This is a genomic window from Phocaeicola faecicola (genome assembly GCF_013618865.1).
Lineage (GTDB): Bacteria > Bacteroidota > Bacteroidia > Bacteroidales > Bacteroidaceae > Phocaeicola > Phocaeicola faecicola.
The window spans coordinates 1-57,671 of record NZ_JABSOE010000023.1; the positions used below are offsets into that span (position 1 = coordinate 1).

The 57,671-nt window shown below is 44.1% G+C and carries 43 protein-coding genes and 3 pseudogenes (1 of these 46 running past the window's edge); 17 read left to right on the forward strand and 29 right to left on the reverse strand.

Translation table 11 applies throughout. The annotated features are described in order from the left end of the window. Positions 1-161: 161 nt before the first annotated feature. The 6 genes and pseudogenes from H3001_RS19425 to H3001_RS19765 form a co-directional block, all read right to left on the reverse strand. Positions 162-500, reverse strand: coding sequence for a hypothetical protein (locus H3001_RS19425; RefSeq protein WP_246368525.1), 339 nt, complete (start codon positions 498-500; stop codon positions 162-164). Between the two features lie 235 nt (positions 501-735). Beyond that, positions 736-930 carry a hypothetical protein gene (locus H3001_RS07995; RefSeq protein ID WP_118212217.1) on the reverse strand — a complete coding sequence of 65 codons (195 nt, stop codon included), beginning with the start codon at positions 928-930 and terminating at the stop codon, positions 736-738. A gap of 477 nt (positions 931-1,407) precedes the next feature. Continuing rightward, the gene (locus H3001_RS08000) at positions 1,408-3,201 is read right to left on the reverse strand and encodes a hypothetical protein (protein WP_181214636.1); all 1,794 of its coding nucleotides are present in this window, start codon (positions 3,199-3,201) and stop codon (positions 1,408-1,410) included. Positions 3,202-3,259: 58 nt separating this feature from the next. Beyond that, a complete protein-coding gene (locus H3001_RS08005) occupies positions 3,260-3,745 on the reverse strand; it encodes a hypothetical protein (RefSeq protein ID WP_118212215.1) in 486 nt (161 codons plus the stop codon). 304 nt (positions 3,746-4,049) lie between these two features. Further along, positions 4,050-4,892: a hypothetical protein gene (locus tag H3001_RS08010; protein WP_181214637.1), complete on the reverse strand. Its 843-nt coding sequence runs from the start codon at positions 4,890-4,892 to the stop codon at positions 4,050-4,052. Positions 4,893-4,973: 81 nt separating this feature from the next. Next, positions 4,974-5,171: pseudogene (locus tag H3001_RS19765) on the reverse strand (tyrosine-type recombinase/integrase); the annotation flags it as partial. Between the two features lie 278 nt (positions 5,172-5,449). Between H3001_RS19765 and H3001_RS08020 the strand changes: the two are divergent. From H3001_RS08020 to H3001_RS08035, 4 genes are all read left to right on the forward strand, one after another. After that, a complete protein-coding gene (locus H3001_RS08020) occupies positions 5,450-6,679 on the forward strand; it encodes a site-specific integrase (RefSeq protein ID WP_181214638.1) in 1,230 nt (409 codons plus the stop codon). A gap of 17 nt (positions 6,680-6,696) precedes the next feature. Further along, on the forward strand, positions 6,697-7,884 hold the full coding sequence (locus tag H3001_RS08025; RefSeq protein WP_181214639.1) for a site-specific integrase: 1,188 nt from the start codon (positions 6,697-6,699) through the stop codon (positions 7,882-7,884). Between the two features lie 273 nt (positions 7,885-8,157). Continuing rightward, positions 8,158-8,412 carry a hypothetical protein gene (locus H3001_RS08030; RefSeq protein ID WP_181214640.1) on the forward strand — a complete coding sequence of 85 codons (255 nt, stop codon included), beginning with the start codon at positions 8,158-8,160 and terminating at the stop codon, positions 8,410-8,412. 490 nt (positions 8,413-8,902) lie between these two features. Next, a complete protein-coding gene (locus H3001_RS08035) occupies positions 8,903-9,745 on the forward strand; it encodes a hypothetical protein (RefSeq protein ID WP_181214641.1) in 843 nt (280 codons plus the stop codon). Between the two features lie 416 nt (positions 9,746-10,161). Here H3001_RS08035 and H3001_RS08040 read toward each other — a convergent pair whose 3' ends face one another. Beyond that, positions 10,162-10,470 (reverse strand): helix-turn-helix domain-containing protein, encoded by a 309-nt coding sequence (locus H3001_RS08040; RefSeq protein ID WP_008663619.1) that lies wholly within the window; start codon positions 10,468-10,470, stop codon positions 10,162-10,164. A 41-nt stretch (positions 10,471-10,511) separates the two neighbouring features. After that, positions 10,512-10,823: a helix-turn-helix domain-containing protein gene (locus H3001_RS08045; protein WP_181214642.1), complete on the reverse strand. Its 312-nt coding sequence runs from the start codon at positions 10,821-10,823 to the stop codon at positions 10,512-10,514. A 465-nt stretch (positions 10,824-11,288) separates the two neighbouring features. Here H3001_RS08045 and H3001_RS08050 point away from each other — a divergent pair, with 465 nt between their 5' ends. The 7 genes from H3001_RS08050 to H3001_RS08080 all read left to right on the forward strand — a co-directional run bounded on the left by H3001_RS08050 (position 11,289) and on the right by H3001_RS08080 (position 20,551). Then, positions 11,289-11,753: a DUF3408 domain-containing protein gene (locus tag H3001_RS08050; RefSeq protein ID WP_181214643.1), complete on the forward strand. Its 465-nt coding sequence runs from the start codon at positions 11,289-11,291 to the stop codon at positions 11,751-11,753. 229 nt (positions 11,754-11,982) lie between these two features. Next, positions 11,983-12,357, forward strand: coding sequence for a plasmid mobilization protein (locus tag H3001_RS08055; RefSeq protein WP_181214644.1), 375 nt, complete (start codon positions 11,983-11,985; stop codon positions 12,355-12,357). After that, a complete protein-coding gene (locus tag H3001_RS08060) occupies positions 12,354-13,280 on the forward strand; it encodes a relaxase/mobilization nuclease domain-containing protein (RefSeq protein ID WP_181214645.1) in 927 nt (308 codons plus the stop codon). Before H3001_RS08055 ends, H3001_RS08060 begins: the two co-directional genes overlap by 4 nt. A gap of 49 nt (positions 13,281-13,329) precedes the next feature. Further along, positions 13,330-14,097: a hypothetical protein gene (locus tag H3001_RS08065; RefSeq protein WP_181214646.1), complete on the forward strand. Its 768-nt coding sequence runs from the start codon at positions 13,330-13,332 to the stop codon at positions 14,095-14,097. Between the two features lie 4 nt (positions 14,098-14,101). Beyond that, positions 14,102-15,304, forward strand: coding sequence for a tyrosine-type recombinase/integrase (locus tag H3001_RS08070; protein WP_181214647.1), 1,203 nt, complete (start codon positions 14,102-14,104; stop codon positions 15,302-15,304). A 255-nt stretch (positions 15,305-15,559) separates the two neighbouring features. Next, entirely contained in the window at positions 15,560-16,585 is a 1,026-nt protein-coding gene (locus H3001_RS08075) for a restriction endonuclease subunit M (RefSeq protein ID WP_181214648.1), read from the forward strand. Positions 16,586-16,594: 9 nt separating this feature from the next. Beyond that, positions 16,595-20,551 (forward strand): Eco57I restriction-modification methylase domain-containing protein, encoded by a 3,957-nt coding sequence (locus H3001_RS08080; protein ID WP_181214649.1) that lies wholly within the window; start codon positions 16,595-16,597, stop codon positions 20,549-20,551. 69 nt (positions 20,552-20,620) lie between these two features. On the opposite strand, the gene H3001_RS08085 is transcribed toward H3001_RS08080, so the two are convergent. The 6 genes from H3001_RS08085 to H3001_RS08110 all read right to left on the reverse strand — a co-directional run bounded on the left by H3001_RS08085 (position 20,621) and on the right by H3001_RS08110 (position 27,034). Beyond that, positions 20,621-21,499, reverse strand: coding sequence for a hypothetical protein (locus tag H3001_RS08085; RefSeq protein ID WP_181214650.1), 879 nt, complete (start codon positions 21,497-21,499; stop codon positions 20,621-20,623). A gap of 148 nt (positions 21,500-21,647) precedes the next feature. Further along, on the reverse strand, positions 21,648-22,250 hold the full coding sequence (locus H3001_RS08090; RefSeq protein ID WP_181214651.1) for an RloB family protein: 603 nt from the start codon (positions 22,248-22,250) through the stop codon (positions 21,648-21,650). 4 nt (positions 22,251-22,254) lie between these two features. After that, positions 22,255-23,553, reverse strand: coding sequence for an AAA family ATPase (locus H3001_RS08095; protein WP_181214652.1), 1,299 nt, complete (start codon positions 23,551-23,553; stop codon positions 22,255-22,257). A 307-nt stretch (positions 23,554-23,860) separates the two neighbouring features. Then, the gene (locus H3001_RS08100) at positions 23,861-24,958 is read right to left on the reverse strand and encodes a site-specific integrase (protein WP_181214653.1); all 1,098 of its coding nucleotides are present in this window, start codon (positions 24,956-24,958) and stop codon (positions 23,861-23,863) included. Positions 24,959-25,301: 343 nt separating this feature from the next. Beyond that, positions 25,302-26,312: a GGGtGRT protein gene (locus H3001_RS08105; RefSeq protein WP_181214654.1), complete on the reverse strand. Its 1,011-nt coding sequence runs from the start codon at positions 26,310-26,312 to the stop codon at positions 25,302-25,304. Between the two features lie 20 nt (positions 26,313-26,332). Then, positions 26,333-27,034 carry an iron-sulfur cluster assembly scaffold protein gene (locus tag H3001_RS08110; protein ID WP_007561052.1) on the reverse strand — a complete coding sequence of 234 codons (702 nt, stop codon included), beginning with the start codon at positions 27,032-27,034 and terminating at the stop codon, positions 26,333-26,335. Positions 27,035-27,317: 283 nt separating this feature from the next. On the opposite strand from H3001_RS08110, the gene H3001_RS08115 reads away from it, so the two are divergent. The 5 genes from H3001_RS08115 to metH all read left to right on the forward strand — a co-directional run bounded on the left by H3001_RS08115 (position 27,318) and on the right by metH (position 32,795). After that, positions 27,318-27,830 carry a DMP19 family protein gene (locus H3001_RS08115; RefSeq protein WP_181214665.1) on the forward strand — a complete coding sequence of 171 codons (513 nt, stop codon included), beginning with the start codon at positions 27,318-27,320 and terminating at the stop codon, positions 27,828-27,830. A 93-nt stretch (positions 27,831-27,923) separates the two neighbouring features. Further along, positions 27,924-28,754, forward strand: a complete 831-nt coding sequence (locus tag H3001_RS08120) for a hypothetical protein (RefSeq protein WP_178245610.1) — start codon at positions 27,924-27,926, stop codon at positions 28,752-28,754. Between the two features lie 168 nt (positions 28,755-28,922). Further along, positions 28,923-29,492: a Yip1 family protein gene (locus tag H3001_RS08125; protein ID WP_178245608.1), complete on the forward strand. Its 570-nt coding sequence runs from the start codon at positions 28,923-28,925 to the stop codon at positions 29,490-29,492. Further along, positions 29,492-29,950: an SsrA-binding protein gene (gene smpB, locus H3001_RS08130; protein WP_178245606.1), complete on the forward strand. Its 459-nt coding sequence runs from the start codon at positions 29,492-29,494 to the stop codon at positions 29,948-29,950. The genes H3001_RS08125 and smpB overlap by 1 nt, the downstream gene beginning before the upstream one ends. 97 nt (positions 29,951-30,047) lie before the next feature. Then, entirely contained in the window at positions 30,048-32,795 is a 2,748-nt protein-coding gene (metH, locus tag H3001_RS08135) for a methionine synthase (RefSeq protein ID WP_181214655.1), read from the forward strand. Between the two features lie 79 nt (positions 32,796-32,874). On the opposite strand, the gene H3001_RS08140 is transcribed toward metH, so the two are convergent. The 3 genes and pseudogenes from H3001_RS08140 to H3001_RS08150 all read right to left on the reverse strand — a co-directional run bounded on the left by H3001_RS08140 (position 32,875) and on the right by H3001_RS08150 (position 38,873). Then, positions 32,875-35,562 carry a glycoside hydrolase family 2 TIM barrel-domain containing protein gene (locus H3001_RS08140; RefSeq protein WP_181214656.1) on the reverse strand — a complete coding sequence of 896 codons (2,688 nt, stop codon included), beginning with the start codon at positions 35,560-35,562 and terminating at the stop codon, positions 32,875-32,877. A 42-nt stretch (positions 35,563-35,604) separates the two neighbouring features. Next, positions 35,605-37,170: pseudogene (locus H3001_RS08145) on the reverse strand (sulfatase). Between the two features lie 128 nt (positions 37,171-37,298). Beyond that, positions 37,299-38,873: an arylsulfatase gene (locus H3001_RS08150; RefSeq protein ID WP_181214657.1), complete on the reverse strand. Its 1,575-nt coding sequence runs from the start codon at positions 38,871-38,873 to the stop codon at positions 37,299-37,301. Positions 38,874-39,326: 453 nt separating this feature from the next. On the opposite strand from H3001_RS08150, the gene H3001_RS08155 reads away from it, so the two are divergent. Beyond that, the gene (locus H3001_RS08155) at positions 39,327-40,376 is read left to right on the forward strand and encodes a hypothetical protein (RefSeq protein WP_178245598.1); all 1,050 of its coding nucleotides are present in this window, start codon (positions 39,327-39,329) and stop codon (positions 40,374-40,376) included. 153 nt (positions 40,377-40,529) lie between these two features. Here H3001_RS08155 and fucP read toward each other — a convergent pair whose 3' ends face one another. The 12 genes and pseudogenes from fucP to H3001_RS08215 all read right to left on the reverse strand — a co-directional run. After that, on the reverse strand, positions 40,530-41,846 hold the full coding sequence (gene fucP / locus H3001_RS08160; protein ID WP_394367798.1) for an L-fucose:H+ symporter permease: 1,317 nt from the start codon (positions 41,844-41,846) through the stop codon (positions 40,530-40,532). Positions 41,847-41,875: 29 nt separating this feature from the next. Next, complete coding sequence (locus tag H3001_RS08165; RefSeq protein WP_181214659.1) at positions 41,876-43,225, reverse strand: rhamnulokinase; 1,350 nt, start codon at positions 43,223-43,225, stop codon at positions 41,876-41,878. After that, positions 43,222-43,860 (reverse strand): class II aldolase/adducin family protein, encoded by a 639-nt coding sequence (locus tag H3001_RS08170; protein ID WP_178245592.1) that lies wholly within the window; start codon positions 43,858-43,860, stop codon positions 43,222-43,224. Before H3001_RS08170 ends, H3001_RS08165 begins: the two co-directional genes overlap by 4 nt. Before the next feature lie 49 nt (positions 43,861-43,909). Further along, on the reverse strand, positions 43,910-45,682 hold the full coding sequence (gene fucI / locus H3001_RS08175; RefSeq protein ID WP_178245614.1) for an L-fucose isomerase: 1,773 nt from the start codon (positions 45,680-45,682) through the stop codon (positions 43,910-43,912). 92 nt (positions 45,683-45,774) lie between these two features. Further along, a complete protein-coding gene (locus H3001_RS08180; protein ID WP_178245590.1) occupies positions 45,775-46,755 on the reverse strand; it encodes a GntR family transcriptional regulator in 981 nt (326 codons plus the stop codon). A gap of 240 nt (positions 46,756-46,995) precedes the next feature. Beyond that, the gene (locus tag H3001_RS08185) at positions 46,996-49,020 is read right to left on the reverse strand and encodes a RagB/SusD family nutrient uptake outer membrane protein (protein WP_246368526.1); all 2,025 of its coding nucleotides are present in this window, start codon (positions 49,018-49,020) and stop codon (positions 46,996-46,998) included. Positions 49,021-49,032: 12 nt separating this feature from the next. Further along, positions 49,033-52,201, reverse strand: a pseudogene (locus H3001_RS08190) (SusC/RagA family TonB-linked outer membrane protein). A gap of 553 nt (positions 52,202-52,754) precedes the next feature. Then, positions 52,755-53,693, reverse strand: a complete 939-nt coding sequence (locus tag H3001_RS08195; protein WP_178245588.1) for a BACON domain-containing protein — start codon at positions 53,691-53,693, stop codon at positions 52,755-52,757. Between the two features lie 144 nt (positions 53,694-53,837). Beyond that, positions 53,838-54,950 carry a DUF4302 domain-containing protein gene (locus H3001_RS08200; RefSeq protein ID WP_181214660.1) on the reverse strand — a complete coding sequence of 371 codons (1,113 nt, stop codon included), beginning with the start codon at positions 54,948-54,950 and terminating at the stop codon, positions 53,838-53,840. Further along, positions 54,893-55,105, reverse strand: a complete 213-nt coding sequence (locus tag H3001_RS08205) for a DUF4302 domain-containing protein (protein ID WP_181214661.1) — start codon at positions 55,103-55,105, stop codon at positions 54,893-54,895. The genes H3001_RS08200 and H3001_RS08205 overlap by 58 nt, the downstream gene beginning before the upstream one ends. 4 nt (positions 55,106-55,109) lie before the next feature. Next, on the reverse strand, positions 55,110-56,168 hold the full coding sequence (locus tag H3001_RS08210) for a zinc-binding metallopeptidase (protein WP_246368527.1): 1,059 nt from the start codon (positions 56,166-56,168) through the stop codon (positions 55,110-55,112). A 23-nt stretch (positions 56,169-56,191) separates the two neighbouring features. After that, positions 56,192-57,671, reverse strand: partial view of a RagB/SusD family nutrient uptake outer membrane protein gene (locus H3001_RS08215; RefSeq protein ID WP_181214663.1) — the 3' portion only. The gene runs 62 nt beyond the window's last position; 1,480 of the gene's 1,542 nt are visible here — the last part of the coding sequence; its start codon lies off the right edge, out of view; its stop codon occupies positions 56,192-56,194.

A 57,671-nucleotide genomic window follows, 5' to 3' on the forward strand; every position in this document is an offset into this window, starting at 1 on the left:
TATCAAGGATCTATTTAGCCATGCTGAATACGACATCCTTTACAAAAATGACGGTCAGCTAGAATTGGATTTTACATCATAATGAGCCATATTGAGATGTTTTACATTTTTTAAGAGACACTAGTGATATAATATAATAGCTGTTTTCCCCTCTGATAGGGTTATTTGTGTTTTATAATGAACTTAGGTATGAATTTAGGAGCCAGCTCTGCTGTACTGGGGATTCTTTGATGTTTAAAATCAGTTTCTAATATGTATTCTTCACCTTTAAGAATCAGTTTGTCATTATGAATATCTATAAGGTCTTTCAACTTCAATTCAATAATGTATTTTTCATAGGTCTTTTTATCCATTTTTAGTTTCTCAATAATGTTGCTTTTGGATAGTTCAATATCAGCAAATCTGGATAATAGAACTAACTGCATGAAAAAGCCTATATATTCTGATTCAAGTTCAATTCCAATAATCTTTCTTGAAAAGGTAACGCATTTCAGTTCCATAGGTGGAATGTGGTATATGCACCGTTTGGTCTTATTCTCGAATCCGTTATCCAGATAGTAATGCTTGATTCGTAAGAAGTCTTTAAACTGACTATTGAAATTGCTTAAACTATCTCCTGTGATTCTTTTCAGTTCATCTAAAGTCTTGCGTACATTGTAGTGTTTATCTCTGAATAATGACAGGCAGAAAAATCTAAAGATATTGGCAGATTTGAAATGTGGCAGCATGGAATAATTAATCGTTGCTCTGTTCTCGCAATTTGTTGGTATTAATCTTTTCTTCATATTCATTAGTAGCTGATTGAACATTATGGGTAAACCTTAAATCTTTCTTTTCACGTTCCATCTTATAATAGTAGGCTGTGCCAAAATAAATCTTGGCTTCCTTTCGGTTGTTGAACTTCTTTCCAGTTGGCAAGTGGATTATCATATCAATTCAAGCATTAGTAAGTTAATAAGCCAGTTTCTGCAATGAGATATAATAGGTAGTAACCTTTCCATTTTTCTTTCTCCTTGTCTTTAGATAGTTATTAATATTAGCCCATAAACCTATATGAACTCTGTTATCTTTTACTCCTTGCCTGAGTGCTTTTTCTCTGATTTGCTCGTAAGTAAATTCCTGCATTTTAGAAATATTGAATGGTTTGTAAATGGAGAATCTTGTTAGTGGAATTATCTGCTGGAGGTAGTGTAAAGTTAGTTACTTTATAGGTGGGGAACTAATCTTAGGGTCACACATTGGAAATTCAAATTTGAGGATATTATGAATTTAAACTATGGGTATGCCTGTATTGTAGTTCAGAAGAAAATCCAGATAAATTGAATCTGGACTTTCATTTTGGGTAAGTACAACATTTTTAGAAAAGGGGTTATAATAAGAGGTTTTATGATAAAATGTTGTAGCTGACTAAACTTTTGCATATTCCAGAAATAAGGCTCTTTGTCTGTTCTTCCAATAATCCCTTAGCTCAAAGAAATCACTTAGGAAATCCTTTGGTTTCCTCTTTATAGGTGGCATATTTAATAAGCTGTATATTTCATCCCTGATTTTATTAATCTGAGATAATTCATAGGATTGTCCTGCCTTAAACCTGTTTTTCACCATTTCAATGAACTCTGTACCTGTCCGATTCTCATTGTACTTTTTGAGTATCATGGCTTCTCTTATTTTGGGATGGGAGTATTTCAGTTCCTCTATTTTTGCCTTACCTAATTCATCATAAGCTTGGACTATAAAAGCGTCTGTTCGGATAAGCTCTCTTTTATGCTCCATCGCTATGCTGGTTTCATCGCCTTTTAACATTTCCAGTTGTTCCACAATTTCCCTACGCTTGGCTTTAATGCTTAGTGATTTGTTTTCTCGTTTAAGCCTTTCGGTGTCACTCAATTTATAGGAGATTGATTCATAATTCAATTTAAAGGATTTGCATTGCTTGTAGTTCTTTACCAATTCATCAAAACTGTTATAATATCCCTGTACCAGATTTTCTGCCAGATAATTGTCTATCTTAAACCAGTTCTTTGTTCCATTTGTGTTTAATAAAGGAGTGAGCGGGTGATTATTAAGTATTGCTTTGACTGCATCCCTTAATTCATCATTGGTTGCATTGTCATAGTATGCCTTGAGCATTTTATAATTTTCTTCAAACACTTTTATTCTAAACTTTAGCTGGGCTTTTGACCTTACTTGAAATTTATAGTCCGTATTCGTTATATGGCTTGCTGAGGCTATCCCATTTCTAAATCTTCCAATTATCTGTATGGTATCGGTAAACGGGTCTATTATGCTCTGGGTAGCTATAGTAACATCGGTTACAATGAAAACTTCTGGCTGGAAATTCAGTTCGATATCCAGAGCATTAAAGAATCTGCTTGTCAGAAAATTGTATTTGTTCATCTTGGTTGCATCCCAATCAGAATAGACTTGACTGAACTTCTTATCCTTTAGATTCTTTACACTGTTGTATGCACAGAACACTGTGGATTGTTCCAGAATATCCAGTTTATTCATAATTGAATAAATAGTTTCCGTAGAGTTGATAAACAGAAATATCGGTTTTTCTATATTGCCGATTCGTTTCTTTAGTTCCTGTAGCACATTATTAGTATGGTATAGGTTTAATGGCTGGGCATATTCGAAATTGGGTTGAACTTCCATTATCTGAAATTTCTGCTTAAAGAATCTGGGGTCGGTAAAATCCAGCGGAGTAGCAGACACAAGTCCTTTGTTCTCGAACATGAAGAAATCATCGAAAGGTAATGTTATGTTTTCTCTGTAGTCTACATCTTTCACTATCTTGTGACATTCATCGAACAACAGATAGCAGGTAGAATAAATGTCCCTGTCAATTTCTTCAAATGCAGCTTTAATCTTGGAAAAACTTTCTGGAGTGGATAATAGTTTTATATGTTTTTCCTTACTGGCTTGCAGGTATTTTACAATAGAATCTACCGTTACATTCTCGTAAACTCCCATAAGATTGTCTTTTGCATGTTTCGGGTCTTTGCATTTACCTTTGATTACTGGAACATTCGGTTCTAAGATAATGGAATCTCTGTCAGCTTTCAGTTCACCATAAGTAGCTCCCAGTCCTGTCAGTTTTTTATAGAGTATGGTATTGGTTGGAATTTCTGGTAAGACTTCTGTCAGATATTGAGTTTTTCCGTTCTTCTTTTCTATATTGATATATGTAGTATTCATCTTGGTTTCGTTTTAGAAGAGGGGAGTTTTTGGCTCCCACTCTTTAGGTTAATAATTATCAGATTATAGCTTCTTTTTCACGCAGGTAGTCCAGAATTTCATCCGTGCGTTCTACTCGGAAGAATATTTTGCCACGAAGAAATGCGCTGGTTGCACTGATATAATTATTGACCTCACGAAATAAAGGTACGAACTGCACACGTTTTCCAGATTCAATGAGCTGCTTCAAAATGGATAACTGGAAGTTGTTATCTTCATTTGCCTTAAAAGGAGTAAGTTCAGTTGGTTTTATTCCTCCATCTTCACTTTCTCCAGTTGTCAGATAAGTGTATATCCATTTGAAAGAAGCTGGATTGACATAGTATTTGAAACCTGCAACATTATAAGATTCTACCCAAATGCAAGGATAGTTTTCCTTGTCGGTATATAATCTAATGCTTAGAGTTTCTTTTCTCTGCATCATTGACTTGATGGCATTGTGCGCACCTTGATTATCGTATTTCTCTACTTGTGGAACAAGTGTTCCATTAATGTTAAATTCCATAATTTTTCTTTTTTTAGTTTTTACTTTATTCCCATTCTGAGGGAACTGTCAGATAATCATCATTAAAAGGTGCGCACCGTTTTATTTCTGATTACTCTGCAAAACTACTTGCATTTGGGCTGATTAAAAGAGAGAAAAAAACGAGTGATTTCATTTCCCTTCTTAATTTAATAGCTCGTCTGCTATCGTTTTGACAATGCAAAGATGGGAAATAATAGAAGGATTAAAAGAGAGAAAAAAAGTCCTGCTTTCATGTACCCTTTTAATGAGATGAAGCAGGACTGTGTTGGTTATCAGTTTATTATTAGAAGTATATGCTGTTTATAGTATCAATCTTTTTATCTTTATATTGTTTGACGTAGCCTTTCAAAGTAAATTCGTCCTCTGAAAAATTCTTGTTTTTAGATAGTTTGGTGAAATAGATAAGTTTTGATATTAGTAATGTCTTACTAAGTGAAACGGTACTTCCTTTCTTTTGTCTGGCATTAAACTGTTTGTTATATGGCTCTAAATTGAAGAAATCATTAAACATTTTATAGAACAACCATATTTGAATGGATTCCTTTTCTTCAGCGGGTGTGTTCATTCTGACCTGTTGTGTTTGCATCCAAGGATGTTCTTCTATCTCCTTTAAATTATTTGCAATAACAGCAGCCAAATAGCCTATTGCATTGGCATTATCAATTACTATCTGATGTTTGCCCTCCACTTTTACAGAGACAGTAATAGGCTTCTTAAAACTTACTCCAAACTGATTAACTTCTTTATGGTTATCAGCTATGGCTTTAGCAAACTTAGTGAGTTGTTCTACCCCAACTCCTGTAGCTTTTATTCCATCCAAACACGTGCCACAGGTGTAATCAAAGATAAATAGAAGTAAAAACCAGAACTTATCTATGTCAATTCCCAAGCCTTTCAGCATTTCTTGTATGCTTTCATTGCCTGTATAATCTTCGTATGTGAAGTGACCATATAATCCGTTTTGATTATATCTATTTATAAAGAATGGCAAAGCAGCTGTACCACAAATATATTTTTCACCTGTAGATGGGTCTATGTCTATATCTGGAACATATAATGTAGCTATCTGTTCCATATATTCTAAACGAGGGTCAATGTTTATATAATTTTCTTTTAACTTTTCCATAATGTTTTAGTTTGGAGCAAAATTAAAAAAGAAAATCCCACTCACAATATCTGCAAGTGGGATAATCATAGTTTGTAAGGCTTAGTAGTTGGAATCTCCTGTAAATGTGTCCATGAGCTTGTCCATCTGTTCACCTATGCACTTATCTATCAGTTTGGCATAATGGTTGGTCATTCTGGTATTAGTGTGACCAAGCATCTTAGAAACGACTTCCAGTGAGATATTATTAGCTAAAGTAACGGTGCTGGCGAATGTGTGGCGGAAGCAGTGGAACAGAATACAGGAAGCAAGCAGATGAAGGGATGAGAAAGGAAAACGTAATTGGTTGAATATGAGCAAAAGTTTCGTTTTTTGCTGAGATAATGGAAAGCAAAAATGGACAGGATATTGCAGGTGTTCAGTTACCAGAATGTTAGCTGCCCAGTTACCTGAACCAATAGGTAACGGAATGAGTAATAAAGAAACAGTCACAGAGGCTATTATTCACTGTATGTCAGTATTTTGCATATCAAAGAACGCTTATAAAATAGGTAATTTTGCTATTAAAAAATAAGCGTATGAAAGTAGAAAAATTCAAGGTGCTGCTCTATCTGAAAAAGAGCGGTCTAGACAAATTTGGGAAGGCTCCGATAATGGGGCGAATAACGGTGAACAACACGATGGCGCAATTCAGTTGTAAGCTGTCATGTACTCCGGAGTTATGGAATCCAAGAGAAAGCCGATTGAATGGAAAGAGTAAAGAAGCCATTGATATTAATGCGAAAATTGACCGGCTCCTGCTTTCTGTCAATTCTGCATTTGATTCACTTGTAGAACGTAAGATTGATTTTGACGCGACTGCCGTAAAAGAGATTTTCCAGGGAAGTGTGGAAACCCAGATGACTCTGTTGAAACGGCTTGATATGCATATAGAGGATATGCGCTCAAGAATCGGTATTGATGTGGCGAAAAGCTCCATGTCAACATACATTTACACCCGTAGGTATCTTGGTGAATATATAAAAAAACGATTCAAGATAAGTGATGTCGCTTTTGGTCAGTTGAATGAACACATTCCTTGGGAATTTCAGGATTATATTCTGAAGGACAAAGGACTTGCGGTAGATACGGCAAGACATTATCTGGCCATCCTGAAGAAAATCTGCCGGATGGCATTTAAGGAAGGATATGCGGAAAAGCGTTATTTTGTGAATTTCAAACTACCCCAAGAGCACCGTAAACCACCACGGGCTTTGAGTCGTGAGGATTTTGAGAAGATCCGTGATGTCGTAATACCACCGGAAAGAATCACTCATAATATAGCCAGAGATTTATTCCTCTTCGCCTGTTATACAGGAGTCCCATATGCTGATGCGGTTTCAATTACCCGAGAGAATATATACAAGGATGATAAGGGCGATTTGTGGTTAAAGTATCTGAGAAAGAAAAATGATTATCAGGCACGCGTCAAATTGCTGCCGGAGGCTATCGCTCTAATAGAAAAATATCGTTCGGATGAAAGGGATGAGCTTTTCCCGATGATACACCATCCCAATATGAGGCGCCACATGAAAGGTTTACGGGATCTGGCTGGCATAAGCTGTGATTTAGTCTATCATATGGGAAGACATACCTTCGGAAGTTTGATAACCCTTGAGGCCGGTGTGCCTATTGAAACAATCAGCAAAATGTTGGGCCATACCAATCTGACCACGACACAGCTTTATGCAAGAGTAACTCCTAAAAAACTTTTCGAGGATATGGACAAATTCATCGAAGCAACGAGTGATATGAAACTGGTATTATAAAATCAAAAAAAAGAATCATGAGAAGTACATATAAGCAACTGTATTATATAAACCGCAGTAAAGTCAAATCTGACGGGACCACATCAATCATGTGTCGTATTACAATAGACGGAAAGGCTGTTGCATTATCGACCGGGTTATATTGCCAGCCGGAAGAGTGGAACAGCAAGAAAGGAGAAGTCAAAAATAACAGACTGAACGGGATGCTTTGTGAATATAAGAAACGCGTAGATGAAACTTATGCTGAACTGTTGAAAGTAAACGGTGTTATCAGTGCTGAACTGCTGAAAACAGCCATGACAGGAACTGCCGACATCCCGAAGTATATATTACAAGCAGGGAAAGTGGAACGAGAAAATCTGAAAATCCGTTCCATTCAAATAGATTCAACTTCCAGTTACAGGCAATCAAAAATGTATCATCACTATCTTGGTGAATACATCCGTTCTCTGGGCAAAGAGGACATGCTTTTTACAGATATTACCGAAGAGTTTGGCATCAATTATATTTTATATCTGAAAACTAATTACCCTCATAAACCATCATATCGGAACCATTGTCTTTGTTGGTTGAAACGTTTGGTCTATCTAGCCGTAGATAACGGAATCTTGAGGTATAATCCTTTGGATGATATAAAATATGAAAAGAAGGCACCAGCAAAGCTCATGTATATAAGCAAGAAACAACTTCAGGAGATAATGAGCAACCCGAAACCGGATCCACTACAGGAACTTGCAAGAAGAACTTTTATATTTTCATGTTTTTGCGGTTTGGCTTATGTTGATGTACGTAATCTCTATCCGCATCATATAGGTACAACTGCAGAAGGTCGTAAATATATCAGAACATATCGCAAGAAAACAAGCGTTGAGTCCTTTATACCGTTACATCCGGTAGCGGAGCAAATAATTTCCTTGTATAATACGACAGATGACAGTAAGCCAATCTTCCCGTTACCAAGACGTGATATGATTTGGTTTGAAATACATGAGTTGGGATTTTCCCATCAGTTCAAACATAACCTATCATATCATCAAAGCCGTCACACCTTTGGTACCCTGATGGTTTCAGCTGGGGTTCCTATGGAAAGCATATCAAAGATGATGGGCCATACAAATATCAGGACTACACAAGGATATGCAAAAGTTACAGATGACAAGATTTCAGAGGATATGGATAAATTAATAGTACGAAGAATTCATTAACAAGTAACATGAAACAAGGAAAATAATAATATAGACTAACTTAATTTGTTAATCTGTAGAAAATTCATGATAAAAATATGACATTATGTCAGTTTGCAAACTGGTCTAACAATTGTTGATATTATACTTGGTGTCATCGGCATACCGTTTTGCTTAAAATCCTAAACGATATAACGGCAGCTTAATCTATCTTTCTGCAACTAAGATGGCGGAGCTTCATCCTCCGAATAAAAGGGTAACTAACATTTGATACTACAACAAACATTGATTTTTATGAAATTATTCTTTTTAACATATGATTTGCGCAATCGCAGAGATTACAAAACTTTGTATGATGAGTTGAATAAACTTAATGCCGTTCGTATCCTTGAGTCTACTTGGTGCTTTAAGCTCCAAGATAATATTACAGCAGAAACGGTACGTAATCATTTTCAGAATTATATTGATAAAGATGATGCCATTATGGTATCACAGGTTATTGATTGGGCATCATACAATACAGATGGGCACCCAAACCAACTTAAATAACTTACTTTTGTATTTATTCCTACTCTAACTTGCTTCAACAAGGGGGAAGTATTATCAAAGCTGCTGTCATTTTGGCACTATGACAGTGGCTTTTTTATTTATAGCATTGTAAATGCAACTCATGATGTTAAAAAATATTCCGATTCCATTTGCTATACTCATTTTAGTAATATCGTTTATAATCGCCATAGCTGAATATATAAAAATGATGATGAGTATTCTATTTTCTTTGTTTACATAGCTTGGGAGAAAAAAGTTGATTGCTTCAATATCACTAACTGAAAAAGTTGTTAATGAGTTTATGTAGAAAATGTGTTCTTTGTCATTAAATAATACGATATATCATATTCTATGATTTTAGATGTATCAACACATATTCGATAAAAACTATTGTTGTATATGCAATATATACATACCATAAACACTTTACTTTAATATTCTTAGGTTCATTCAATTAAATTTATTATTTTTGAGAGTAAATTATAATGTTATGGCTAAAGAAGAAAATAAAGATTGTTTTGTTATTATGCCTATCGCTGATTGTGAAGGGTATGAGAAAGGACATTTTGCTCACGTGTATGATGATATTATTAAGCCTGCAATAGATAAAACTGAATTCAAAGCAATTCGAGCAGATGAAGTTAAAGAAACAAATCTTATTCATCTTGATATCTTAAAAAAGCTAATTGATGCACCTATTGCTGTTTGTGATTTGAGTACACGCAATCCAAATGTTTTATTTGAACTTGGTATACGTCAAGCTTTTGATAAGCCCGTAGTATTAATTCAAGAAAAAGGTACACAGAAAATTTTCGACATTGCTCCATTAAGATATCTTGAGTACTCAAAAGACATGAAGTATCATGAAGTGATTGAAAGTCAGAAAAAGCTACAAGAAGCTATAGAAGCGACAAAAGCAGCAGAAGGTGATTCAGGAAATGTAAATTCTATTGTGAAGTTAATGGCTTTGAGTACTCCAGCAATTATTCCTAATTTGGATAGTTCAAATAAAGAGGTATTAGCCTTAGATGTTATGCGTTCACAAATGAATGACATAAGAATGATGATGGAGATGTTTATTCATGATGACAAAAAAGGTATTTCTAGAAGGAGTAATATTGCAGCAATAGAATATGAACGAATTGTAAATAGATTAGATAAATTAGCTTCATCCAAATTAGGCCCAGAATTAGCAGATCGAGAATATTCAAAATTGATGCGTGATACAGAGGAACTTATGATAAATTGTGACGGAGAACCAGATTGCCGTATGTTTCAGTATTTGATGAATAAAATATATCGTCAAAGAGATGAATATTTTTCTACTCGATAATTTTTAAGGGAAAATTTGAATTCTTTATTTTTTTTCGCACAAAAATCCTATCAGTCGCTCATTTCCTCGCCGTCCATAGAAGTTAGTACAGACTCTATTGAAAGCGAAAAGGTCAGGCGGCTTTGCCGTTTCGAGCAGAATCTTCCTCTTTCAGAGCGTATTCAGCCCGAAAACCTTTTCCCTTTCACGTCTGTACAATGGACGCCGACGGCAGCGGAAACAAGCGACTGACGGAAAAGTCAGAAGACAAAACAGCATATAGATTGGTTCAAATAGGGCCTAATTCTATATGCTGTTATTTTATCATTCAGAAAGGCTATTTTTTAGAAACACAAATAAAATGGGCAGGCGGTCAACTGCGCTCCCTCCAGAAAAATCATAATCTTCGCGTGTCCTTTGCGGGGACTCTTGGAATGTTAACTCCTTTTGTATCTGTACGCCTCCTTGTACCCTTTCATCAGTGTCTTTTCTATGTCGGAAGCCCGGTAAAGAATCTTGCCGCCTACCTGTGTGTAAGGCAAAATGCCGTTGTTGCGGTAGTCCTGCAAGGTTCTCCGGCTCACTTTCAGCAGGTATGCCACTTCCTTGTCTGTCAGCAGTTCATCGCCATATGCAGACGGTTGCCGTTTTTCCAACAACTTTTCGAGCAGGGCCAGCAGCCTGTCGAAATTCGAGTGGAACGCCTTTACCCACTCGTGATCCTTTTCTCTGATTTCATTACTCATATGCTCTTGATATTGGGTTATACATTATTCTTGAAATTCTCTCAAATGGTCTTGCCTTTCCAGCGGGCTTCCTTGCGTTTGTCCTCCACATTCCCGATCACACGCTCCACATCATCAGGACGGTAATAAGTCCGATTTCCGATTTTTGTAAAGGCAAGCGTTCCGTTATCTCTCAAGGTCTGCAAGGTTCTCGGACTGATACGCAACCTGCGGCAAACCTCGTGGTTGTCCATCCATTCACTTGTTTCCTTTCCGCCGTGTTCCCGGCACAGGCTTTCCACCCGCTGCACGAAACGATCCAACTTGGCGGCAATCTCCTCGAAAGTTCTTTTTTCAAAGCTGATGATTTCCATTGTCTTCCTTATTTTCAGTTAAACATATATTCAAAATTCCGGAAAAAGACAGGTCTTTTACAGCCGATATTCCATCATGTATCAGCGTCCTATTCTCGGCTGAGAATGTGACTGTTTTTTATCCTGTTCCCACTGCAAATAAAAGCAGTAGAAATTACACTGCAATGGATTTTCAGACCGGTGACGATGCGTTGCCCGGAATGACATCATGTTACATCTCAACTGCATACAATGAGCCTTTTTTATAAACAGAATCCGCTTGAACAATCTTGTTTGTAGGAATCACTCCGGTAAATCACGGCAGGAAGCACCGACTGTCCAATCGGTATAGTGCATAGGGTAACATAATTGCCACGGTATCTCCATTTGCTTGATTCTGTTCACTATACACACTTCCTTTGCTCACGACAACGAGTCAAGGTGCGCACCGAGACCAGTGAGTAAACCGATTAAAATCAAAAATGTATGGTAACAAAAAAGAAATTGACCAAAGAAGAATGGGAGGCCATGACAGGTACGGACATGTCATTCATACTCCCGTCAGATGGCGGCATTGAAACTGCCCTGGAATCATCCTTGAATGATACCGGAGAAAAGAAGTCAGTAGGAACGATAGAACAGACCGACACCCCATCCGAGACCCGGCAACCGCCAACAGGAAGAGAGGAATCCGTTCCCGCGTCTCAGCGCCGTATAAGCAGCAGGCAGAGGAAACTTTCTCTGGACGAATACCGGAAAGCCTTTCTTCAGGTCCCGAGAATCGAAGACCGCAAGCCCGTGTTTGTTAGCGGCGAGGTACGTGACAGGCTGGACGAATTTGTCCGCAGGTTGGGAGGACGTAAAATGAGCGTTTCAGGACTGCTTGAGAACATCGCCCGGCAGCATCTTGAAATCTACTCGGAAGACTTCGAGCAGTGGCGAAAGCTGTGACATTTTCCGGAATGACAGACTTGCTTACTGACTCCAGTCATTACATTATTCAGACAGTCAGCAGCCGGCCTGAGGGAGTAACGGACAAAACTTCAGTTTTGGGAGTTAGCGAGGTTATCTTTCGGGCATCCCGAAAAACCTCGCTCCACTCCCGAAGAGTGGAGGCAATCCGCTCCCGGTGGTCGCAGATTGTGAGAAAAAGAATAATCAAAAATCAAAGGAAGAAAATATGAATGACAGAAAGAAAAACAGACCGAGGGGACGCCCCAAAGTAAGCGGAGTGTGCAAACTCAGCAAAGCCGTTACAGTGAAATTCTCCAAGATAGATTATGAACGGTTGTGCCGACGCAGCAGACAGGCTAACCTCACGCTGGCGGAATTTCTCCGCGTATCAGCCTTTGAGACGACGATAACGGCCAGGCACTCGGCCGAGGAAACTGCCGTCATACGCAGTCTTACGGGTATGGCGAACAACCTGAACCAGCTGACCAGGCTGTCCCATCAGGCCGGATTCCACCGTACCCAAAGGACGGTGACCGAACTCCTGCAGAAACTCAAGGAGATTATAGTCCGGTACAGGCACGGAGAAAGGAGGCCGTCATGATTGGCAAGATCAAGAAAGGGAAATCCTTCGGCGGCTGTATCCGTTACGTGATGGGCAAGGACAGCGCGAAAATCATCGACTCCGACGGTGTACTGCTGGAAAATATCCGGGAAATAACGGCCAGTTTCAACTATCAGCGTGAGCTTAATCCGAAGATAAAACAGCCTGTCGGACATATCGCATTAAGCTTCAAGCTGGAGGACAAGGCACTGCTGACGGATGAATTTATGGCTAAAATAGCCCGGGAATACATGGAGCTGATGGGCATAAGGAACACCCAGTTCATCCTGGTAAGACACCATAACACGGACAATCCGCACTGCCATCTGGTCTATAACCGCATCGGGGATGACGGCAAGGTAATCTCTTCCCAAGGCGATTACAAGCGTAATGAAATCGCCACGAAACTGCTTAAGGACAGGTACGGGCTGACATATGCCGAGGACAAGAGCAAGACTAACGTGGAGAAACTCCATGCTTCGGAGCGTGTGAAATACGAAATCTTCAATGCCGTCAAGGCGGCTTTGAAGCGCTCCGGGACATGGAAAGAGTTCAACGATTATCTGCTTCGCCGGGGCATCAGGCTGGAATTTGTAAAGCGTACCAGGGAGATAAAAAGGCCGGAGGACATACAGGGAATCCGGTTCACCAAGGACGGGCAGACCTTCAAGGCTTCACAGATCAGCCGGGAGTTCAGCTTTGCCAGGCTGAATGCCCGGCTGGGCTGGAAGACTTCGGAATCCCAACAGGAATCCGAACATAAGGTGCAGCAAAGGATACCGGACGGAGGGCTTCTCCTCGAAAATACGGGACCTAGACTATTCAGTCCTACAAACGGCACCGCTCCCGAAGAGCCGTTGCCTCAGGGAGAACTTTTGCGCAGACGCAAGAAAAAGAAAAGGAGGAAAGGATTCGGGCTGTAGCCTGTCCTTTCCCATTCAAATTATTCATGAACATTAAAATTGCAGGAATATGAAAATGGAAGAATGTATCGAGAGCATCTTCGGATGCCTGGAAAGAATCGAGGACAAAATCAACGGATTGTCCCTCCCCTCGCCGGAAGGCAACAGCCCGGCAGTTAATAATAAACAGGATGAGTCCGTGCTGAATGAAGTCAGGAATGGTCATGAGACATTTCGCAAATTGTTGGCTCGCGTGTACGAAGGTCTTGCCGCCATCAAGAACGATATGGTTTCCATAGACAGGAAAAACTCGTCACAGGAAAGACTTGGACAGGTCTTGTCGGAAATGCGTAATGAACAGCGGCAGAACCAGGAGAAAGTGGAAACCCTGTTTTGTGAGACCAATGACACAATCAGGAAGAATGCCGTTAAGACAAGCAACATCAACCATCATTTCAGCCTGAGCTTGGAATCCCCGTACATCCTTGGGAGTTTTTCCGTAATGTTCGCGGCAATCGTGGCCCTGTCCGTGGCGCTCTATTTTTCGGCGAGAACAGATAACGCACAGGCTGATAATGATCTGAAATATCGTTATGTCAAGATGAAAGGAGAGGCTACCCCCGAACAACTCGTGGAACTTGAGAACCTTTTTGGACCGAACCGGGATAACGAACTCATCAGACAGATGCGTGAGGACGTGGAAGCCTACGAGGAAGCGGTACAGAGACAGGCCACCCTGACCGAGCAGGCACGGCTGAAAGAACAGGCCGCAAGAGAGCTGGACAGCAAGGCGAAGTCCATCAAGGACAAGTCTATTACGGACGAATCTAAAAAGTAAGCCCATGGCCAGTGTGAAAGTGAAATTCAGACCTTCCACCATAGAGGGAAAGGAAGGTACCATCTATTATCAGATTATCCAGAGCCGTGTGATCCGTCAGTTAAAGACGGATTACCGGATATTTACGGATGAATGGAACGAAGCTGGAAGCTGTATCATTGTCGGCAGTTCGGAACGAAGCAATCTGCTCCTTTCCTTGCAGGAACGCATGGAGTGGGACCTGAAGCGGCTGGACATGATTATCCACCAACTGGATAATCAGAAAGCCGGATATACGGCAGATGATGTTGTCGCTTCTTTTCAGAGCAATATAGAGGGACAGTCGCTTTTCAACTTCATGCAGGGCATCATAGCCCGTCTCAAACAGATGGGCAAGATACGCACGGCTGAAAATTATTCCTGCACCCTGAAAAGTTTCATGCAGTTCAGAGGGGACAGGGATGTTCTGCTGTCCGAAATTGATTCGGATTTGATGCAGCTTTATGAAGCCTACCTTCATGGGAAAGGGGTCGTACGGAATACCAGTTCATTCTACATGCGTATCCTTCGGGCGATATATAACCGTGCCTTGGAAAAGGAACTGATGGAACAGCGCAATCCTTTCAGGCATGTCTATACGGGAGTGGACAAGACCGTCAAGCGTGCCGTTTCCTTATCCGCCATCAAGCGTATGAAGAATCTGGATCTGTCCTTACAGCCTAATCTGGAATTTGCAAGGGACATGTTCCTGTTCAGTTTCTATACCCGTGGCATGTCGTTCATAGATATGGCTCACCTAAAAAAGAAAGATCTTCAGAACGGATTTTTATCGTATCGCAGACGAAAGACCGGGCAGCAGCTGGTTATCAGGTGGGAAAAATGTATGCAGGAGATTGTCGGCAAATACCCGGAAGACAGTCTCAGTCCTTATCTTTTGCCGGTATTGAAATATCCTTTTAAGGATACGCACAAGCATTACAGGAATGTCATGTCCGGAATAAACAGAAATCTTAAAGAAATAGCCAGATTGGCCGATATATCCGTTCCTCTTAGCATGTACTGTGCCCGTCATTCATGGGCAAGCGCAGCCAAAGGCAAGAACATTCCGATTTCGGTTATCAGTGAAGGGATGGGACATGATTCCGAGGCGACCACACAAATTTATCTGGCCTCATTGGACAATTCCGTAGTGGACAAAGCCAACGCACAAATTCTGAAAAGTCTGTAGGATTGGAGAACGTTTAGCAAAAGCATTCATTTCTTAGACAGAGGGACTCACTCTTGCGCAAAGTTATACATTTTATTGAAAATCCTGCAATTCCGGCCGTTGGATTTTCATCCGGAAGTCATTGAATTTCAACTGTTGTTTAGCAATCCTACACATAATTCATCAGCAAATCAGCCTTATAGCCCGAAATCTCCCTCTGTCTAAGAAAGACGCAGACACCGGGACTTTCTCATCCCCTTTACGCACAGAAAGAAGATGGAGAAAACAACCGGAGAAGCCGACATACAAGAGAACAGGCTGAAAGAACTTTCACCCGACTTACTGAATACCTTGCTCAAAGATCATACAACGAGTAAGGAAGGAAAACAGTGTAACATATTCTGGGCTACTTCCGATTATGAACCGCTCGGCAAAGGTTATGAATACGGGTCACAGATTCTTCCGGAGCTGATAACCGGAGAGAACGGCCATGTAGTCATGCCCCGTGTCCTGAAACACAGGGATACCCAAAGCACACGTTCCCAGGAAATGGCGGAGGTATTTACTCCGTCCTGGATATGTAATGTCCAGAACAACCTTATCGATGAAGTCTGGTTTGGCAGAAAGGATGTATTCAACCATGAAGTGACCGCCGAAGATGGTACACATTCATGGGAAATCAATCCTGATAAGATTGCTTTTCCTGAAGGCAGGACATGGAAAGACTATGTACGGGAAAACCGGTTGGAAATCACCTGTGGAGAAGCTCCTTATCTGGTAAGCCGGTATGATACGACTACCGGAACATTCATTCCCGTGGAGAAGCGTATCGGCCTGCTTGACCGTAAGCTCCGTATCGTCAGTGAGAATACTACGACAACGCGTGAATGGCTGGAGGCAGCCAAGGATGCTTACAGAAGCATCTATGCCTATGAATGGCAGGGTGACAGTCTTCTTCTTGCCCGTGAAGCCCTTCTCTTATCTTTCATCGAATATTACCGGAACAAGTTCGGTAAAGATCCGCAAATTAAATCCATCAACCATATAGCCTATATTATTTCCTGGAATGTATGGCAGATGGACGGACTGAAAGGTGTCGTTCCGGATAGTTGCGGAGAACGTGTGCGAATGGAACCAAGTCTGTTCGGTACGATTGAAAGACGGGAACCGTGCGAGGGCTGTCTGAAAAATGACCTGACCAAGCACAACGGAATTTACTGCATTATCAAGGACTGGCGGGCTACAGACAAGGCAACAGGCAAAAAGGGGAAACGAATCCGATTTATTGACCTGATAAAATAGAGAAGAAGCATGAGATTCACATCGTCCCTGAAACTAAAACTGATCTATGTGTTCCGTATCAATGATGCGACACACCGTGGATGCCTGAAAATTGGCGAGGCTACCTGTGAGGATGAAAACGTGTTCGGTCTGTCTCCTAACAGCAAGGCGCTCAATGAAGCGGCAAGAAAGCGTATCAACCAGTACACACAGACGGCAGGCATCGCATACGATCTACTATATACTGAACTGACCGTTTACAACCGTGGCGGACTCCGTTCATTCAACGACAAGGAGGTACACAATGTCTTGGAACGCTCCGGTATCAAAAAGAAAGTCTTCGATACAGTCAACAAAGCCAATGAATGGTTCATCACCGATCTGGAAACCGTCAAGCGTGCCATTGCAGCTGTCAAGGAAGGCCGGAGCTCCCTTTCATCAGCGGAAGTTACCCGGGAATATTCTCCGATTGTATTCCGGCCGGAACAACAGGAAGCCATCAGCAAGACCAAGAAACAGTTTAAGAAAGGCAACCAGATGCTCTGGAACGCAAAGATGCGTTTCGGAAAGACCTTTTCTGCCCTGCAGGTTGTCAAGGACATGGAGTTTCAGCGTACCCTGATTCTGACTCATCGACCTGTGGTGGATGCCGGCTGGTTTGAAGATTTTGGAAAGATCTTTTATGACCGCAAGGATTTTGCATACGGTTCCAAAAACAACGGGGATAGTTTTGCCAGTCTGGAACGGCGGGCGGAAAGTGACAGACTTCATTATGTCTATTTCGCCTCCATGCAGGATTTGCGTGGTTCTGAACTTGTGGGTGGCAATTTTGACAAGAACAACGAAGTGTTTGCTACCGATTGGGACCTGATTATCGTGGACGAAGCGCACGAAGGCATCCAGACCGAACTGGGAAAGGCGGTTATGGGGGAACTGGTCAAGGATAATACTAAAGTTTTACGTCTGTCCGGTACCCCGTTCAATCTGCTGGGCGATTTTAAGGAAGATGAAATCTATACATGGGACTATGTGATGGAACAGCGGGCCAAGATGAGTTGGGACGAACTCCATTTTGGTGACCCCAATCCGTATGCCTCACTGCCTACACTCAATATCTATACCTACGATTTGGGAAGGCTGCTTCATGAGTTTGTTGATGAAGATGTTGCCTTTAACTTCAAGGAATTTTTCCGGGTCAATGAATCCGGCAGTTTCTGTCATGAAAAAGACGTGCGGGCTTTTCTGAATCTTCTTACCAAGGAGGACAAGGACAGTCTTTATCCATATGCCAACGAAGAATATAGGAATATTTTCCGCCATACCCTTTGGATGGTGCCCGGCGTGAAGGAAGCAAGGGCACTGAGTGCCATGCTTCAGACACATCCGGTGTTCCAGCATTTCAAGGTGGTCAATGTAGCCGGTGACGGTGATCAGGACGAAGAAAGCCGTGATGCCCTGGAAGCCGTGGAACAGGCTATCGGAAAAGATCCGGATGCCACACGGACCATTACCCTCTCTTGCGGACGGTTGACGACCGGAGTGAGTGTAAAAGCATGGACTGCCGTATTCATGCTGTCAGGTTCTTATAATACAGCCGCATCCAGTTATATGCAGACTATCTTCCGCGTACAGACACCCGCTACTATCAACGGACGGATGAAGGAGCAGTGCTACGTTTTTGATTTTGCTCCGGACCGTACCCTGAAAGTGATTGCCGAAACCGCCAAGATATCAGCCAAAGCCGGAAAAACTTCACAAAGTGACCGTAAGGCCATGGGAGAGTTTATCAATTTCTGTCCCATCATATCCATTGAAGGCTCACAGATGAACCGCTTTGACGTACCTCACATGCTGGAACAGTTGAAACGGGTATATGTGGAGCGTGTTGTCCGTAACGGGTTTGAGGACAACAGCCTGTATAACGATGAGCTGATGAAGTTGGATGATCTGGAACTGCAGGAGTTCGATGATCTGAAAAAGATTATCGGCCAGACCAAGGCCATACCCAAAACCAATCAGGTGGACATTAATAGTCAAGGACTGAACAATGAGGAATACGAGGAAAAGGAGAAACTGGAGAAGAAACCCAAGAAGGAGCTTACGGAGGAAGAACGGAAACGGCTGGAAGAACTGAAAAAGAAGACAAAGAACCGGGAAGCGGCCATTTCCATACTCCGTGGCATCTCCATCCGCATGCCCCTGTTGATTTATGGTGCGGAACTGAGTGATGAGAATCAGGAAATCACGATTGATAATTTTGCCTCGCTCATTGACCCGCAGTCATGGGAAGAGTTCATGCCCAAGGGAGTGACCAAGCAGAAATTCAATAGTTTCAAGAAATACTATGACCCGGAAATATTCTGTGCTGCCGGAAAACGAATCCGTGCGATGGCTCGTGCAGCGGACAAACTGAGTATAGAGGAACGAATCGGACGTATTACAGATATTTTCAGCACTTTTCGTAATCCGGACAAGGAAACCGTGCTTACTCCGTGGCGCGTGGTAAACATGCACCTCGGCGACTGTCTGGGAGGCTATAACTTCTATGACACAGAGTATCAGAATGTGATTCCTGAACCACGGTTTATAGACAAAGGAGAGGTTACCGCAGAAGTTTTCTCCCCCGAATCCCGTATTCTGGAAATCAATTCCAAGTCTGGACTTTATCCGCTCTATATGGCATACGGCATTTACCGGGCCAGAGTGAAGTCTTCTCTGTTTTCTGTAGAAACGATAGAGGAACAGCAGGCTGTATGGGATAAGGTAATAGCAGAGAACATCTTTGTTATCTGCAAAACTCCAATGGCAAAGAGTATTACCAAACGTACGCTTGCCGGATTCCGTAAAGCAAAGACAAATATGTGGGCTCCAGAAGATCTTGTCAACAAAATAAAGAATCAATCAGAATTATTCATTAAAAAAGTACATGATTTAATAGGCAAAAACATGAAGATTAATGCTATAGTCGGTAATCCTCCATACCAAATTAATGATGGAAGCGGTGCATCTGACGATGCTGCAAATCCTATATACCAAATATTTGTACGGATAGCAAAACAGATCAGGCCTGAATACTTTTCCCTGATTATGCCTTCAAAATGGATGATTGGAGGAAAAGCTGTTCTCAAACCATTCAGAAAAGAAATGATGGAAGATAAACATATTGCATCCATCTATGATTATGAGGATTCTGGCGAGTGCTTTAACGGACAGCATATAGATGGTGGAATCTGTTATTTTCTTTGGAGTAATAAACACAATGGTAAGTTGCGTTACACTTATATTTCAGCGAATAAAGAGTTTTTTGTATCTACAAGGTTCTTATCCGATGGAAATTCTGATATCGTTATACGTGACAAGCGTCGTCAATCTATTATTGCTAAAACTTCGACAAATTGCTCTTTATTTAAGGAGATTGTCTCATTAACCCAGCCGTTTGGAATCAGAAAGGATTTATTTAATTCGCCAGAAAGATATCCACTATCTAATTTACAATCAGAGCCTTTCTATGGTTGTGTGAAAATTTATGGTGTGAAAGGAATTAAAGGAGGAGCGAGAAGAACGATTGGATATATTTCACCTAAAATTATAACAAAAAACAAAGCAGCAGTAAACAAGTATAAATTATTTTTTACAACCAGTTATTCTACAAATGCTTTCAATCCCCCTGAAACCATCATAGGAGAACAAAACTCAGTCTGTACAGAGACCTTCCTTTTGATTGGACCATTTGACACTGAGATAGAACAGAAAAATTGTTATAAATACATTTGCACAAACTTTTTTAAGGCATTATTGTTTTTTGGTCGAGGAACTATGCAGGTGTCACAAGATGTATTTCGTTTTGTTCCATTGCAAAACTTCACATCATCAAGCGATATTGATTGGAACAAAAGCGTACCAGAAATAAATAATCAACTTTCTGCAAAATATCGTCTGATCAATGAAGAAATCTCTTTTATTGAATCAATGATAAAACCTGTGTGAAAGTAAAACGAGGGCAGGTATATAGTACTTGTCCTCGTTAAAATTCACTTTTTTCATAACCTATTTCATCTACTTTCGATGTGATTTGTTTATGGGATTAATCGGAATTATTTGTGTCTTATACATAATACCATAATTAAATTCCTTATTTAAGTATTCAATTATCATAGGGGCAGTCCAATTGGTTTTTTGTTGAAATTCTTGAATTTTAATTAATACATCCTTTTTGCAGTATTCGGGAATTGCAATTGCTGTTTGTGTCCGAAAAGCTGCAGAATTTTCCGAGTCAGCACGAGTCATCAATTGCAGGACTTCATCATACTCTAATTCTGAGAAGATACTCAGACCTGCTTCATAACTCGGAATATGTATCATAACATCTTGATTCATCATTTCAATCATCAATTTATCATTGTCAGAAAAAGGAATATGATAGTCATTAAATTTAATTATCACATTTCCGTTTTTTTTCATCTGAATATGGAATTGTGAATAGTCGGTATTTGTACCTGGGTGCCCTTCAAAATCAGTTTTCGCAAGAGAAAATGTCCATTCGAACTCTTTATATCTAATTGTAGATTCGAAAATTTTATTACAGTCGTTTCCTTCGCTTGTATCATCAATATTAGCAAATGGCTTATCGGAATTTGCAACCCATGTCAAATAACCATACAATCTAAAAAGACCTTTCCCACTATAAAGCATCTTTTTTAACTGCTTTTTCTTTATGACGGGATTAATGAGCCAATGAAAACAAGGATTATTCTCGTCCACATGATCCAATGGTTTTCCACAGATATAACATATTCCTTTTTTTAGACCGTCTCTAATACCATTAAAATCTTGTTCGTCTTCTTTTATTTGAACTTCATTCATCTTTTGAATGAATTCAGGTCCTAATTCATTACACAACTCTTTGAAATTTATGTTTTTATATTGATTGTCCATATTTTAGCTCATTATTTAATAAAGTTATTAAATTAACGTATGACCGTCTTGAAATAGTACATTTTAAGAACGTTTTTATTTGGGTTACACCGCCTGATTGTTTCTATGGTATTAAACATTCTGAATCCATAATGGGAATAAAGATCTGTTAAATCTTATTCAATAACTCTATCACCTTATGAATCTCAGAGTATGCCATCAAATCTTCCGGTGACTCTTTACATAATTGGCACAATTTCTCTGAATTTGACATCGCCCGTTCCAAATCTCCATTCTCTGTCAGGTATTTATAGAGGTTGGTGCGTATGAAATATCGTTTTGTCTTTTCATACCCCGGCATATATTTCTGCAATTCGGGAAGCAGTTGCTCATAACTCTCATATCGCCGACAAACCACATTAGGCAAGAAGTGGAGCAGAAACCAGAATTCTGTGCAAGGATTCGTTTCCACGAACATAACTTTTCCGGCATATTTCTTCTTGTTATACTCTTTCTTTGCTCGTTGGTATAGTCGCATTTCAGAAGGATATTGATACAGCCTGTCCATATCAAAAAGGCATACGATAAGGTCATATTGCTTGTTCAAATAGGATTCTACCAATTTTAGAATATGATTGATGTCGCTATGCTGCGGAAAATCAGGCGCAACCTTGAAAGGATAACGACAAGCCACCCTCAATGAATCAAAATAGAACCATTCCGTTTCTCCCTCGCCTATGATGGCGATACTTTTTGTTACTGTCCGCCCCATATCATTAGTCATTTAGGTTAATATACTGACTACCTAAGAACGGCAACTTTACCAATTTCCCCTGCTTGTAAGCATTATACGGGGAAAGATTCTTGTGTAAGCCTAAAGATGAAAGACGTACTATTTTAGTCTCGCCATATTCGTCTTTGTCGGTAAACCATATTGTGTCACGTCGAATGAAATCCTCATTAAGAAGATTGATGCCGTGTGTTGTCAACAACATTTGAGATGTTCCTTCACTGTTCGCTAAAAAAACTTTTATAAAATAAGCCAGCAGTTCATAGTGAATACTTGACTCGACTTCGTCAATAAGCACAAACCGGTTGGTCTTTAACAAGAAATTAAGAATTACTGCCATTCCCAGGAACCTTATAGTACCGTTAGATTCGTATTCTTCAGACAAATCGTATAGTTTGTCTCCAACCTTGTGTTTAAAAGTCAGTTCAGTATTTGTAATTTTTCCTTTTTTAAGCATTTCAGCTTTTGCTTCATTATCAATAGGGGCATTTTGAATCAATTGCTCCAATTCTGGGGTAATCAATTCTTCCTCTTCATGCAATACGACATCTTCTATGTTGAAATCGGATGCTTTTAGAAAGTTCAAAATGAACTTCTTCAAATCGCCTGTTTCATCTTTATCCAATCGTGATTTTACATATCCCGAAAGCAGCATGCCAGGGGCCAATACATCTTTTACCTGTTTGGCAAAGTAATCATATACATCGTTCAACTTAGTGCGTTCCACATTACTCTTACCAAATGCTGCAAGTACACTGCAATTGTTGATAGTGTTGCCGGAAATCACACCCTGACTCTTCCGTGGCATTTTCAGGTTTGTACCGAAATCTATTGTTGTGGAATCTGTAGTTGCATCATAACTACGGCTGTACAATTTGGTAGGACGAATGGAATCATAAACAACCAATGTCTCAGAATAGATATATTTTGCGTCCAATTCAAAAGTAAGGATATACTTCGACTTATTAATATAGAATACCATAGACATCTTCGTCCTTTCATTCCTTGATGTGTCATCCAGCATAAAAGGTACAACTCCAGTCTTTTCATTTCGGTCTTTGGGCATCCTAAGAACAAGCATTCTGAAAAATTCCACAGCATTCAAAATGTTGGTTTTGCCGGAAGCGTTAGCACCATAGATGATGCCCAATTTCAACAATCTTATCCCATCCTTAACTTCATATGAATATTCGTCAGACATAAAAGTATCTGATGAAGGTTCAAAGCTTATCTTTTGTGGGGACTTTATTGAGAAAAAATTTTCAATGGTGAATTCTGCTATCATATTCGTTGAATTTATCTGTCATATGATGCAAATATAGAAATAAAAAATCAATATATGAATTTATAGTCCGTATTTTCGTAGTAAAATTACTAAAATATGAATATAAATCACTATTTATATATTTTGTTACAACAGAATAAAGCAAATAAAAATGAAGATTGAATCATTCCTTCATAAAATTTTTCTCTTCATACTATTTTTTATGATTGAGAAATTTGTTATCTTTGAAACCTAAAGTAAACGTTCTTTCATTTATGCAAAGTCTGGCAACTTGAAGAAGTCTACTCGTTTCTAAATCGTTACCTATCTAAAAAAATAAGTCTTGTAAGTTTTTCATTTTCAGCGAATAAGAAAAAGTACAATGCCTACTTGTATGAAATGTGATTCGCTTCTTGATGTCGCACAAAATGGCTATATCCTTTAGGTATTTGTTTATATCTGCTGGGTCTTGGATAGGAAGTAATTTCTCTCCACCTTTGTACTTATCCAGTATCAGTTTGGCAATAGGGAGTAGGGGGATGCGTGATAGAACTCCAGTCTTAACCCTGCGTTTCTTAATCCAAATTCTGCCTGTATTGTCCTTTTCAAAATGTTCTGGAGCTAAGGTTTTGATGTCAATGTAGCTCAATCCAGTGAAACAGCCAAAAAGGAACATATCTTTTGCTCTCTCCAGTCTAGGTAGGGGAGTATCAAAGTTGATAATCTTTCTCAGTTCTTCTTCATCCAAAAAGTCTATTTCCACGGGTTCACGTTCTATTTTATAAGTAATGAACGGATTAGCAGTCATATAGGAGTTAGCTACTGCAAGGTTAATTATTTTCTTGAGTAGTTTTAGGTGTTTGGTGGATGAGTTTTGAGCCATTCCTTTGTTTATTCGTAGAAATGTATGAAAAGATTGGATAAAGTTCAGGTTTAATTCACGTAGGTATAAATCTTCTCTTTTGTATTTCTGTTGAACAAACTCTTTGAGTAATCTTACTGTATAAACAGAAATCCAATAGGTAGCTTTAGAAATTCCATTACCGACCAACTTTTCCTGTTCATTGTTGTGCTCTTCAAAGACTTCAAACAGGCTTTTTTCGTTCAATGCTTCTACTTTGTCTGCAACAGCTTCTTTTAGTAGCTCTGCTGTAATTAGGTAGCCCATTTGAAGTAGCTCAATTTCTTTCTGGTATATTTTGTTTCTTAGCTGTGTAAGATAGCTGTTTACTAATTGAGCTTCTTCACTCTTACCTTTTACTAACTGTTTTTCTCTATTCCAGTCTGTAGAACGTGCATATTTACCTGTGCTGAAATAGATTCTTTTTCCGTTTGTGGAGATAGAAACCTCAATAGGTGATAAACCTTTCTTGTTTTGCTTACTTTCTCTCAATGAAAAGTAAACCATCGTACAATGTTTTTCCATATTAAAATGATTGTAAAATGGAGTATATCTCATTGTACTATAGCTGATTATATAAGTTTTGCAGCCCATTTTAGAAAATGGCAAATTGGGCTGCAAATGGGCTGCAAAAATCACTTTTTTAGTGCTTAATTAAGTGACAATTGTTCTGCTTTGGGCTTGACTGTAATAGCCTTTTGAGGAACTATATTTTAGGTCGTTATAGTCTCATTTTTCTTCTTACTTGATAAGACAAGATAACCAAAAAGAAGGCTATTAGAATATCCCTAAACTATAATTTACGGCAAATAAAAAACTCCTGCAACCATTTAGATTACAGGAGTTTATATATTTGATTAAGTATGGATTACTTATTCAAAGCAGTAGCAACGTCAACCGCACAAGCTACTGTACAACCTACCATCGGGTTGTTACCGATACCCAGGAATCCCATCATTTCTACGTGAGCAGGAACTGATGAAGAACCAGCGAACTGAGCATCTGAGTGCATACGACCCATAGTATCTGTCATACCGTAAGAAGCAGGACCAGCAGCCATGTTATCTGGGTGCAGTGTACGACCTGTACCACCACCAGAAGCTACTGAGAAGTATGGCTTACCAGCCAATACACGTTCTTTCTTGTATGTACCTGCAACCGGGTGCTGGAAACGAGTCGGGTTAGTAGAGTTACCTGTGATAGATACGTCTACACCTTCTTTCCACATGATAGCTACACCTTCGCGAACGTCGTCAGCTCCGTAGCATTTTACTTTTGCACGAGGACCGTCTGAGTAAGCGATTTCCTGAACTACTTTCAGTTCACCAGTGTAGTAATCAAACTGAGTCTGAACGTATGTAAATCCGTTGATACGAGAGATGATCTGAGCAGCGTCTTTACCCAGACCGTTCAGGATACAACGCAAAGGTTCTTTACGAACTTTGTCTGCTTTTGCAGCGATCTTGATAGCACCTTCAGCAGCAGCGAATGATTCGTGACCTGCCAGGAATGCGAAACATTTAGTTTCTTCGCGCAGCAACATAGCAGCCAGGTTACCGTGACCGAGACCTACTTTACGGTCGTCAGCAACTGAACCCGGGATACAGAATGACTGCAAACCGATACCGATTGCTTCAGCAGCTTCAGCAGCGTTTTTGCAACCTTTCTTCAATGCGATAGCACAACCTACTACGTATGCCCATTTTGCATTTTCGAAGCAGATAGGCTGAGTTTCTTCACAAGTTTTATAAGGATCAAGACCATACTGTTCGCAGATAGCGTTAGCTTCTTCGATGTCTTTGATACCGTTTTCGTTCAAAGCAGCAAGAATCTGTTTGATACGACGGTCCTGGCTTTCAAATTTTACTTCTCTAATCATAATGTTCTTTCCTCCTTATATTATTCGTGACGTGGGTCAATATGTTTAACTGCACCTTGTTCTGCTGTGAAGCGTCCGTAAGTACCTGTTACTTTCTTCAAAGCTTCGTTTGCGTCAGTGCCTTTCTTGATCTCATCCATGAACTTGCCCAGGTGAACGAATTCGTATCCGCAGATTTCGTCGTTCTTGTCAAGAGCGATAGTTTTGATATAGCCTTCAGCCATTTCCAGGTAACGAGGACCTTTTGCCAAAGTACCGTACAGAGTACCTACCTGGCTGCGCAGACCTTTACCCAAGTCTTCCAGACCTGCACCGATCATCAGACCGCCTTCTGAGAAAGCTGACTGAGTACGTCCGTACACAATCTGCAAGAACAGTTCACGCATAGCTGTATTGATAGCGTCGCACACCAAGTCAGTGTTCAATGCTTCCAAGATGGTTTTTCCCGGCAGGATTTCAGATGCCATAGCAGCTGAGTGAGTCATACCAGAGCAACCGATAGTTTCAACCAATGCTTCCTGGATAACACCTTCCTTAACGTTCAGAGTCAGTTTACAAGCACCCTGCTGAGGAGCACACCAACCAATACCGTGAGTCAAACCTGAAATGTCTTTGATTTCTTTTGATTTAACCCATTTTCCTTCTTCAGGAATTGGAGCTGGACCGTGGTTAGGTCCTTTTTTTACAACACACATGTGTTCAACTTCGTGTGAATAAGTCATATTCTTTACGTTTTATTGGTAATAAAAAATAAGTATTTCGTAAACCACGAATTAGGGAATTTCTTCCGTAATCCAAACGCAAAGTTAGTTGTTTTATTTAGTTATGCAACGAACCCGACCAAACTTTTTCTTACATTTTAATGATATTTTTTTTCAAATCCGTTGTTTTGTAACCTCTGCATGACAAAATGTTTTTTGTTTATAAAAGAAACCGTTATCTTTGTGGTACAATTTATTTATCAACCGAATACCTGTTGTTGGGTAGCAATTTTTTAGTATGACGATGGACGAAAAACGGATAGTTGTAACCGATGAGGCGCTTCGCCAGGGTGCGGAAGCCGGAATGGATGAATTTCTGAAGGTCTTTACCGACAAATACTTGGAGGTAACCGGAGGAGTGATCAATGCTGATACCATGCCGTTGCTGAACGGTTACCAGCATACGCTGATGGGATATCATATTTTCAGGGAGGAAGTCCTGGAGGGAGGATTTGTGCAACTGATCCAGAACGGGTACGGTCCTTATATTTTTGAGAATCCGTTTGCCAAGGCAATGCGTCTGTTTGGTGCGAAGGAGTTTTCGAAGCTGATTTACGAGGCCCGGAAAATCTACGATGCCCATAAGGCCGATCTGGAAAAGGAGTGTTCGGAGGAAGAGTTTATGGCAATGTATGAGCAGTATGAGGCTTTCGACGACCTGGAGGAGGCTTATATGGATATGGAGGAAATGGTTACGGCACAGGTGGCTGAGTATGTGGATGAGCATTTGGAGTTGTTTGCAGAGATAGAAAAGTAAAATTATAAGAAAAAATGTTTTTTTACATGCAGTATTTGACTCTTTTTTGCATTTTATCCTTAAAATAAAATATATATAAAAGAAGTAAAGTACATGAAAAGAATTAAGTTGGCAGTGTGTGCTGCGGCACTGATGGCAATGATGGGATTCTCCTCTTGCCTGAACGGGGATGTAAACACAACTCAGCAGTTGTCTCTTATTTTGAAGGCTGAAACAGATTACCTGGGTATTGAAACGTATTTTGTAGATGCATACGGTATTAAGTATAAACCGGTTTCAACTACGCTGATCAACAAGGAAAGTGATTTTGCGGTGGTTCCTATGCAGTTTGATACCAGTACATTCAATGCACAGACCAGTTCTTATGACATTACATTGCTGGGCGAACCGTCTTTCCTGAAGGGATTGAGAATTAACGGTGAGGCAAGTACTGTTCCAGATCCTCAGACATTAACTGCTGCGCTGAATCTGGTGGACGACGGTTATACGAGAGGTACTGTATGGGGTAAGAACGAATACTTGATTTTACCGATCATCTTCCCGATCAACAAGGATGTGGATCTGAGCGACCAGACTGAATTGAAGAATGAGCTGAGCAAGCATCATTTTAACATTACGTTTGATCCTGAAAAAATGCTGTCGGAAGATGGTGATTCTCTGAAACTGAAACTGACTTATACCGTAGACGGTGTGGACGATGCAGAAGAATATGCTAAGACATATACACAGACTGTAGCCGATACACGTTATTCTTATATGTATGCTTCTCTGAATCCGGTATATGGCATACTTGATGAAGACCAGCAGAAGAAGGTTAAGTGGATCAGAATGGAGTTTGAAGATTCCAAGAATGACAAGCCGACTGTGAAACCTGAAGAAAAGAATATCGTAGCCAGATCTTATCAGTTGTATCAGGAACAGTAAGATATTGTTTTTTAAGGCTGAAATGCCGTGCAGACCGGATAAGGGAATGTGAAAACGTTCTTTTATCCGGTTTGTCGTTTATTGAGGGATAATATATAATAGGTATTGTTCTTTTTTTGTACATTTGCATTCTGTCTGATTGTATAACCAATTAAAAATTGAATAACATTGAATTACAAAGATTTGTTTCAGCAGGTGGTTGCCTTGCTTTCGGCTCCGGGTAAGGCGTGGGATGAAATTGCCGAACGCGGAAGATTCAAGGAGGTGGCACCTGCATTTGTTTATCCGCTGATCGGTTTGTGCGGGCTGTCTACTTTTATCGGGGCATTTGTGGGAAAAGGGATGAATGCCGATGTCTTTCAGGTAGCGCTTACACAGTGTTGTGCGGTTGCAGTGGCATTGTTCGGAGGCTTTTTCCTGGCTGCCTATCTGATGGGACGTCTGCATATGCGCTGGCTGAGACAGCGTGTCGATCCGGATGTGATGCTGACTTTTGTGGGCTATTCGATGGTGGTGACGCTGGTCCTGGATATTGTCAGCGGACTGTTGTCGATTGCGCTGCTGCACTGGATACTTCAGATCTATACGTTTGTGGTAGTATATGAAGGAGGACGACGGCTGCTCAAAGTGAGTGAGGATAAGCAAACGGTATGGACGGTGTTGGCTACGCTGACGATTTTGGTCTGTCCGGCCGTCATTGAGTTTTTGTTTAACAGATTATCCGTGATTTTGAACTGATGAAAACAAGTAATAACCAGATTAACATCAAGAACAAGCGGGCTTCGTTCGACTATGAGTTTATCGATACCTATACGGCTGGAATCGTGCTGACGGGTACTGAGATCAAGTCCATACGTTTGGGTAAAGCCAGCTTGGTCGATACGTTCTGCTATTTTGCCAAAGGGGAACTTTGGGTGAAAAACATGCATATTGCAGAGTATTTCTATGGTTCGTACAATAATCACCTGGCCCGTAGAGACCGGAAGTTGTTGCTGAACAAGAAGGAATTGCGTAAGCTGGAACGGGGAATCCGGGAAACGGGATTCACGATCGTTCCGACCCGTCTGTTCATTAATGAGAAGGGACTGGCAAAGGTGGTGATTGCACTGGCAAAAGGTAAGAAGCAGTACGATAAACGGGAGGCGCTGAAGGAAAAGGACGACAAGCGCATGATGGACCGTATGTTCAAACGCTAGAGAGGCGTTGGAGTCTGCGTGCCGGACGGGAGGTCCGGAAGCAGGCGATTGAGAGAGTTTGGAAATTTTAGTGCGTGATAGAGAAAGCGTGTTTTTTATGCTACAAGAACTGATACAAAAACGTATCCTGGTGCTCGACGGAGCAATGGGAACGATGATACAACAATATAATCTGTCGGAAGAGGATTTCCGGGGAGAGCGTTTCAAGGAGATTCCCGGACAGATGAGAGGTAACAATGATATGCTTTGTCTGACGCGTCCGGACGTGGTGGAGGAAATTCACCGCAAATATCTGGAGGCGGGGGCTGATATCATAGAAACGAATACCTTCAATGCCACTTCGGTATCGATGGCCGATTATCACATGCAGCCGTATTGCCGGGAAATTAATCTGGCGGCCGCACGTTTGGCAAGGAAGATTGCTGATGAATATACGGCGATGAATCCTGAGAAGCCGCGCTTTGTGGCCGGAGCGGTAGGTCCTACCAACAAGACTTGTTCCATGAGTCCGGACGTGAATAATCCTGCGTTCCGGGCACTGACGTTTGATGAACTGGAGGAGGCTTATTCCGAACAGATGGAGGCTTTGCTGGAAGGTGGCGTGGATACTCTTCTGATTGAGACCATTTTTGATACGCTGAATGCCAAAGCGGCCATATGTGCGGCCGAAAAGTCCATGGAGAAAATGGGCAGAAAGGTGCCTTTGATGCTTTCGGTAACGGTTTCGGATGTGGCCGGACGTACGTTGTCGGGACAGACCCTGGAGGCTTTCCTGGCGTCGGTACAGCATGCGGATATTTTCTCTGTAGGCTTGAACTGTTCTTTTGGTGCCAAACAGTTGAAACCCTTCCTGGAACAGCTGGCCCGTCGTGCGCCTTATTACATCAGTGCGTATCCGAATGCCGGATTGCCGAACAGCATGGGACTGTATGACCAGTCGCCGGAAGAGATGGCTGCCGAGGTTAAGGAATATATTGACGAAGGGCTGGTAAATATCATCGGCGGATGCTGTGGTACGACCGAAGCTTATATTGCACGCTATCAGGAACTGATAAAGGGGGCACGTCCGCATTGTCCGGCTGCTCCTTCCGAAAACCTGTGGTTGTCGGGACTGGAACTGATGGAGTTTACTCCGGAAATTAATTTTGTAAATGTGGGTGAGCGTTGTAATGTGGCTGGTTCCCGTAAGTTCTTGCGTCTGATCAACGAAAAGAAATACGAAGAGGCGCTGACCATTGCACGCCAGCAGGTAGAAGACGGGGCGCTGGTCATTGATGTGAATATGGATGACGGATTGCTGGATGCGGTACAGGAAATGACGGTTTTCCTGAACCTGATTGCTTCCGAACCGGATATAGCCCGTGTACCGGTGATGATCGACTCTTCGAAATGGGAGGTCATTGAAGCGGGACTGAAGTGCGTACAGGGAAAATGCATTGTCAACTCCATTTCTTTGAAAGAAGGGGAGGAGCTCTTTGTGGAGCATGCCCGGAAGGTAAAGCGTTACGGAACGGCTGTCATTGTCATGGCTTTTGATGAGCGGGGACAGGCGGATACGTATGAGCGGAAGATCGAGATTTGCTCACGTGCCTATCGGATTCTGACGGAAAAGGTCGGTTTCCGTCCGCAGGACATCATTTTCGACCCGAATGTGCTGGCGGTGGCTACCGGAATAGAGGAGCATAATAACTATGCCGTCGATTTTATCAAGGCTACCGGATGGATTCGTCGGAATTTGCTGGGAGCTCACGTAAGCGGAGGGGTAAGCAACCTTTCTTTCTCTTTCCGTGGAAATAATTATATCCGTGAGGCAATGCATGCGGTTTTCCTTTATCATGCCATCCGTGAAGGTATGGATATGGGCATCGTCAATCCGGCTGCTTCGGTATTGTATACCGATATTCCTGCAGATGTGCTCGAGCGGATTGAGGATGTGGTATTGAACCGCCGTAGTGATGCGGCCGAACGTCTGATTGAGGTGGCTGAGCAGTTGAAAGCTGACAAGGAGTCGAAGGGAGCCGGAGCTGCTGCTACTTCGCATTTGTCGTGGCGTGAAGGTACGACGGTAGAGGAACGTCTGCAGTATGCATTGGTTAAAGGACTGGGAGATTATCTGGACGAGGACTTGCATGAGGCACTGGAGCGTTATCCGAATGCTGTGAGCATTATCGAAGGTCCTTTGATGGCAGGCATGAATCATGTCGGCGACTTGTTTGGAGCGGGTAAGATGTTCCTGCCGCAGGTGGTAAAGACTGCACGTACCATGAAAAAGGCCGTAGCGGTGCTGCAGCCTTATATTGAAGCCGAGAAGGAAGAAGGAAAGGCTTCTGCCGGAAAAGTCCTCCTGGCTACGGTGAAGGGAGATGTACATGATATCGGTAAAAACATTGTCGGGGTAGTGATGGCCTGCAACGGTTATGAGATTATCGATTTGGGTGTCATGGTACCGGCCGACCGTATCGTGGAGACGGCTATTCGGGAGAAGGTGGATATCGTGGGACTCAGTGGACTGATTACGCCTTCCCTGGAAGAGATGGTGCATGTGGTGACGGAAATGGAACGGGCCGGGCTGGATATTCCGGTACTGATTGGAGGTGCTACTACATCGAAACTGCATACGGCTTTGAAGATTGCTCCCGTATACCACGCTCCGGTGGTGTATATGAAGGATGCGTCACAGAATGCCCATGTAGCTGCCCGTCTGATGAATCCGGATTTGCGTGCGGTTTTTGCGGATGAACTGGACCGGGAGTACCACGAACTGAGAGAGAAGAATGCGGTACGTAAGGTACAGACGGTTTCCATGGAAGAGGCTCGCAAGAATCGTCTGAACTTGTGGGATTGAGAAGAATCGTCTGAAGAATTTTAGATAGACTTATATATGACAGAGGCTGTCTCCGGTGACGGGGACAGCCTCTGTGGGTTTATTCAAAGTCGCTTTGCTGTCGTTCGACTTCTTTCAGTTTCAGCCGGTTGATTTCCTGCATTAAGGATTCGATTCGCTTCTTCTGGTCGGCAGAGGTTTCTTCAAACCGGACCGGTGTGGATACTTTTCCGATTTGTTCCAGTTCCTTGGGATGAGCTATCAGAGGATGGTCGGCTTTTCGTACCGGAAGCACGAGTTCGCCTGAAACCGGAGTGTGTTTTCCCTGCCAGATGAGGGAGGCGCGTACCTTGATTTCCCCCGTCTGGGCCGTTGCGCGTACCAGTACCGGAGCTGTACCCCATTCCGTACGCCGCGGATTGGTGAAGGTGGTCTTGTCGGCTACCAGTGTGCCGGGGCCTTCTATCTCAAACTGGATATGGTAGTTGTTCAACCGTTTGATATTGCCGTTTTCATCGGCAACGGCCGCGATTACCGTGACAAGGTCTGAGCCGTCTGCGGTCATGGTCACATTTTCGTTGTCTGCCCAGAGAATCAGTTTCGACGGCCTTCTTGCCGGCATGACCTTATGCGTAGCCACTACCTTTCCGTCTATGATACCTTCTGCCAAAAGATATGAATCTTCGTGTTTGTTTCCTCTGGCAAGTTTTTTGTCATACATCACATCCCACACATTTTCAAAAACAATGACGGGCGAAGGCATTCCTTTTTCTGCTTTGTCCTTGCGGTAGGTCAGTGGCTTTCCGTCTTTACAGAAGGTCAGTCTGACTTCATCGCAATTGCTGTACACGGTCACATCCTTTGGAGAGAAAGGCGTCATGGCATGTGCAATATATACCATCGGTCCGCTATCTGCCATCAGGTGCTGATTTTCCTTGGCCGGACGCTGTGCACAGAACATATAATATGACAGCTTGGGCTGACGGAAGGCATCCATGATTCCTCCGTAGAACGGGTCGGGATGGTATCCTCTCTGATGGTCAAAGGAATGCCAGAGACAACCGCCCATGTGTTGTCTGGAAGTCCGGTAGAGGGCATCGTAGCAGGTATATGTATAGTCGGTCTTGGCATAGCCTCCGGCTTGTACCAGCATGGGGACTTCTCCCCAGGCACGGCTGACACGGCTGGGGGAGTTGTGTGAGTTCCAGTCGTCTACGTTGTCTCCCCACTCCCGGGTAAAGTATGCTACGTCGGGAGAGAGGTCTTTTGTGTTGAATGCTCCTCCGCCTCCATTAAGAGGGTGAGTGAATTGTACAGGGAAATATTCGTGCCCTTTGGCCGTCGCATCGCATCCGGCATAACAGTACGGATAGGGGTATTCCTCTTGGAGGATATCTACTACATTCTTGGCAAAGTCTTCCGGATACCAGGTCTCATTTAAGATGGGTTCCCACAGCCATACCGAAGGATGATTTCTGTCTCTTCTCACCATGTTGCGGATATCGCTGTATACACGTTGTGCAAATATCGGTTCGTTGTTCCAGAACTGCCATCCCGGCGTGTTGACAATGACAAACAGTCCCAGTTCGTCGCAGGCATCCATGAAGGCAGGATCTTGCGGATAGTGTGCATTCCGTATGATTCTCAGACCGGCATCTCTCAGTTTTTTGGCATCTCTCCAGTGCAGGCTGTTGGAAAGTGCATTTCCGACAGTGGCAAAGTCCTGATGGCGGTTGGCACCTATCAGTGGTTCCGGATAAGGCTTTCCGTTCAACCAGAAGCCGTCTTTTCCTTTGAATTCAATGCTTCGGATGCCTACCCGCTGGCGGTAGCCGTCGACCGTCTGTCCGTCCTTGTCTTTGATCAGTACGTGCAACTGGTACAGATACGGATTGTCCGGTTCCCAAAGCACCGGTCGGAGTACGGATAATGAAGAAGTGGTGGATGAGGCTTTCCCGTTCCGAACAGAAAGGGACTTGTCGCAACTCGCTACCAGTTGTCTGTCTTTGTCGTACAGTTCGTAAACGACTTTTCCGGAGAAACTTTTTCCGGAGGTGTTTCTGACCTGGAGATGAAGGTTCAGCTCGGCCTTGCTTTCCGAAATTTCTCCGAAAGACAGGAAGAGGCCTCCTCCTGCCTTCTGGTCCTCATAGTTGGGGTCGGTAATGAATACATGATTGTGTGCAATCAGCCAGCAGTCTCTGTATATTCCGCCAAAGTAAGCAAAGTCCAGCATGTCCTGAGGCTTTCCGGGAGGATAACTCGGGTCGTCGCTGTTGTCGGCCCATACGGTAATTACATTGTCTTTTCCGTAATTGAGATAAGGAGTGATGTCTGCAATGACCGGAAGGAAACCTCCGAAATGTTCTTTCACCAGCTTTCCGTTAATCCATACCTTTGACTTTCCCATGATTGCTTCGAAATGGAGAAACAGCTGCTTGTTTTTCCAGTTTTCTTCAGGAATGAAATGTTTCCGGTACCACACTTCGCCCTGGTAGTTGATGCATCCGCTGGCTTCGGTCGGGAGTATCTCTGTGCCGTCGGGCAGAGAGACAAGGGTCCAGCTGCTGTCTTCGTATCCGGGCGCTTCTGCTCCTTCGGCACTTCCCTTATGGAAACGCCAGGCCGGATTCATGCTGTAAACAGTTCTTCCCGTGTTTTCCAACTGAAAAAATCCGGCAGTAGAGTATTCCGGCTGATGTGTAGTTGCCGCATGCATTCCACTTACCATGTAAACAAACAGGCAGCATAAGAAGATTTTGATTTCGAATAACGTTTTTCTTTTCATGAACAGGTTAATGATATTAGGTTTAGGTATTAGTAATATGCTTTATTTCCCGTACCGCTCATCGGGGAACGGCAGGAGTTCTCCGGTGGATTTCAATGAGGGGCGCTGTGCGTTTCTCTCCCTCAGGTAATTGGACAATTCCCGGGACAGGCTTTTTACCTTTTCCGGCATTTTTTGAGACAGGTCTGTCTGTTCGGAAATGTCATTTTTTACGTCGTACAATCTGACCTGTCCGTTTTCCCAGTGATAAATAAGGTGGTAGTCTCCTTTCAGGATAGAGGAGTAAGCCCCATAACCTTCCGCTATGTCCTGCGTCTCTCCCCATAAGTTAGGAAAATGCCATACCACGGATTTTTCCGGAGAAATGTGCTGAGGAGTTCTCAGGCATTCCACGAAACTTTTTCCGTCGATGGTCTGAAGAGTTGGGTAATCTTTTATTCCGGCCATTTCAATAATGGTCGGGAAGAAGTCTTCGATGATGACCTTTTCGCTGCAACTGCTTCCCGGTTGGGTTACGCCGGGCCAATATACCATCATCGGCTCTCTGACTCCGCCCATGAAAGCCGACCCTTTACCGCCTCTGGCCGGATAATTGGGATCTCTGTTTGGAACTCCTTCCCGGCAGTAGTCCAATGCCAGTCCTCCATTGTCCGACATAAACAGGATAATGGTATTTTCGGCAAGACGGGGAGTCGTCTGAAGGTAATCCAGAATATCTCCCAGGCTTTTGTCCATACCTTCTACCAGCGCGGCGTATTTGGCTTCCTTTTCACCCAAAGCAGCCTGTAGCTGAGCATCGTATTTCCCTCTGTAATTGTCGCTGAAACGTTTGTCATCTTCAATAGGGGTATGTACTGCATAATGTGACATATATAAGTAGAAAGGTGCCTGGTCTGCCACAGCCTTTTTCATTTCCTTAATGGCTTCCTGGGTCAGGGCTTAGGTCAGGAAAATATCTTGTCCGTGATATTTTTCGAGTCCGCCGACTGCAAATCTTGAGCCTTCTCCGAAGTTGCGGGTTCCCAGATAGCTTCCGGGAGCCCCATTGGCGCCTCCTGCGATGTTTACATCAAAACCCATGTTCGACGGATCGGCTCCGGGGGTGGTCCGGGCTCCGAAATGCGCTTTTCCGCAGTGGATGGTCCAGTAGCCGTTGTCTTTCAGAATCTGAGGAAGGGGAGTAATGGCCGTTGAGTGAGGTATCTGGCCCCGTGTACTTTCGGGCTGTATTCCATTGTAGTTCCATTCCGGCAGCAGCAGGGATTCACTGGGAGCATCGGTTTTCTGGTCGAGTTCCAGTGTCCAGTTGGTAACCCTGTGATGCGATGCGTTCATGCCCGACATCAGACTGCATCGCGTAGGAGAGGATATGGCACAGGAATAGGCTTGGGTAAATTTCACGCCGAACTTGGCCAGTCTTTCCATGTTGGAAGTGTGATACCGGTGGTTCAGTGCCGATACCTCATCCCCGTTGAAGGGTACGGAAGTATCCTGCCATCCCATGTCGTCTACCAGGAACATGATGATGTTGGGTCTTGTCGTCTGAGCCGTAGTAAGGGTTGCAGTCATCATACTGCAGGAAATAAAAGAAAAAAATGTCTTTTTCATGATATTGATGGTTTATAAAAGGTCTGTGACCGGTGTTCGGGTCCGGCATGCGATTGCCTGTAGCCGAGACGGTTGCCTCTCTATCTGCAAGATGCCGGACAATCCGGTCGGTTGGGTATTAAGGGTGGTTATTTTCCGCTCTGGTCAGGGTTCTTGGCTTTGTAGAAATTAATTCTTTCGGTCCATGGCTTGTTTTCAAGCGGGAATACCTTGTGGGTATTGGCCCATTCAATCCATTTGGTCTCAAGTTCTTCTACCTTTTCCGGATATTGGTGGGAGAGATCGCAGGTCTCAAACGGATCGGTTTCCAGGTTAATTAATTCCCACGGTGTGTTCCGGCTGGCTCTGACCAGTTTCCATGAGCCGTCGATAATGGCACACGAACTTTGGTGCTCGAAATACAGGGTACGCTTTTCCAGCGGTTTGCCTTCGGAGGCCGGTATAAGATTTCTTCCCTCCAGATCGGCGTGGGCAAAATGTGCCGGATATCCGGTCTTGCCGATGGCCATACAGGTAGGCAATATGTCGATGAGGTGTGCAGGCTGATGGCATATCTTTCCTTTCATCGGCTGTTTTTTTCCACTGCCATAGGTAAGTATGAACGGGGTGCTCGTTCCGCCTTGATAGACCCACTGCTTGTAGCTGCGATAGGGAGTATTGGATAAATCCGACATCAGCTGTCCGATGTATCCGCCTTCTTCTGTCGCTCCGTTGTCGCTCAGGAAGATAAATACGGTATTTTCGTAGATACCCTTTGCCTTGACGGCATCCATGATTTTTCCGACGCCTTCATCCATTATTTCAATCATGGCAGCATAAGTGGCCATGTCATTGATCCATTTCTCCTGCTGTTCTTTGGTCAGTTCTTCCCAGGCTGGCCGTTTGCCTCCAAATTCCCTGTCGAATATGGGCAATTCCATCCCTGCAGGTACGATGCCCAGCTGCTGCTGTTTTTCAAATCGTTTTTTACGCAGCACATCATATCCTGCCTTATACCTTTCGATGCATTTGTCCACGTATTTTTGAGGGGCCTGTAAGGGCAGGTGAGGGGCGTAGTGCGCCACATAAAGAAACATCGGCTTACGGCTGTCATGTTTTTCGATGAAGCTTACGGCTGAATCGGAGATAGCTTGGGTGTAATAATAATCGTCCGGAAGGTCTGTTATTTTTTCCAGGTTATTATATAAGGGTGACGGCTTGTAGTAACTGCCTCCGCCGTGAAGGCAGCCGTAATATTTGTCGAAACCTCTCTGTACGGGATAGCTGCCGTTTGGAGCATCGTAGGCTCCTGTAGTGGTGACGTGCCATTTTCCGCTCATGTAGGTACTGTATCCTCCGGATTTCAGGACTTCGGCAATGGTCGGATATTCCTTGTCAATCTGTCCTCTGTACCCCGGGCGGTGTTCGTCTACTTCTGCCATCCATCCCATACCTGCTTCATGTGAGTACCTTCCGGTGAGCAGGGCTGCACGGCTGGGGCAACTTCGACCGGTGTTCTTGAATTGGCTGAACCGTACTCCGTCAGCAGCCAGCTGGTCAATGTGGGGGGTCTTTATTTCGCTGCCATAACAGCCGATGTCCGAAAATCCCATGTCGTCACACAGGATCAGTACGATATTGGGAGTCTTTTCTGACTGTGCCTGTGCGGCAGAAGCAGCCAACAGACTCATACAAGCTATTCCTTGATATAATAAGCGATTCATAAATATATTTTTTAACGGGGAATAAAGGTAGTGATTTTTTATGGATAATTCATTGCATAAGTTCTTATGCATTAATAATAAAGGCTAGTTTATGAAAAATTTTCAATAATTTCTGTTTTTTTGAAATCGCAGTCTCGGTCATGAATGGCAGGTGGGGGAATCAGGTCTTATGGCCATGCAACTGGGAAAAACGGGAAAACCATGGTGTCTGGAGGCATCGTATTTGTGGCAGGAGGAGAAATAAAAACGGACGGATAGTCCTGTTTTAGTCGCTATAGTATGTGATAGAATCCGGATAGTCCGTTGTATGCGACAGCCTGGTTGTGTCTTAGTCAGTGAATAAGTACTTTTGTATAGAGGGAAAAAGAATATGTCTGGTATAGACAGGGAAAAGTAGGTGTACTTAATAAGTCAGACATTTTTTAACTAACTATATAAAGTATAAGCATTATTATGAAAAAGATTAATTTGGCAGTAATGCCGCTGGTTGTCATGGCAATGATTTTTTGCCTGGGATTCATTTCCTGTGAAAGTGACAATAATGAAGTGGAAGCTCCTTCTGCTTTGTTCAAGACTTGGTATCTGGGCGATGATACCTCTTTGACATTCAATCCGGATGGAACCGGACTGTGGACCACGGATGACAGTGATGACTATTCTTTGTCTGCATCTTTGTCTGGTCTGTCGCGTATTCACCGTTCTTCTCTTGCTGATTCACGAAACCGTTACAGCCGGGCTTCCCGGGCTCTCGTAAGCTATCCGTTTACCTATACTTACGACGCTTCCGATGGAGATCTGGTCATCAATCTGGGAGAAGAGGTGATGTCTTTCTCTGTAGTCAGCCTGACAGAAGACAGTCTGGTACTCGTTGATGAAGACGGAGAAAAAGTCAACTTTAAGTCGTCTAAGGGAGAAGATGGAGGAGACCTGCCTCCTGTAGGTGACAAGAGCCTGTTGGTTGGAAAATGGGGCTTTGCCGGTGTGGTATGGACAGAATATACCAACGACTCTGTGTATTTGTACGACCAGTTGGGAGAAAAAGGTGAAAAATACAAATACTCATATGCCAATGACATCGTGAACATTTGGGAAAATAATGAGTGGTGGCCTTCTTGGGAAATTGTTTCTTTGACAAAGGATGTATGTATCGAACGTTCTCTGACAGCTCCTTATGATTATTTCCCATCTTTCCGTATCCTGGACGAACCGGATACCGTGGGAGATGCGTCATTGCTTTATGGCAAGACCTGGAGCACCTTCGGAGAGGGTGAAGACATGATCAGACTGACTTTCAGTGCGGATGGAAAGATGACTTACGAGGAAGATGGATTTGCCGATGAATTCACTTACACTTATAACAATGCTACTCATGAGATGACCTGGTCGGATGGATATGAGACAGAAGTGATGGAGGTAACCAAACTGACAGAAAAAGTGATTATCCTGAAGATAAAGGACAGCGAAGGCTATGTGGATGAGGTAATCGAATGCCGTGTCCTGTAAGAATAAGGGGAATATCTGACTGTCTATTTCTGAACAGTCGGTAAGAAATATCGGAAAGAGCCGGAAAAGTGGAAACTCAGTGCTTCCATTTTCCCGGCTCTTTTTATTTATCGGTCTGTTTTACTCAGACCGACTGGAGTATTATGAGTGGTTCTACATACTTCTTTTTGACATAATCCGTTGTCCGTATATCGCTATTACGATAAAGCAGACAAGTGGCAGGATAAAGGATACATTGACAGCCGGCATTCCGAGGATTACCTTACAGTCAATGATTGCTGCCTGAAGCGGGGGTAATACAGAACCTCCCAGAATGGCCATGATTAATCCTGCTGCCCCGAATTTTGCATCGTCTCCCAGTTTGTTCAAGGCTATTCCGTAGATAGTGGGGAACATCAGTGACATGCAGGCCGATATGCCTACCAGGCAGTACAACCCTCCGATTCCGTCAATGAAAATGACGCCACAGGTCAGCACACAGGCTCCTATTGCCAGCGTCTTCAGTAAGGTGCCCGGACGGAAATATCCCAGAATGAAGGTACAGATGAACCGGCTTGCGCAGAAAATAATCATAGCAATGATATTGTATTTCTGTGAAAGTACTTCGGCGTCTATCTCTGCCATACCCTGTGAGACAAACAGGCGGGTACCGTATTGAATGATAAAGGTCCAGCACATGATTTGTGCGCCGACATAAAAGAACTGTGCAATGACTCCTTCCCGGTAGTGAGGGATGGAAAAAATGCGCTTCAGCGTAGGGAGGAAATCGATATTGTGAGTCTGGTCGCCATTGTGTGGCATCTTGGTCATACGGATTACCAGCAGCATGACCAGGATAATCAGTCCGATCAGCAGGTAGGGAGTGATCAGTACCGAAAGGTCGGCATCGCGTACCTGTTCGAATTCGCTCTGGGTAAGCTGGCTTCGTGCTACCGTGCTCAGGGGATTAAGCCGGTTCTGAATGAAATGCATCGCCACGTACATACCCAGTAACGAACCGATCGGGTTGAATGCCTGTGCCAGGTTGAGCCGGCGGGTTGCAGTCTCTTCCGTACCCATTGACAGGATATACGGGTTACAGCTGGTTTCCAGAAATGACAGTCCGCAGGTCATCACGAAATAGGCCAGCAGAAAAGGATAATAACTTCCTGTAACCTTTGCAGGGAAAAAGAGCAGGGCGCCCAGTGCGTACAGCCCCAGTCCCATCAGTACTCCTGCTTTGTAAGTATATTTTCTGATAAATATGGCAGCCGGAAAGGCCATGGCGAAATATCCTCCGTAGAAGGCTACCTGTACCAAGGCTCCATCGGTTACACTCATGCGGAATATTTTGGAGAAAGCCTTTACCATGGGGTTGGTAATGTCATTGGCAAACCCCCACAGGGCAAAGCATGCAGTAATCAATATAAAGGGGATAAGGAAACTGCTACCGTCTTTACCGATAATCGAATCTTTTTTTTTCATATTCATGTGTTTATAGTATCAGAGTAGTGTACTCCTCAGGTATGGTTCATTTGCATTTTTATATTTCCGATGGCGGTGGCTTCTACAGGACCTGTTTCTACCTTGACTCCTGCAATCTCTTCCGTCAGCCTGTTCAGCAGCTGGTTCTGACTGCCTCCTCCCAGAATGTGCAAGGTGGTTACCGGATGAGGCAGCAGTCCGTTCAACTGCATAATACCTTTCCGGTATCGGTGGGCTAACGATTGTACGATGCATCTTACAAACTCTCCTTCCGAAGTGGGGAAAGGAAGGTGATGGGCGGTGCAGTATTCCGAGATGGCCACTTCCATGTTGGAGGGATTCTGGAACATCGGGTCGTCTACGTCGATTACCGTCGGGATATTGCTCGCAGCTGCCTGCTGCAGCAGATACCCATAATCCGTACAGATTCCTTTTTCTTTCCATAATGCCATCAGTTGCTGAAGAATCCACAGTCCGGTGATGTTCTGCAGGAAACAGATTTTGCCATCGGCTCCTCCTTCATTGGTAAAACCGGCCTGTCGCGCCTCTTCCGTCAGTATCGGGTCTTCCTGCAGGGTGCCCAGCAGCGACCAGGTGCCTGAACTTAAAAAGGCTTTTGTACTGTCGGTGTGTGCATCCTGGATGGCATAGACGGCACTGGCGGTATCGTGCGATGCAACTGCCATGACCTGTACCTCATAATCGATACCGGTCTCCTGCATGATTTCCGGTTTCAGGGTTCCACGGGACGTTCCCGGCATGACGATTTCTCCGAACAGATGTTCCGGCAGTCCCAGTTCCCGGATCAGCTCAAAGTCCCAGTTCTTGGCCTTGGCATCCATCAGCTCGGAAGTAGAAGCAATGCTGTATTCGTTGTTGGCTGTTCCCGTGAGGAAATAACTGAAAAGATCGGGCATGAACAGCAGTCTATCCGCTATGTCCAGCTGTGGATTGCCTTCTTTTTTCATGGCATATAGCTGGAACAGGGTATTGATGGGCATGATCTGAATGCCGGTACCGGCATAATGCTTCCGGATATCCAGTCGTGCGAAAACTTCTTCCGGCATTCCCTGTGTACGGCTGTCGCGGTAGCAGACCGGATTACCGATCAGGTTGCCCTGGCGGTCGATCAGTCCGAAGTCTACTCCCCAGGTATCAATACCGATGCTTTTTATCCGGTATCCCTTCTCAACGGCCATCCGGATTCCTGATTTCATTTCCTCGAACAGTGCCGGAAAATCCCAGTAAATGTGTTTTCCCATCCTGATCTGCCGGTTGGGAAAACGGTAAACTGTATCCAGTTCCAGTTTACCTTCGGAAAGGTAGCCGGCAATTACTCTGCCGCTACCTCCTCCAAAGTCTATCGCTAAATATGTCTCTGTCATTTCGCTTTCTTCCCTAGTATGTAAGTTTCCAGATCTTCAATCTCCGCCTTGCTCAGGGTCTGATACTCTCCGCCGGAAAGTACGATGATGCGGCATGCCATTTCGAAGAAAGTGGCTCTTTCAAAGACTTCGTCGAAATTTTTTCCGCACACTACTTGTCCATGCTTCTGGAGCAGTGCTGAGTTGTGGTTCTTCATGGCCTGAATGACATGGGATGCCAGTTCGGGTGAACCTGGACGGAAATAGGGGATTACCGGAATCTCACTGCCTACGTGGCAGGGAATTTCGGCCGTGACGTTGAAGTCTGCGGGAACCTGCTTCATGCAGGCCACGGCTGTTGCGTAACACGACTGGAAATGCAGTACCACGTTCACATCCGGTCTCTCCCGGAAGATTCCCAGATGGAAACCGCTTTCCATTGAAGGTCTGACTCCGTTCAGCACTTCTCCGGTCTCAATCTTGCAGACAGCCACTTTTTCTTTCGAAAGCGTAGGCACCCATGAGCCTGTGCCCGAAACGAGGGCGTTTTCTCCGATGCGCCAGGACAGATTGCCGCTGCTGCAGAGCGTAAGTCCGGCATCACCTACCCGGTGTGCCTGTGCAATAAACTGTTCGATATGTTCGTCTGTAATCATAATTGATTTTCAATAAGGTTTTACATTGGTGAAATCTCTCTTTACGGCATTATTTGTAGATAGGACCGTAGTTCTGGCAGGCCCGGTAGTCGGCTCCCTCTTTATCCATGCCGAAGGCGCTCCATGCGGCCGGACGGAAGATTTCGTTTTCATCCACATTGTGCATGCATACCGGGATACGCAGGATAGAGGCAAGGGTAATCAGGTCCTGACCGATGTGTCCGTAACTGATGGCTCCATGGTTGGCTCCCCAGTTGTTCATTACCGAATAGACATCCTTGAAGGCCGGTTTGTCGCACAGACGGGGCACAAACCAAGTGGTAGGCCAGGTGCGGTCGGTACGTTCGTCCAGCAGTTTGTGGATTTCCGGATCGATTTCTACCGTCCATCCTTCTGCAATCTGGAGTACGGGACCAAGTCCTTTGATCAGGTTCAACCGGCTCATGGTAACCGGCATTCCGCCTTTCGACAGGAAATTAGACGAGAAGCCGCCGCCTCTGAAATAATCCCGGTTAGCCGGATACCAGGTCGTAGCTTCCAGACATTTTTCCACTTCCTCAGGAGTAATTTCCCATGCCGGTTTCATGGTCGGATTACCGTTGGCATCGGTCTGCTGTCCGGTACCGTCCAGAGTGGTTGCTCCTGAGTTAATCAGATGAATGATACCGTGTTGTGCCAGACCGGTCAGTTCTTTTCCGGTAACCCGTTTCACAGCCTCCGGACTCCAGTAGGTACGTACATCCGAAAAGATCTGTGCCCGGTTGGTCAGCAGGTGGCCGAAGAGCATGGCTACTCCGTTGCAGGCATCGTTTTCCGTAGCTACCACATAGGCTTCACGGATACCGTTCCAGTCGAATGACGTGTTCAGCAAGGCCTCGGAGTAATCTCCGTTCGGGTAGAAGTCGGTCCACTGGCGCTGTCCCTGGAATCCTGCTGCAATGGCATTGTGGCCTAAGGCTTCTTCCTTGAATCCCAGTTCCTTCAGTTTCGGATTGCCCACCATCAGGTCGCGCATGATGATTGTCATTTTGACGATAAATTCCCAGTCGGCATCTTTTTCGGCACGTGTCTTTTTCTTTGCATCCGTATTGAAGTCGGTACCTTCATTTTTCTTGCAGTATTTTTCTGTCCATTCCATGGCTTTCCGGTATTCTTCCGGATCGTATATGCCTTCCGTCATTCTCCGTATGATTTCGGTCAGGTCAACCGACTCGTTGCGCATGCCCAGGTATTCCTGGAAGAAATCCGGATTGACGATAGAGCCGGCGATACCCATGGATACGCTACCCATTGACAGGTAGGATTTACCCCGCATGGTGGCAACAGCCTGGGCGGCTCTGGCAAATCGCAGCAGTTTTTCCGCTACATCGGCTGGAATGCTATTGTCATCGATATCTTGTACGTCGTGTCCGTAGATGCCGAATGCCGGCAGTCCTTTCTGGGCATGTCCTGCCAGTACGGCAGCCAGGTAGACGGCTCCGGGACGTTCGGTTCCGTTGAATCCCCAAACAGCCTTTGGATAATAAGGATTCATGTCCATTGTCTCTGCTCCGTAGCACCAGCAGGAGGTCACGGTAATGGTGGCTCCTACGCCTTCGCGTTCGAATTTTTCAGCACAGGCTGCACTTTCTGCCACACGTCCGATGGTAGAGTCGGCGATGACGCATTCTACCGGACTTCCGTCACCGTTTTTCAGATGGGTGGAAATCAGTTCGGCCACTGCTTTGGCCAGGTTCATGGTCTTTTCTTCGAGGCTTTCGCGAACACCGCCCTGGCGTCCGTCAATGGTGGGACGAATCCCGATCTTTGGGTATTTCATAATTAGATTGATTATAGGGTTAATATTACGTTTGTTTGCTTATGTAATTATTCTTCAACTGTGCTGCTCTGTGCTGATTTTACCGCAAAAAAATATCAGACTGATTTCCGCAGATGAACCTCTGTGGGGAGGAAAACCTGTATGGGGCTTCCTTCTGTAATGAACCGGGCTGCCAGTGATCCCATCTGTTCCCAGTCGATACTCAGGGCCGTGATGCCTTCATCAATGACCTGATAGGCCGGGGTGTCGTTGTAGGCAATCAGTCCGAAGTCCTTTCCCGGCTTCAGTCCTTGCTGCCTGCTTTGCTTGATGATGTCCACCACGTCGGTCTGCCGGATGACAATATAGGCTACTCCTTTTTCTACGAGGCATTCGCTTTCGTCCTGTACTACCTCACAATGCATATGATAGTTGCGGCAATATTCCTGCAGGCTGTCGATGCTGCTGTAGGGATGCTTGGAGTCGTGAGGATAAAGGAAGACGATTTTCCGGTATCTTGCCAGTGAGTCATGGAGTTGTACCAGTGCCTGGTAAAAGGCCGTGTCAAAGTTCTGACAGATAAATGAATAGTTCTTTTTGTCGAATTTTCCGAAGTCGAGCAGGAGCAGGCGGGACGGATTGATTTTATTGAGCAGCGGAGAGAATTTCTCGTTGTCAAAATTCATCACTACGTAGTAGTTGTAGCGTCCTATGGCTTCATGAAGAATGGTATTGAAGATGTGTTCATTGTACTGATGAAACCAAAGGTCTACCTTATACTTGCGTCCCAGTTTGCGGATAAAACTGTTATATAACGTGTTCTTGAAAGGAGAATATTCGTCCAGAAGGAGGAATATCTTTTCCTGCCGGTTGGTCACATAATATCCCTTTCCCGGAGTGGAGTCAATCAGCTTTCTTTCCCGAAGGTCGGCAAAGGCTTTGAATACCGTATCGCGGGATACCTGGTAAGTAGCGCTCAACTGGTTGATGGATGGCAGGCTGGCATTGGCTTCGTATCTGCCCATCAGAATGTCCTGCTCGATCATGTCGGCCAGTTGCTTTACTTTGGTGGTATGTGAACCGAATGTTGTTTTCATTATTTATATAACTATGCTGAACCGTTCTGATGCAAAGAAAGGTTTTTTTTCTGGGGAATGCAAGTCTTCCCGAATTTTTTAAAACATTTTAAGCGTCGGGCAAACCGTGTGCCCTCACAGAAGACCGGCAGGGGCAGAAATGCCCATCTGGGGAGGGAAGGGACACGGAGGAGGGGAAAATAAAACCACCATGAAACGGCTCCTTGAGGGGCTTGTTTCATGGTGGTTGTCTGTCGGTGTTTATTCTTCAGCCAGACTGCCTGTCCGTGGCCAGTAAGGATTCTGATAGAGCCCTTCCGCCAGGTTCAGTTCTTCTACTCCGATCGGATACAGGTAATATGCTTTCATCCATGAGTATCCTTCGTAAAACTGGTTGTTGGTCTGGTACAGACTGAACGGCTGCTGGTATTTTCCGAGGTCTCGGGACGAGCAGTTGGACTCGGTTGAGCCGTTTGCCACAATGGGTTTCACGTTTGTGTTCTCATTGTTCTCGTAATTCCGGTAGGCAGCATCCCAGAGGTTGATTCCCTGAGGAATGTACTTCTTCGTAAAGAGTCTGTCCCAGGAACGCCATCTGATGAGGTCGTCCCAGCGCATTCCTTCGCCCATAAATTCGCAGCGGCGCTCGCGGCGGATGTTGTACAGGGTAGCATCTGCCATCTGGTCTCCCGACCATACTCCCAGGTCGTCGTACTTCGCTTCTTCCGCCATGTTCGTGTTCCGGATGGTCTTGTCCAGGTCTGTATCCACACCTGCGCGTTCCCGCAGGGCCTTCCAGTACTTGATGGCATCACCGTCGAGGGAACGGTTCTTCTCGTAGCACGCCTCGATGTAATTCAGGTAGGCTTCGGCTGCACGGAAGACAGGGCAGGCATTGGTACCCAGCAGTTCATCGCTCTTGAGCTGCGTATAGTCGTACGTATAGTGTTTCCGCTGGCGGTATCCGGTCAGGTCGCGGTTCTGCAGCTCTGCATTGGTAAGCTGCGGCAGTTTGAAAAGTACCACTTTCTGTTCGCTTTTTACCGCCGGACTGTTCTCGTCGCTTAGCTTCACGTCGCTTTCTCCCCAGACGAAGAGCTGCAAGCGTTCGTCGCGGTCGCTCTTTTCCAGGTCGATGCTGGTGTCACCCTTGTATCCGGAACCGGATGCGTAGATCGGCAATCCGTTCTTCATGAGAAACGAACTGACCATGCTGCGGGTGATACCGCTTCTGTCGCCTACCAGAGTACGGTAGGGAGCGTTGTGCGATGTGCCCAATGACTTGTTGTATTCCTTCCACAGCAATACCTCGGGTACGTTTTTCAGTGAGGGCTGGCTGAACATCTCGAAGTAAGGGTTCCAGCCATAGACCTGCCGGTATTCCGGGTTCATCACATGGGTGTTGGTGGTCAGGGGGACCTGGTCGGCTACGGCTTTAGCTGCTGCCATTGCCTCTTCCAGGAAGAAGCGGATTTCTCCGTCAATGTCGAAGCTCTTTCCCTGGTTGTAGGGCATGTCCTTTCCCGGCCATCCGGCATCTCCCGGTACGCGTCCGCTGCCTCTGTGATATTTCTCGAAGGTGGCTTCATAGAGTGCCACGCGCGACTTGAACAACTGTGCCGTCTGTTTGTTGATGCGCAGGTTGTTTTTGAATCCGGCTTCCTTGAGCAGGGAAATGGCTCTGTCCAGGTCCTTCAGGATGAACCGTGCCACTTCATTGCGCGGGTCTCTCTTCGACTTTTCTTTCAGGTAACTTTCTTCGTTGGGCAATACCTCCGTAATGATGGGCAGGTCGCCGAACTTGGCCATTGCATTGAAGTAGGTCATGGCACGGAAGAAATAGCCTTCTCCCAGATAATGTTTTTTGTCTTCCTCCGTACCGCTGATCTGTGCCATTCTCGGCTCTACGTTTTCAATGAGGTAATTCCATACCCTTATTTTGGCATATTCTTCTTTCAGGTTCTGTCCTGTGGGTACCATCCAGTTTTTGGCAAAATACTGCAGGGAGGCATTTTCCCTCACATAATTGTCTGTATTGTTGTCATTGATTGCCAGTCCGGCGTTCCAGGTGGTCTGATGGAATAAAACCGTTCCCTGCGTATTTACCAGGTAGCTGTTATAATAGTTGATGACATAATTGGCAATGTGGTCTGTCGTTGTAAAATAGGTATCGGGAGTGATCAGTGTAATGGGCTCACGGTCAAGAAAATCGTTGCATGCCGTCAGTCCGAATCCTCCCATTCCCATCAGTGAACAGAAAAACAGGTGCTTGAAAATCAGTTTCATATTCATTAGTTTTTAGAAGTTTACATTTAATCCAACCGAAATCGTGCGCTGCAACGGGTACAGCTTGCCCTCTCCCCAGTCGCCTCCAAGTGTTTCCGGGTCGAAGATTGAAATGATGTTCGAGAAGGTCAGCAGGTTGTCTCCCGATACATATACTCTTACCATTTCCATGCCTGCCTTGCGGGTCCATGCCTGAGGCAGCGTATATCCGATCTGGGCATTCTTTATGCGCAGGTAGGCTGCATTTTGCAGATAACCGGTTTGTTTCTTTTGATTTTTTCCCGAACTGAAATCCGGACGGGGATAATAGGCTCCCGGGTTTTCCGGTGTCCAGTAGTCCAGGTGTTCCTTGAATGCAGTCGACTGCCATTGTCCGCCGCTGGCTCCCCAGAAATAAGGGCCTCCCAGCCAGTAGTCACGCTTCAGTACTCCCTGCAGGAAGACGGAGAAATCAATGCCTTTCCATTCCCCGTCCAGGGTCAGGCCGAACTTGTACCGGGGCTTGTCATTGCCGATGATCTTCAGGTCTCCATGGTTTTCCAGGGTATTCGATCCTTCGTTGATGATTCCGTCCCCGTTGATATCGGCAAACATGATGTCACCGGCTCTCCATCCCGAACCCCAGTTGGGCTTGTGCGTTTTCAAGTGTTCATCCATCTGTTCTTGCGACTGTGCAATGCCTACTGTCGTATATCCCCAGATCTCACCGATCATTTTGCCGTTGTAATGCGTAGACAGGCTTCCGGTAGGATTGTAGTAGCGGGTGATTTTTTCCTGGTTGTCATCCAGTGTCAGTCGGACTCCGTAATGGAAATCCTTGATCTGGTCTCTCCATGCAATCTCCAGTTCCCATCCGTAGGACTTCAAGTCGGCATTGTTCAGTTTGGGAGGAGTTGCTCCCAGAACTCCCGGAAGGTTCGGCGAATCGGCCACCATGTTCTTGGTCAGACGGTTGTAGTAACTGAACGATCCGGTCAGGCGGTTGTCAAACATGCCCCAGTCGAATCCCAGGTCCCAGCTTTCCACTGTCTCCCAGGTCAGCAGGTTGCTCACAATTCCGGGCAGTCCGGCAGTGTTTTGTTTCTCACCGTCTATCAGCCATCCCGAATTCTTCACACCGGTAGGCATTGCCTGGTAAAACGGATAATACGACTTGGTATTGTTGTTGCCCAGCTGTCCCCAGGAACCTCTGAACTTGAAGGTACCGATTACTCCGTTCAGCGGTCTGAAGAAGTCTTCACGGGCGATGTTCCATCCGGCAGAGAATGAAGGGAACAGGCCCCAGCGCTTGTCGCCCAGGAAGCGTGACGAACCGTCGTAGCGCAGGTTGGCTTCGAAGAGATACTTTTCCTGATAGTTGTAGTTGAGGCGTCCGAAGAAACCGGCAATGGCATAATCTTTTTTCTCATTATAGGCTTTGTGATTTTCCTGTGCCGCATTCAGTTCCGGTACGGAAGGGGTAATCAGGTTGGTACCGAATCCGGTAAGCGAATCGTCTTTGTACAGTTCTGCATTGAATCCGAGCATTACCTTGAAGAAATGTTCCTTGAGGTGCTTTGCATAATCGGTATAGATATTGGTAGAATAGTAATCTTCTCCATAACGTGTATTATGCGCCTCCGAATAGCCCGCCGCTCCTCCGTTCCATGACAGCAGATACGGCGTATTGTCTGCATAGTGCCCGTAAATGGGAAGTATGGCCCACTGTGTTTTTTTCTGTGTCTGGCGCATGCTTCCCTCTACCGTAATGTGCCAGTCCTTTATCGGTTCAAAGACGAATTGCAGCTGGTTGGTATACAGGTCTTTCTGTTCCGACTGCTCTCCACCTTCCCTGAGCTGGATGATTTCCATATCGGCTGCATAGTTGCCGTAGGGGTCTTTTACGAAACAGGTCGGCCAGCGGCGGGCAATGTTGTGGAAGAACAGGCCGGTAAGGTAGGTCGGTCGTTTGAATGCCTCGCGTGTCCATTTGGTGGTGAAGTTCATCTTCGCCCACGAGGTCAGCTGGGCGGAGATTTTTCCGTTCAGCGTATACCGCTTGAAGTTGTCGCTACCGTGCCGTATCAGTCCCTGCTGGTCAAAGAAACTTCCGCTCAGCATGTAGGTGATTTTGTCATTACCTCCACTGATGTTCACATTGTGTTCGTGTGAGGGGGCGTTTTTCCGGTAGAACTCAGCGAACCAGTTGGTATTGGCAAACGAACCGGCATAGTTCTTGAATTTGTTGTTGTCGGGATTGACCACGGTTCCGTAATATTCCGTAGTGCTGGGGTCGGTGAACTCACCGTTCATGTATTTCCGGATATTCGACAGGGCGGTTTCATCGAAGATCGGTGAACCGCCGCCGTTGATGGCTGCCGCATTGTAATAGTTGGCAAATTCCCAGGAGTTCGCCATGTGGGGCACCTGGATGGCAGTGGAGAAACGCAGGTTTCCGCTGTAGCTGACCCGGGTTTTTCCGGAATTTCCGTTCTTGGTGGTAATAAGGATGACTCCGAAGGCGGCACGGGCACCGTAGATGGAGGCCGAGGCTGCGTCTTTCAGTACCGAGATGTTGGCGATGTCATTGGGGTTGACAGAGTTCATGTTGCCTTCTATACCGTCGATGAGAATCAGCGGAGAACCGTTGGAGCCGGCTCCGATAGTACCTCCACCGCGGATGGATACGTTGAGTTCGCTGTTCAGGGCACTGCCGCCGTTGCCTACCGACAACTGAAGTCCGGGGATTTGTCCCTGCAGGGCCTGTGCCACATTTCTTACTGGGCGGGCTGCTATCAGTTTGGAGTCGATGGTACTTACCGCACCGGTTACGTTGACCTTCTTCTGGGTGCCGTATCCTACAACTACGACTTCATCTAAATTTTGTGTATCTGCCTGAATTTCAACGTTTAAAATTCCCCCCCCCCCATGGGATTTCCAGCGTCTTGTAGCCTACAAATGAGATGACCAGTACATCTCCTTTACGGACTCCGTTTAAGGAAAAGGCACCGTTGAGGTCAGTAATTGTTCCCGTAGTCGTACCTTTGACTGCGACAGAAGCTCCGATGATGACTTCACCCTCGGTGTCTTTTACGACTCCCTTGCATTTTTCATCTTGAAGAACTGCATTGGTTCCGTTTGTTTCATTACCGGAATATACCGGTAGATTTCCTGCAAAGGCTGCAGAGAAAAGCATCAGCATTCCGATTGGTCTAGCAATGATTTTAGACATAAAATAAATAGTTTAGATTAAAATAAAAGATTTGATATTAGATTCACTATAAAGTCTTGTGTAATGTCTGTATGTTGATTTCCTGCTTTTGGGAAAAGCCGGAAACAGGGTTGGCTATGTGTGTAGTATTCATGATAAAGGTTTATCGTATTTAATGAATTTTTATGCGTATTTAATAGATATGTTTTGAATTTTAATGAGTTTCATTCATGTTTTAATGTATATTATGTAAATCAAAGTTAAATAGTTGTTTATTTGTAAATTTGGATTTGTTTAATTGATTAGCTTGTGGTTGTGGCTAAAACTGAAAACTTAGATAAGCCTATTTCATTTTTAGGGCAAATGGATACCATAAATAATTAAGAAACGATATAAGTTCTGTAATTAGTATGGGATGTTCGCTAAGTCTTTAAGCTATGTATGTTTCTTGCGTTTCGCAATATCTCTATGGATGAAGATTGGAAAGGGAAGTACCTTTGTAATACTTCCCTTGAAAAAATCAGTTGTTATAAGACCCCGGAAATTAGTTTTTCTTTATCAATTTCATGTTAATCAGTCGGCTTGGACCTCCTGCCGTGTATTCATTTTTACCCCATAAGATAAACCCACGGGTGATGATGGGATTCCCGGACTTATCTTTCCATTGTTCGTCTGTTACGCCGTCAGGTATCATGGTAAGTTCAATATTTCTTTTATCACCATTCCATTGGCTCATTACACCGAATTTTTTGTTAGGCCACAGACTGCCGCTTCCTTGTCCTTCCCATGCTGCGAGCCAGATTTCCTGGTCGTTTACAGCCTGCAGAGGCTGAGATTTGATGCTGATTCTCGCTTGGGAGGGATCAAATAAAACAGTGATATCAAAGGCCAGCCCTTTGAGTATGAATGATTTTCCGTATTCCTTTTCAATTAGGCTTACATCGGTACTGAGAATATCCGTACCTACCCATCGGGTATATTCAAGTGTGTATTCTCCCAAAAGTAATTGATAGGGGAGTGCTGGAGCTGTTTGTTTGAAAACCACTTCTGTCTGGTAGTACCTGCCGACTCTGATATTTACCGAGCATTGTCGGGTATCATCATATAACCCCAGTTCGGAAGCGGTGAAATAAATAGAGTCTCCTCTGGTTTCGTAAGTAAGCCATGAGTTATCAAGACCTTCGATTTGAAATTCCTGGTCAGTGTTCCAGAGGAAAGCTTTATTTCCACCGGTTTCGGGAAATTCATACGATTGTACATCTACTATTGATATGATTCCCAACTGTGTGACAGGGAGTTGTTGGAGTTCATCTCCTTTGCTGATGAAAACCAGGGTGGTTCTTGATTCATATCCGGGATTGGCCAAAGCTGTTAAACGAATCTGTGATCCTGATATCTCAGGTGTCAGCCATGCATCTTTCACTCGGACTTCTGCTCCCTCTACATTTGTCTGTATCAGAACGTACCCTCCTTTGTGGTTCATATTAGTCTCTGTTTTCAATATCTGGAGATGTAGGGCCGACTGTTGATTTTCTTCTTTTGAACACGAGAAGAGAAAAAAACATAACACAGATATAAAAAATGGCAATATCAGATAATGTGTATTTTTTTTCATATGAATAATCTCCTACTTTTTTTTGGTTAATGTCAAATTATGAAAACGGGATTCTCCGTATCCGTCGTATCTGCCACCTGTCGCGGTATTCCACAAAATGAAGGCATTGGCGTAGATTCTTTTTCCCTCTACGAACCATTCATTGCCGTTGTCTACCCATTCAAGTACAAAATTTTCCCTGTCTCCATTCCATCTGGTAACGAGTCCGTATCCTTTCTCCCAAGTCAGATTTCCGGCATTTGAGGACCATATGGCCAGTCTCACGTCTGGAGATACTTTTATTTGCTGGGCATTCAATTCCAAAGCTCCTTTTTTGGAGTTATACGCAAGTTGGATGTCAAAAGGTAATCCTTTCATCATAATTTTTCCATTGTCTTGTTTTTCAATGGATACATCCGCTGTCTGGTTGGAGTAAGAAAGTGTATAATTTCCGAGCAGTTCATCTTCCCTCAGTCCCAGACTGTCGTTTACCAGCTCCAGACGGGTGGTTCCATCTGGAGTGCTGAATGTTTTTTCTTGTGCATTCCATATTAGTTCATTGACAGTATGTCCGTTCAGTTCAATGGGGGCATATAGCCGCACTCCTTTGTCTGTGAACATAAAAGAAAACTTAGTTTGCTGCCCTTCTTGAGTAAGCATGAAATATTGTGAGGTAATAACCTCTCCCGTAACTGGTTTTTGTGCAAAAAAGCCTTTGATTCCGCTTACAGCTGGTATGTTTTCGTAGCTTAATCGGTTCTCTTTAGCCTTCTGCAAATAAACTTCTGCAGGTTCTTGTAAGGCATGCATATGTATGGCTGAAAGATATTTTTTTCCATACATCACAATTTCTGATTCTGTGCTTGTATGGAGACTGAACTCATAGTCTCCAAGCAATCCTTTTCCTAGTCCGTCTCCTTCTTTAAGATCCGAATCAGAGAAATAATGGAACAGTTTGTTATAGGTATCAAAATTCAATGTACCGCCCATGTCTTTTTTCAATGAATAGAGACTGGTTGCCGAGGTAGCCACATCTTCCGACAGACTCGAGCGGAATGTAGCATATCCCTCAGGAGAAAATGAGACGGTCAGTGCATATCCGCCTCTGGTTTGGCGGGACCTCCTGGAAAGTACTCCATGCTCCATCCATATTGGGGAGAAGGAAGTAATTTCCTGTATTTTTGGATTTCATTTTCCATGCGCTGTGAAGCCGAACTTTCAAAATAGTCATCCACTTCTGTCTTGCAGGAATTGAATAAACAAGCAGTCAGTAACAGTATGAGATATAATATATGTTTCATGATTTCAGTTTTTGTCACGTTGTAGAATATTGATTAAATTGGCATTATGGATATGACAGCCATCGGGGTGTGCATCCATTTCTTCCAGTGCCTCTGCATATTGTGTGCGTAACTGTTGTTCCAGCAGCTGGAGAGCGGCCCTTCCTGTGGCAGGATCAGTGGTAAGCGGACTTGTCCACGAAGGTTCCAGCAATTCCATCTGTACCACTTCATTCATTCTCCTCCGTACCACCTCCTTGAGCAGGTCCATGTCTATTTTCCATACATCCAGCATGTATTGTTTCATGATTTTCACTTTTTGATTCAGTTTGGTCCGTCCCGCCTCTCCGGCAGCTTCAAAGACGGCATTCCATTCTTCATCGGTAAAGGTTACATAGCAGCACGTTATTTCGGTGATATCTTCTACTGGCATGCTTCCTGCATAATTAGTAATAAATCCCAGGCTGGCGTAGTCTGCTATATTGTGTCTGTTGTGCCATCCCGACGGACGGTAATCTTCGGCACTAATCAGATTGTATTCCTGCGGATAGTTGATATCCTGCTGCAGAATGTGGGTAAATTCATGATGCATGGTCTTAAAAAAATATTGATTCATCTCTTTTATATTGCTGGGGTTTAGCCAGTTTACCATGTAGAGCGTAATTTTGAGACCACCTTCGGCCACCCCCAGTGTCATTGTACCGTCTCCATTCCAGGAGGCCGATCCAACCACGTGCAAGATAGCCGGGGCATGTTTTCGCATGAAATCAATGCCGGCTGTTTCCACATAGGCTTCCAGCCATACATGTTTGATGATTTTTGCCAGCCGCATGCTTTGCAGGAGGTCTGCCGGCGCCAGGTTCTTGGATAGGTCGGACTCAATGTCTTCCATGCGATACTTATAGTCTATGTTAAAGGCATCTATATAGTTTGTCTTTAACCATTGGTCAAATTCACTTTTGGGTTCGGAACTGGTATTAAAGACGCTGTTTTCACGTTCTGGAGTATCTTCGCTGCATGCGGAGAGAAGTGAACCCGCTGCGATTCCTGCCAGTAGCAGGTATTTGAATTGTTTCATTTTCATTGTTTTGCTTTTTATATGGATATTCATCTAGGGTTTGCCGGCAGTCCTGCTGCAGTTACAGCCTGAGGCAACTGGATGACGCGTCTCAGGTCGCCTGCCGGCAGTCTGATGTCATCTTTGTCTTCTACGTTGTGTATTACCTCTATGCCGAAGCGGCGTATGTCCAGCCACCTCAAACCGCTGAATATGGTTTCAATGCGGCGTGCGTGCAATACTCCTTGGAGCATTTTCTCCTGTGTACCTTCTTCTATTGGGAAACCGGCATTGAGCGGTTTGACTAAAAGGAGCCACGGACTTAATTCACCTTCGGCCAGGGCTTGTTTATCAGCGGCCTCTCTTTCGGTGTAGTAATTTACAATCTGGTCGGCAGAAGCTCCTTTTCCACCTTTCTTGATATACCAGTAAGAAAGGTCTCTTGCTGCATCATCATATTTCTTTAGCATCACATTTGCTTCGGCACGGCAAAGCAATGTTTCGTCTGTTGTGAATGCCATTTGAACTACGTGTGGCTGTCCGGTTTGTGCCGTTTCATTGGTAATTTCAAATATTTCGTTGTATTTGGGCTGCCATGATACAGGATATCCCGAATGGTAGAAAAGAAGGTCAAAATCTGCCAGATTCTTTCCCCAAGGACCTGCCGAGCGATACAGTAGCAGGTTTACCATGCCGTTGGAGTTCCCTAGTCTCTGGGTAATATAGTGTCTTCCCCAGAGAGAACGCAGGGCTACCAGCAGTAAGTTGGCTGGTTCATCCTTGCTGATAAATCTGTCACGCCACTCGCTGGCCTGTGTAAAAGAAGTGTAGCTTTTCAGGTTTCTCAGTGATGCGGAAGGATTTTCTCCGATAGCTTCGTTGGCATATGTCAATGAACGGCTATAATTGTTGTAAAACAGATAGAAACGGCAGGCAAAAGCTGCCGCAGCGCGTTTGTTAAAATGATAAATGGGTACTGTATAGGCATTGTCGTTGATTAAAGGATATCCTTCCTCTATGTCTCGGGCGATTTTTTCGTATACAGTGCGCACGTTTCCTCTGTCATAGCGTTTTCCAATAGTCGTTTCCGGTTCTTCTACGTAGGGAATCCCCAAGTCGGAAGAAGCTGTTGCCTGATTATAAGGCTGACAGAATGTATTGGACAGCAAAAAATGTGCATATGCTCTGCAAAGGAGAGCTTCGCCTTTTTGGGGTGCATTTTCAGGACCTTCTCCAAGTGTTTCAATAGCCTGCAGGGCTTGATTGGCAGCAGCAATGGCACGGTAGCAGCTGTTCCAGAGGGCCTCGGGAGCATCCCAGTCTGTTTCGCTGATATCTTCCCAGTTGTAGTTTTCGGTAATCATGCGCGCCGGTTCGCCGAATCGTCTTCCGTTGTCCATGACATTGTCGGTACGGTGTTCATAGATCATCATCGGATCTACATTAGGGTAAGCCGATACCAGAAGTTCGCTGACTTTCTGGTTGCTGTCTATTTCTGTTCGCTTATCAGGAACTTTGTCCAGAAATTTA

Bases quoted from the DNA above. Each gene is read 5' to 3' on its own strand.
- H3001_RS08165 (WP_181214659.1), bottom strand. From the start codon at position 43,225: ATGACAGAGACATATTTAGCGATAGACTTTGGAGGAGGTAGCGGCAGA.
- H3001_RS19425 (WP_246368525.1), bottom strand. From the start codon at position 500: ATGGAACTGAAATGCGTTACCTTTTCAAGAAAGATTATTGGAATTGAA.
- H3001_RS08115 (WP_181214665.1), top strand. From the start codon at position 27,318: ATGGACGAAAAACGGATAGTTGTAACCGATGAGGCGCTTCGCCAGGGT.
- H3001_RS08205 (WP_181214661.1), bottom strand. From the start codon at position 55,105: ATGAAACATATATTATATCTCATACTGTTACTGACTGCTTGTTTATTC.
- H3001_RS08040 (WP_008663619.1), bottom strand. From the start codon at position 10,470: ATGAGTAATGAAATCAGAGAAAAGGATCACGAGTGGGTAAAGGCGTTC.
- H3001_RS08030 (WP_181214640.1), top strand. From the start codon at position 8,158: ATGAAATTATTCTTTTTAACATATGATTTGCGCAATCGCAGAGATTAC.
- H3001_RS08110 (WP_007561052.1), bottom strand. From the start codon at position 27,034: ATGACTTATTCACACGAAGTTGAACACATGTGTGTTGTAAAAAAAGGA.
- H3001_RS08060 (WP_181214645.1), top strand. From the start codon at position 12,354: ATGATTGGCAAGATCAAGAAAGGGAAATCCTTCGGCGGCTGTATCCGT.
- H3001_RS08085 (WP_181214650.1), bottom strand. From the start codon at position 21,499: ATGGACAATCAATATAAAAACATAAATTTCAAAGAGTTGTGTAATGAA.
- H3001_RS08140 (WP_181214656.1), bottom strand. From the start codon at position 35,562: ATGAAAAGAAAAACGTTATTCGAAATCAAAATCTTCTTATGCTGCCTG.
- H3001_RS08005 (WP_118212215.1), bottom strand. From the start codon at position 3,745: ATGGAATTTAACATTAATGGAACACTTGTTCCACAAGTAGAGAAATAC.
- H3001_RS08150 (WP_181214657.1), bottom strand. From the start codon at position 38,873: ATGAATCGCTTATTATATCAAGGAATAGCTTGTATGAGTCTGTTGGCT.
- H3001_RS08065 (WP_181214646.1), top strand. From the start codon at position 13,330: ATGAAAATGGAAGAATGTATCGAGAGCATCTTCGGATGCCTGGAAAGA.
- H3001_RS08070 (WP_181214647.1), top strand. From the start codon at position 14,102: ATGGCCAGTGTGAAAGTGAAATTCAGACCTTCCACCATAGAGGGAAAG.
- H3001_RS08170 (WP_178245592.1), bottom strand. From the start codon at position 43,860: ATGATTACAGACGAACATATCGAACAGTTTATTGCACAGGCACACCGG.
- H3001_RS08020 (WP_181214638.1), top strand. From the start codon at position 5,450: ATGAAAGTAGAAAAATTCAAGGTGCTGCTCTATCTGAAAAAGAGCGGT.
- metH (WP_181214655.1), top strand. From the start codon at position 30,048: ATGCTACAAGAACTGATACAAAAACGTATCCTGGTGCTCGACGGAGCA.
- H3001_RS08155 (WP_178245598.1), top strand. From the start codon at position 39,327: ATGAAAAAGATTAATTTGGCAGTAATGCCGCTGGTTGTCATGGCAATG.
- H3001_RS08010 (WP_181214637.1), bottom strand. From the start codon at position 4,892: ATGGAAAAGTTAAAAGAAAATTATATAAACATTGACCCTCGTTTAGAA.
- H3001_RS08185 (WP_246368526.1), bottom strand. From the start codon at position 49,020: ATGAAACTGATTTTCAAGCACCTGTTTTTCTGTTCACTGATGGGAATG.
- H3001_RS08055 (WP_181214644.1), top strand. From the start codon at position 11,983: ATGAATGACAGAAAGAAAAACAGACCGAGGGGACGCCCCAAAGTAAGC.
- H3001_RS08045 (WP_181214642.1), bottom strand. From the start codon at position 10,823: ATGGAAATCATCAGCTTTGAAAAAAGAACTTTCGAGGAGATTGCCGCC.
- H3001_RS07995 (WP_118212217.1), bottom strand. From the start codon at position 930: ATGATAATCCACTTGCCAACTGGAAAGAAGTTCAACAACCGAAAGGAA.
- H3001_RS08180 (WP_178245590.1), bottom strand. From the start codon at position 46,755: ATGAAAACAACATTCGGTTCACATACCACCAAAGTAAAGCAACTGGCC.
- fucP (WP_394367798.1), bottom strand. From the start codon at position 41,846: ATGAATATGAAAAAAAAAGATTCGATTATCGGTAAAGACGGTAGCAGT.
- H3001_RS08075 (WP_181214648.1), top strand. From the start codon at position 15,560: ATGGAGAAAACAACCGGAGAAGCCGACATACAAGAGAACAGGCTGAAA.
- H3001_RS08090 (WP_181214651.1), bottom strand. From the start codon at position 22,250: ATGGGGCGGACAGTAACAAAAAGTATCGCCATCATAGGCGAGGGAGAA.
- H3001_RS08095 (WP_181214652.1), bottom strand. From the start codon at position 23,553: ATGATAGCAGAATTCACCATTGAAAATTTTTTCTCAATAAAGTCCCCA.
- H3001_RS08025 (WP_181214639.1), top strand. From the start codon at position 6,697: ATGAGAAGTACATATAAGCAACTGTATTATATAAACCGCAGTAAAGTC.
- H3001_RS08105 (WP_181214654.1), bottom strand. From the start codon at position 26,312: ATGATTAGAGAAGTAAAATTTGAAAGCCAGGACCGTCGTATCAAACAG.
- H3001_RS08200 (WP_181214660.1), bottom strand. From the start codon at position 54,950: ATGGAGCATGGAGTACTTTCCAGGAGGTCCCGCCAAACCAGAGGCGGA.
- H3001_RS08000 (WP_181214636.1), bottom strand. From the start codon at position 3,201: ATGAATACTACATATATCAATATAGAAAAGAAGAACGGAAAAACTCAA.
- H3001_RS08210 (WP_246368527.1), bottom strand. From the start codon at position 56,168: ATGAAAATGAAACAATTCAAATACCTGCTACTGGCAGGAATCGCAGCG.
- H3001_RS08195 (WP_178245588.1), bottom strand. From the start codon at position 53,693: ATGAACCACAAAGGAGGGTACGTTCTGATACAGACAAATGTAGAGGGA.
- H3001_RS08080 (WP_181214649.1), top strand. From the start codon at position 16,595: ATGAGATTCACATCGTCCCTGAAACTAAAACTGATCTATGTGTTCCGT.
- H3001_RS08035 (WP_181214641.1), top strand. From the start codon at position 8,903: ATGGCTAAAGAAGAAAATAAAGATTGTTTTGTTATTATGCCTATCGCT.
- H3001_RS08050 (WP_181214643.1), top strand. From the start codon at position 11,289: ATGGTAACAAAAAAGAAATTGACCAAAGAAGAATGGGAGGCCATGACA.
- smpB (WP_178245606.1), top strand. From the start codon at position 29,492: ATGAAAACAAGTAATAACCAGATTAACATCAAGAACAAGCGGGCTTCG.
- H3001_RS08120 (WP_178245610.1), top strand. From the start codon at position 27,924: ATGAAAAGAATTAAGTTGGCAGTGTGTGCTGCGGCACTGATGGCAATG.
- H3001_RS08100 (WP_181214653.1), bottom strand. From the start codon at position 24,958: ATGGAAAAACATTGTACGATGGTTTACTTTTCATTGAGAGAAAGTAAG.